Annotated in this window: 51 protein-coding genes, 3 tRNA genes and 1 pseudogene (1 of these 55 running past the window's edge); 25 read left to right on the forward strand and 30 right to left on the reverse strand. The window is 65.7% G+C overall.

What is annotated here, in order from left to right; translation table 11 throughout:
- Positions 1 to 362 precede the first annotated feature (362 nt).
- On the forward strand, positions 363 to 1985 hold the full coding sequence (locus A5733_RS26965) for a serine/threonine-protein kinase (RefSeq protein ID WP_076239759.1): 1623 nt from the start codon (positions 363 to 365) through the stop codon (positions 1983 to 1985).
- 168 nt (positions 1986 to 2153) lie between these two features.
- Here A5733_RS26965 and A5733_RS26970 read toward each other — a convergent pair whose 3' ends face one another.
- Entirely contained in the window at positions 2154 to 3323 is a 1170-nt protein-coding gene (locus tag A5733_RS26970; protein WP_142253860.1) for a DUF11 domain-containing protein, read from the reverse strand.
- Between the two features lie 235 nt (positions 3324 to 3558).
- Here A5733_RS26970 and A5733_RS08095 point away from each other — a divergent pair, with 235 nt between their 5' ends.
- Together A5733_RS08095 and A5733_RS27860 are read left to right on the forward strand one after the other, a co-directional pair.
- The gene (locus A5733_RS08095; RefSeq protein WP_083666046.1) at positions 3559 to 4479 is read left to right on the forward strand and encodes a serine protease; all 921 of its coding nucleotides are present in this window, start codon (positions 3559 to 3561) and stop codon (positions 4477 to 4479) included.
- Between the two features lie 135 nt (positions 4480 to 4614).
- Entirely contained in the window at positions 4615 to 4830 is a 216-nt protein-coding gene (locus A5733_RS27860; protein WP_233152650.1) for a hypothetical protein, read from the forward strand.
- Positions 4831 to 4865: 35 nt separating this feature from the next.
- On the opposite strand, the gene A5733_RS26980 is transcribed toward A5733_RS27860, so the two are convergent.
- Together A5733_RS26980 and A5733_RS08105 are read right to left on the reverse strand one after the other, a co-directional pair.
- Entirely contained in the window at positions 4866 to 5651 is a 786-nt protein-coding gene (locus tag A5733_RS26980; protein ID WP_142253861.1) for an HNH endonuclease, read from the reverse strand.
- Between the two features lie 52 nt (positions 5652 to 5703).
- Positions 5704 to 7206, reverse strand: a complete 1503-nt coding sequence (locus tag A5733_RS08105) for an AAA family ATPase (RefSeq protein WP_076239762.1) — start codon at positions 7204 to 7206, stop codon at positions 5704 to 5706.
- Positions 7207 to 7496: 290 nt separating this feature from the next.
- Between A5733_RS08105 and A5733_RS08110 the strand changes: the two genes are divergently transcribed.
- Positions 7497 to 7946, forward strand: coding sequence for a hypothetical protein (locus A5733_RS08110; protein ID WP_142253862.1), 450 nt, complete (start codon positions 7497 to 7499; stop codon positions 7944 to 7946).
- On the opposite strand, the gene A5733_RS08115 is transcribed toward A5733_RS08110, so the two are convergent.
- The 3 genes from A5733_RS08115 to A5733_RS08125 all read right to left on the reverse strand — a co-directional run bounded on the left by A5733_RS08115 (position 7931) and on the right by A5733_RS08125 (position 9658).
- Complete coding sequence (locus A5733_RS08115) at positions 7931 to 8218, reverse strand: hypothetical protein (RefSeq protein ID WP_076239764.1); 288 nt, start codon at positions 8216 to 8218, stop codon at positions 7931 to 7933. The two genes, A5733_RS08110 and A5733_RS08115, sit on opposite strands and share 16 nt — an antisense overlap.
- Entirely contained in the window at positions 8215 to 9081 is an 867-nt protein-coding gene (locus A5733_RS08120) for an ATP-binding protein (RefSeq protein WP_076239765.1), read from the reverse strand. The genes A5733_RS08115 and A5733_RS08120 overlap by 4 nt, the downstream gene beginning before the upstream one ends.
- Positions 9082 to 9575: 494 nt before the next feature.
- Positions 9576 to 9658 (reverse strand) — tRNA-Leu (locus A5733_RS08125).
- A 274-nt stretch (positions 9659 to 9932) separates the two neighbouring features.
- On the opposite strand from A5733_RS08125, the gene A5733_RS08130 reads away from it, so the two are divergent.
- The 7 genes from A5733_RS08130 to pknB all read left to right on the forward strand — a co-directional run bounded on the left by A5733_RS08130 (position 9933) and on the right by pknB (position 19648).
- On the forward strand, positions 9933 to 11393 hold the full coding sequence (locus A5733_RS08130; RefSeq protein ID WP_076239766.1) for a DUF3662 and FHA domain-containing protein: 1461 nt from the start codon (positions 9933 to 9935) through the stop codon (positions 11391 to 11393).
- Positions 11394 to 11525: 132 nt separating this feature from the next.
- Positions 11526 to 11993 (forward strand): FHA domain-containing protein, encoded by a 468-nt coding sequence (locus A5733_RS08135; protein ID WP_067769168.1) that lies wholly within the window; start codon positions 11526 to 11528, stop codon positions 11991 to 11993.
- A 28-nt stretch (positions 11994 to 12021) separates the two neighbouring features.
- Positions 12022 to 13545 carry a PP2C family serine/threonine-protein phosphatase gene (locus tag A5733_RS08140; protein ID WP_076239767.1) on the forward strand — a complete coding sequence of 508 codons (1524 nt, stop codon included), beginning with the start codon at positions 12022 to 12024 and terminating at the stop codon, positions 13543 to 13545.
- Complete coding sequence (locus tag A5733_RS08145) at positions 13542 to 14957, forward strand: FtsW/RodA/SpoVE family cell cycle protein (protein WP_076239768.1); 1416 nt, start codon at positions 13542 to 13544, stop codon at positions 14955 to 14957. The genes A5733_RS08140 and A5733_RS08145 overlap by 4 nt, the downstream gene beginning before the upstream one ends.
- Positions 14954 to 16429 (forward strand): D,D-transpeptidase PbpA, encoded by a 1476-nt coding sequence (gene pbpA, locus A5733_RS08150; RefSeq protein WP_076239769.1) that lies wholly within the window; start codon positions 14954 to 14956, stop codon positions 16427 to 16429. The genes A5733_RS08145 and pbpA overlap by 4 nt, the downstream gene beginning before the upstream one ends.
- Positions 16430 to 16502: 73 nt before the next feature.
- Positions 16503 to 17780, forward strand: coding sequence for a protein kinase (locus A5733_RS08155; protein ID WP_067769160.1), 1278 nt, complete (start codon positions 16503 to 16505; stop codon positions 17778 to 17780).
- Positions 17777 to 19648: a Stk1 family PASTA domain-containing Ser/Thr kinase gene (gene pknB, locus A5733_RS08160; protein WP_067769158.1), complete on the forward strand. Its 1872-nt coding sequence runs from the start codon at positions 17777 to 17779 to the stop codon at positions 19646 to 19648. The genes A5733_RS08155 and pknB overlap by 4 nt, the downstream gene beginning before the upstream one ends.
- Here the strand turns inward: pknB and A5733_RS08165 are convergent.
- Both A5733_RS08165 and A5733_RS08170 read right to left on the reverse strand, forming a co-directional pair.
- Positions 19626 to 20300, reverse strand: a complete 675-nt coding sequence (locus A5733_RS08165) for an aminodeoxychorismate/anthranilate synthase component II (protein WP_076239770.1) — start codon at positions 20298 to 20300, stop codon at positions 19626 to 19628. The two genes, pknB and A5733_RS08165, sit on opposite strands and share 23 nt — an antisense overlap.
- Positions 20301 to 20330: 30 nt before the next feature.
- A complete protein-coding gene (locus tag A5733_RS08170; protein WP_076239771.1) occupies positions 20331 to 21080 on the reverse strand; it encodes a DUF881 domain-containing protein in 750 nt (249 codons plus the stop codon).
- A 93-nt stretch (positions 21081 to 21173) separates the two neighbouring features.
- On the opposite strand from A5733_RS08170, the gene crgA reads away from it, so the two are divergent.
- Together crgA and A5733_RS08180 are read left to right on the forward strand one after the other, a co-directional pair.
- Positions 21174 to 21458 carry a cell division protein CrgA gene (gene crgA, locus A5733_RS08175; protein ID WP_067769152.1) on the forward strand — a complete coding sequence of 95 codons (285 nt, stop codon included), beginning with the start codon at positions 21174 to 21176 and terminating at the stop codon, positions 21456 to 21458.
- A 155-nt stretch (positions 21459 to 21613) separates the two neighbouring features.
- Positions 21614 to 22030: a PH domain-containing protein gene (locus tag A5733_RS08180; protein ID WP_076239772.1), complete on the forward strand. Its 417-nt coding sequence runs from the start codon at positions 21614 to 21616 to the stop codon at positions 22028 to 22030.
- Positions 22031 to 22117: 87 nt separating this feature from the next.
- Here the strand turns inward: A5733_RS08180 and A5733_RS08185 are convergent, their stop codons facing one another.
- Complete coding sequence (locus tag A5733_RS08185; RefSeq protein WP_067769148.1) at positions 22118 to 22645, reverse strand: peptidylprolyl isomerase; 528 nt, start codon at positions 22643 to 22645, stop codon at positions 22118 to 22120.
- 119 nt (positions 22646 to 22764) lie between these two features.
- Between A5733_RS08185 and cwsA the strand changes: the two genes are divergently transcribed.
- A complete protein-coding gene (gene cwsA / locus A5733_RS08190) occupies positions 22765 to 23157 on the forward strand; it encodes a cell wall synthesis protein CwsA (RefSeq protein WP_076239773.1) in 393 nt (130 codons plus the stop codon).
- 9 nt (positions 23158 to 23166) lie between these two features.
- Here cwsA and A5733_RS08195 read toward each other — a convergent pair whose 3' ends face one another.
- From A5733_RS08195 to dnaA, 11 genes and pseudogenes are all read right to left on the reverse strand, one after another.
- Entirely contained in the window at positions 23167 to 23676 is a 510-nt protein-coding gene (locus A5733_RS08195; protein ID WP_082957663.1) for a hypothetical protein, read from the reverse strand.
- 240 nt (positions 23677 to 23916) lie between these two features.
- Positions 23917 to 23989, reverse strand: a tRNA-Ala gene (locus A5733_RS08200).
- Positions 23990 to 24143: 154 nt separating this feature from the next.
- Positions 24144 to 24217: transfer RNA gene (locus A5733_RS08205), tRNA-Ile, on the reverse strand.
- 56 nt (positions 24218 to 24273) lie between these two features.
- The gene (locus A5733_RS08210; RefSeq protein WP_067769142.1) at positions 24274 to 25179 is read right to left on the reverse strand and encodes a DUF3566 domain-containing protein; all 906 of its coding nucleotides are present in this window, start codon (positions 25177 to 25179) and stop codon (positions 24274 to 24276) included.
- A gap of 52 nt (positions 25180 to 25231) precedes the next feature.
- Positions 25232 to 28309 carry an intein-containing DNA gyrase subunit A gene (gyrA, locus tag A5733_RS08215; RefSeq protein WP_067769140.1) on the reverse strand — a complete coding sequence of 1026 codons (3078 nt, stop codon included), beginning with the start codon at positions 28307 to 28309 and terminating at the stop codon, positions 25232 to 25234.
- A gap of 71 nt (positions 28310 to 28380) precedes the next feature.
- A complete protein-coding gene (gene gyrB / locus A5733_RS08220; protein WP_067769138.1) occupies positions 28381 to 30408 on the reverse strand; it encodes a DNA topoisomerase (ATP-hydrolyzing) subunit B in 2028 nt (675 codons plus the stop codon).
- A gap of 216 nt (positions 30409 to 30624) precedes the next feature.
- Positions 30625 to 31206: a DUF721 family protein gene (locus A5733_RS08225; RefSeq protein WP_076239774.1), complete on the reverse strand. Its 582-nt coding sequence runs from the start codon at positions 31204 to 31206 to the stop codon at positions 30625 to 30627.
- Entirely contained in the window at positions 31203 to 32357 is a 1155-nt protein-coding gene (gene recF, locus A5733_RS08230) for a DNA replication/repair protein RecF (protein ID WP_076239775.1), read from the reverse strand. Before recF ends, A5733_RS08225 begins: the two co-directional genes overlap by 4 nt.
- A gap of 8 nt (positions 32358 to 32365) precedes the next feature.
- A pseudogene (gene gnd / locus A5733_RS08235) lies at positions 32366 to 33274 on the reverse strand (phosphogluconate dehydrogenase (NAD(+)-dependent, decarboxylating)); the annotation flags it as partial.
- 10 nt (positions 33275 to 33284) lie between these two features.
- Positions 33285 to 34475, reverse strand: a complete 1191-nt coding sequence (gene dnaN / locus A5733_RS08240; protein ID WP_067769130.1) for a DNA polymerase III subunit beta — start codon at positions 34473 to 34475, stop codon at positions 33285 to 33287.
- Positions 34476 to 35034: 559 nt separating this feature from the next.
- On the reverse strand, positions 35035 to 36507 hold the full coding sequence (gene dnaA / locus A5733_RS08245) for a chromosomal replication initiator protein DnaA (RefSeq protein ID WP_067769128.1): 1473 nt from the start codon (positions 36505 to 36507) through the stop codon (positions 35035 to 35037).
- 511 nt (positions 36508 to 37018) lie between these two features.
- Between dnaA and rpmH the strand changes: the two genes are divergently transcribed.
- From rpmH to A5733_RS08290, 9 genes are all read left to right on the forward strand, one after another.
- Positions 37019 to 37162 (forward strand): 50S ribosomal protein L34, encoded by a 144-nt coding sequence (gene rpmH, locus A5733_RS08250; protein ID WP_003883350.1) that lies wholly within the window; start codon positions 37019 to 37021, stop codon positions 37160 to 37162.
- Positions 37163 to 37192: 30 nt separating this feature from the next.
- The gene (gene rnpA / locus A5733_RS08255; RefSeq protein ID WP_076239776.1) at positions 37193 to 37549 is read left to right on the forward strand and encodes a ribonuclease P protein component; all 357 of its coding nucleotides are present in this window, start codon (positions 37193 to 37195) and stop codon (positions 37547 to 37549) included.
- Positions 37546 to 37902, forward strand: a complete 357-nt coding sequence (gene yidD / locus A5733_RS08260) for a membrane protein insertion efficiency factor YidD (RefSeq protein ID WP_076239777.1) — start codon at positions 37546 to 37548, stop codon at positions 37900 to 37902. The genes rnpA and yidD overlap by 4 nt, the downstream gene beginning before the upstream one ends.
- A gap of 43 nt (positions 37903 to 37945) precedes the next feature.
- On the forward strand, positions 37946 to 38980 hold the full coding sequence (gene yidC / locus A5733_RS08265; protein WP_233152651.1) for a membrane protein insertase YidC: 1035 nt from the start codon (positions 37946 to 37948) through the stop codon (positions 38978 to 38980).
- A 38-nt stretch (positions 38981 to 39018) separates the two neighbouring features.
- Positions 39019 to 39561: a R3H domain-containing nucleic acid-binding protein gene (locus A5733_RS08270; protein ID WP_067769121.1), complete on the forward strand. Its 543-nt coding sequence runs from the start codon at positions 39019 to 39021 to the stop codon at positions 39559 to 39561.
- 57 nt (positions 39562 to 39618) lie between these two features.
- Positions 39619 to 40335 carry a 16S rRNA (guanine(527)-N(7))-methyltransferase RsmG gene (gene rsmG, locus A5733_RS08275; RefSeq protein ID WP_076239806.1) on the forward strand — a complete coding sequence of 239 codons (717 nt, stop codon included), beginning with the start codon at positions 39619 to 39621 and terminating at the stop codon, positions 40333 to 40335.
- On the forward strand, positions 40332 to 41318 hold the full coding sequence (locus tag A5733_RS08280; protein WP_067769117.1) for a ParA family protein: 987 nt from the start codon (positions 40332 to 40334) through the stop codon (positions 41316 to 41318). Before rsmG ends, A5733_RS08280 begins: the two co-directional genes overlap by 4 nt.
- A 50-nt stretch (positions 41319 to 41368) precedes the next feature.
- Positions 41369 to 42415: a ParB/RepB/Spo0J family partition protein gene (locus A5733_RS08285; RefSeq protein WP_067769115.1), complete on the forward strand. Its 1047-nt coding sequence runs from the start codon at positions 41369 to 41371 to the stop codon at positions 42413 to 42415.
- 222 nt (positions 42416 to 42637) lie between these two features.
- Positions 42638 to 43483, forward strand: coding sequence for an acetyltransferase (locus tag A5733_RS08290; RefSeq protein WP_076239779.1), 846 nt, complete (start codon positions 42638 to 42640; stop codon positions 43481 to 43483).
- A gap of 13 nt (positions 43484 to 43496) precedes the next feature.
- Here A5733_RS08290 and A5733_RS08295 read toward each other — a convergent pair whose 3' ends face one another.
- The 9 genes from A5733_RS08295 to A5733_RS08335 all read right to left on the reverse strand — a co-directional run bounded on the left by A5733_RS08295 (position 43497) and on the right by A5733_RS08335 (position 55128).
- A complete protein-coding gene (locus tag A5733_RS08295; protein ID WP_076239780.1) occupies positions 43497 to 43928 on the reverse strand; it encodes an SRPBCC family protein in 432 nt (143 codons plus the stop codon).
- 123 nt (positions 43929 to 44051) lie between these two features.
- The gene (locus A5733_RS08300; RefSeq protein ID WP_067769110.1) at positions 44052 to 45242 is read right to left on the reverse strand and encodes an N-acetylmuramoyl-L-alanine amidase; all 1191 of its coding nucleotides are present in this window, start codon (positions 45240 to 45242) and stop codon (positions 44052 to 44054) included.
- 126 nt (positions 45243 to 45368) lie between these two features.
- Positions 45369 to 45701 carry a thioredoxin gene (gene trxA / locus A5733_RS08305; RefSeq protein WP_076239781.1) on the reverse strand — a complete coding sequence of 111 codons (333 nt, stop codon included), beginning with the start codon at positions 45699 to 45701 and terminating at the stop codon, positions 45369 to 45371.
- Positions 45702 to 45733: 32 nt separating this feature from the next.
- Complete coding sequence (gene trxB, locus A5733_RS08310) at positions 45734 to 46669, reverse strand: thioredoxin-disulfide reductase (RefSeq protein ID WP_076239782.1); 936 nt, start codon at positions 46667 to 46669, stop codon at positions 45734 to 45736.
- Positions 46670 to 46750: 81 nt separating this feature from the next.
- On the reverse strand, positions 46751 to 47494 hold the full coding sequence (locus A5733_RS08315) for a hypothetical protein (RefSeq protein WP_076239783.1): 744 nt from the start codon (positions 47492 to 47494) through the stop codon (positions 46751 to 46753).
- On the reverse strand, positions 47445 to 48095 hold the full coding sequence (gene sigM / locus A5733_RS08320; protein ID WP_198938752.1) for an RNA polymerase sigma factor SigM: 651 nt from the start codon (positions 48093 to 48095) through the stop codon (positions 47445 to 47447). The genes A5733_RS08315 and sigM overlap by 50 nt, the downstream gene beginning before the upstream one ends.
- 99 nt (positions 48096 to 48194) lie before the next feature.
- Positions 48195 to 51899 (reverse strand): murein biosynthesis integral membrane protein MurJ, encoded by a 3705-nt coding sequence (gene murJ / locus A5733_RS08325; RefSeq protein ID WP_076239784.1) that lies wholly within the window; start codon positions 51897 to 51899, stop codon positions 48195 to 48197.
- A complete protein-coding gene (locus A5733_RS08330) occupies positions 51896 to 54346 on the reverse strand; it encodes a DUF6049 family protein (RefSeq protein ID WP_076239785.1) in 2451 nt (816 codons plus the stop codon). The genes murJ and A5733_RS08330 overlap by 4 nt, the downstream gene beginning before the upstream one ends.
- Positions 54328 to 55128 carry an NUDIX hydrolase gene (locus tag A5733_RS08335; RefSeq protein ID WP_076239786.1) on the reverse strand — a complete coding sequence of 267 codons (801 nt, stop codon included), beginning with the start codon at positions 55126 to 55128 and terminating at the stop codon, positions 54328 to 54330. The genes A5733_RS08330 and A5733_RS08335 overlap by 19 nt, the downstream gene beginning before the upstream one ends.
- Before the next feature lie 84 nt (positions 55129 to 55212).
- On the opposite strand from A5733_RS08335, the gene A5733_RS08340 reads away from it, so the two are divergent.
- Positions 55213 to 56670 (forward strand): CCA tRNA nucleotidyltransferase, encoded by a 1458-nt coding sequence (locus A5733_RS08340; RefSeq protein WP_076239787.1) that lies wholly within the window; start codon positions 55213 to 55215, stop codon positions 56668 to 56670.
- Between the two features lie 18 nt (positions 56671 to 56688).
- Positions 56689 to 57180 carry a pullulanase gene (locus tag A5733_RS27685; protein WP_076239788.1) on the forward strand — a complete coding sequence of 164 codons (492 nt, stop codon included), beginning with the start codon at positions 56689 to 56691 and terminating at the stop codon, positions 57178 to 57180.
- An 86-nt stretch (positions 57181 to 57266) separates the two neighbouring features.
- Here the strand turns inward: A5733_RS27685 and A5733_RS08350 are convergent, their stop codons facing one another.
- Positions 57267 to 57671 carry the 3' portion of a TIGR03084 family metal-binding protein gene (locus tag A5733_RS08350; protein ID WP_067774591.1) on the reverse strand. The gene runs 372 nt beyond the window's last position, so the window shows 405 of its 777 coding nt (coding positions 373-777); the start codon falls outside the window, past its right edge — the gene reads right to left on this strand; it ends in the stop codon at positions 57267 to 57269.

Consider the following 57671-nt stretch of genomic DNA (forward strand, 5'->3'; position numbering starts at 1 on the left):
TGATCACTCTCCAATCGAAGGGTGCTCACTTTTCAACCGGAACTACCTGCTCACTTTTCGACCGGAGCCGACACCGTTCCGAACGTCTCCTGTGCGTAGACATTGCTGGGCGCAGTCGAGCCTTCATGACACCCGCAGTTCTTGGACACAGTGATCAGAGCCAACGCCAGGTCGGCCCGGTTTCAAACAAACCCGTGCATCTTCGGCGGAATCCGACGATGAGAGCAACCGATGACCGTCTGGCTGCCGTTGCTGGTCGAATTGTCGTCAGCGTCGGATACTGTTTTCCGACTCACAGTGAACTTGCAGGAGGCAACGGTGTCTAACATAGCCGTGGTCGCCATGGATTCGGGCAGACCACCATGCTAAAACCGGGTGAGGTGTTCGCTGGGTATCGGATAGTTCGGGCGCTTGGCGCTGGCGGCATGGGCGAGGTGTACCTGGCAGATCACCCGCGGTTGTCACGCCAAGATGCGATCAAGGTGCTCTCATCGCAACTGTCGGAGGATTCCGAGTTCATCGAACGCTTTAGGCGTGAAGCCGACCTCTCGGCGTCCCTGTGGCATCCATACATTGTCGGTGTCCACGATCGTGGTGAGTGCGACAACCGACTCTGGTTGTCGATGGATTACGTCGAGGGCACCGACGCCGCACGCTTGCTCGCAGACTCTCCCGGCGGGTTACCGGTCAGCGAGGTCGCCGACATCGTCGATGCGATCGCCGTCGCCTTGGACTTCGCGCATGATCGCGGGTTGCTGCATCGCGACGTCAAACCGGCCAACATCCTGCTCACCACAGACGGGGATCGGCGGATCCTGCTCGCCGACTTCGGCATTGGACGTGAGATCGGCACCACGAATGGACTGACCGCGACCGGATTGACGATCGGTACGGTCAGTTATGCCGCCCCCGAACAGCTTATGGGTGACGATCTTGACGGTCGCGCCGATCAGTACGCGTTGGCCGCCACGGCCTATCACTTGTTGTCCGGACATCCGGTGTTCGAGCACTCCAATCCGACAATCGTGATCAGCAGGCATCTCAACGCCACACCGGGGCGCCTGGTTGACCAGCGGGCAGAGTTCGCATTCCTCGACCCGGTCCTGCAACAAGCTCTAGCAAAGGTCCCCGACGAACGGTACCCGAGTTGCACACTGTTCGCGCAAGCCCTGCGCGCTGCCGTGACCGCCATCGAGCAACCCTCCCCCACAACGCCGACCGAAGCGCCCTCGCCATCGGCTGTCACCCAGCACGCCTCCGTCGCGGGGGTACTCCGCGAGGCGGCCGCCCCCACTAGATCGGCAACCACGCCGGCGAAGACAACCGCGTCCGCCCCGACAGACACATCCGCTAAAGCCAACCCCACCTCAACGAATCCGACTGTGCCCGAAGGCCTTTCCAGGTCTCTCCTCCTTGCCGTAGTGGGCGCGGTGATCGTCGCAGTAGCCGCCGTGGCGGTAGCGGTGACAATCGGCATCATGGGATCACCAGCTGGCCCCAGGCAGGCCGCTGGATCGTCACCGACGAGCTCGCCCGATGCGACCCCGCGCCTGCCGCTTGCGCCTGCCGCGACTCCTCTGCCGTCAGTGCCCGCACCGCCACCGCACACGACGCCAACCGCACCGCCAGCACCGAAGATTGTCAGCGTTCCAACCAGCAACGGATCCGCCGGAGTCATCACCCGCTCAGGAAAGACAGCCTGCCAGATCATGACCGCATTCGTCGGATGCCAAGTGAACTGGGAAGTCGCCACCCCGCTGATGTACGGCTCCCCTGCCAACGGTGTCCGCATCCACGCGAACGGCCAATGGGAGTGGGCTAGCGGCGACATGGGCACCACAGCCTCCTTCACGACACTCGCCTACGGCACCACGTACACCACACTGGGATGGACGATCGAACCGTCTTCGACCGGCACACGATTCACCAACAACCTCACAGGTCACGGCATCGTGGTTAGCACTGACGGAATCAACCCGTTTTGAAACGTGTCATGGTAGCTGCGGGGACCCTTATCGTCGTATGACGATATTCGAGGTTGCTAGGACGCGTGTCCGACCTCGCAGCCAAGGGGACATAGGTCGCTGTTATCGGTACAAAATTCGAACCTACGTCGGCCCGGCCGAAACGGTTGTCGAAGGGACTAACGGCAGTCAGCTACACTTAGGTCCTTCGATGGTGATGGTTGATAGTCCTCTTCTGAAGCCATTGTTGGTCTCAGCTGCACCCAAAGTCTTCACCTTCTGGCAGGCAGTGCCATTTATTATTGCATCAAATCTCAAATACGCGGCTGCGCCCGGGTAATAATCTCCGATATTGTACCCACCTTGCGTAATATTATCCCCCAGTGGGCTTTCGACCTTCTCACCGGCACTAAGCGTCGTAGAACCCAGTACATAGGTCAGGTTCTCATTCCAGTCGAATTTGAAAACAACGTTTTTCTGGACAGTCGTCCCGGTATTCTTGTAGCTGAGGACAAACTGGACCCTGGATCCATTGGGGGCCGTTACTTTCCTCTTCCATTCCTCAGTACCGGCCAGACGCAGGCGGTTCTCGAACCAGAAATTCGGCTGGTCGGCCACCAGGCTCAATAGTATTTTGCCATCTGCCTTCGGCGGCAAATTTCCGTCAAGCGCATCCAGACCAAGCTTGACGCCATCCTCGCTCAATAGAGCCTCGATACTCAGTGCTGTGTTATTCACAGCACCCGTTGTCTCGATCCGGGCGGTTCCCGGCCTATAACGAAGTTCTACGTCTCCACCTGTCTTATTGACAAAATAGATTGCGTCTTTGAGTTCAGATGGTTGCACATTAGATGCACCCACGTACCCAAAAGCGGAGTTCTCGTCTCTCTGTCCATCTGAGTGTAGGACAGGGGGTATATCCATCCTCGCATACGCATACTTCAATGAGTTTGATGTCGAGTCATTGTGAAAATAGATCGCTACCTGGTATTCGTGCCCAGCCACAACGGTTACGTCGTCAGTCCAAGCGGTGCCAATCGTAACGTCACGTACGCGCGTGAAATTGCGTTCATCGCCGTAACTTGGGTTGTCAGACACCGAATTAAGCGCCGCTCCTTCTATCGCGACATTGTGTCGGTATGTTGGCCGCGCTGGATACCATCCGGTTGGGGAGGCAGCGTCAGACACCTGTGCTTGCCACGGCTCGGGCTCCGATTTCTCCTCGTCCCCAATCCATCTAACTGCGACGGTGATCCCCACGACGGCTGAGGTGATAAGCGAGATCAGGCCCACAATCAGCGCCACGATTTTGTGGGCGCGCGTCACGTGAATATCGATCCAGTCACCCCACCTGCCCATACGCGGGATCCTACGTTCTGGCACTTCTTCTGAGTTCGATACCGAACCATCAGCGTCGCAATTGCCGGCAGCAACGGAACACCGCCAGTGGGCAAGGCCGCAGGCTTAGTCGTAACGAGACCAATAGGCAGCTCTCCGACCTTATCCCCGAGCCGTGCGTGGACGTACTTGGGTCTCTCAAGTCGATAATTCGGATACGGTCTGGGTCCAACTGCGTTCAGAGGGAGGGCCCGCGATGGCGTTAGTACAGAACCTTGTGGATCGCCGCCACCTGTATTGCGCAGGTGCCATCACCGCCCACTTTTATAACCGCGCTAGCGGCCGTGACCTGCAGCCTCACCACGGCACCGCGTTCGTCCTCTGGGCGGATAAGACAGGCCGATATTTCGTCACCAATCGCCATATCCTTGACGAACAGCCTCCGGGCACATTGGACCGAGTCGAACTGTCCGGCCACCGCCAGCCAGACAACCAGAACAGCGAAACCGAGGCGTGGACGTACACGCATCGGAACCCCGAAGTGTTCTTCCATCCTGATCCCGACACCGACCTGGCACTCATACGGGTTCCTCTACCTTCGGAAACATCGGCAGACTCGAATTTCACTCAGCCCGAACGATGGTCGGCCCGGGGCGACTGGTATCCGTCATTCTTCGACATCAACTGGCTCGCCTCGGATGCCGAGCTGCGCAGGTTGCTTCCGGGTGATCAAGTATTCATCGCCGGCTACCCAGGCGTTATCGCCGCCGAAGGGGGCGGCCGGTCGGCAACCAAGGACGACCGGCCGATCATCGTCAACGGCATTGTGGCCAGCGACCCGCGCTATCCGGCCACATTCGGCGACGCCGTTCTCAACAACGCGGTCTTGTGCCATTCGTTCAGTTGGGGCGGCATGTCTGGTTCTCCAGTGTTCGCGTTCTCCCAAGGCATCGGAGTTGGCAAGATCGTCGGTATCAATGCCGGGCACATCCGAGGGCAAGGACCGGCTGGCGGCGTCATCTCACACTTCGTGCGATCAAGCGCTCTGATCGATCTGCTGGTGCAACTCGGGGAGCCCCGCCCACACCCAAATACCAGAATGGCCATGGAAGCCCGCGCACGTGCAAGGTCGGGTAAGCCCGGCTGGTATGCAGAACCACCTCCTTCGGGGAGCTGATGCCTGCTCGCCGTCTCGCCGTGGGGGAGTGCCCTGACCTACTCCACTAGTTCGAAGAAGCCACCGTTTCTGGCTGTCATGTTGGTCGCGGTCAGTGCCACGGCGCCGTTGACGTCGCGGGCGATCCCGAGATCAGTGAGCAGCACGTTGCTCACCGTCATCGTCGGTATGGGTGAGCATGACGGTGGCTGGCTTCACATCTCGGTGCAGCAGGCCTCGTTTGTCCGCGCGGCAAGTGCCCAGGCCATCGGTGGACTGACGTCGTACTCCCTTTCGGCCATCCGCGTTGTCCGAATGCTGAGCCAGACGGTGAAAGTTGTCTATGGCCTGGGTTACGCGATGCATCCGTAAGGTGTTCGTCCGCGAGGCAACACCTCATACGAGGTTCACCCATCGCCGAAGAGGGCACCCGAGCAGAACCAATCAGACGCTGCCAAACCTGCGTATAGTGCCGCTTCCCAAGCATTCGGCTCACCGAGCTGCCAGGAACGTGCCTCGCCCTCTAGATGAGATCGCACTCCGGTGGAGCCCTCGTTGTCGAATATCTCGCGCAATCTCGAATGGATTCCAGACATCAGACGGTTGGCTTGGAAGGTGTAAAGCTGGCTCAGGCCGAACTGATCGAAATGTGCAATTGCCCTTGCCGTCAGTTCGGGTGTCCAGGTGTCTTGGACGTGAAGTGAAAACTTAGGTATGCACGGAACGGTCGGGATGATCTCGACCTTCAACCACGGGCCAGGCCCCAGGTCGTCGAAGTATGCGTTGAGCGTCGGTGTCGTGCTCGCAAGTTTGATGCTGTTGCAATCTCTGCAGGCAGGCAGCAGATTGTCTGGAGTCACCGCGAAAATGGGGTGTTCGGCTTTGGGCAAATGATGATCGAGCGTCCATGCCTGTTTCACATTGCAGAGCACACAGCGGCCGTCCCTGTTGGCATCGCGCAGCAAGTCATAGTAGATACGCCCAGGTGCGCTACCGACCAGACGTTGCGTATAGAGCCATCCGAAGTCCTCACGGGTGGCAGGCGCCAGCGGTTCATAAGCTCGTGCCTCTAGGGTGTGAATTTGGCCCGCCACGCCGGCTTCCGCGTAATCGACCGCCGCCCCCTGGACCTTGTCTGCAAGAAGGACGAGCCGCTCTCGTCGGGCGTCTTCTCCGATTCCTTCACAGCACACGTTGAATACTTCGCGGGCTGAGACACCCGGTCGGACAGCGCTTAGCACTGCCCTAGCGCTCCGACTGTCGTGAGAAGTAGACCATCGACTGCAGAAGTGCCTTCGCCTCCGCTCCCAAGTTGCCGTTGAAGTCGCTCAGAATTTGGTTGAAATCCCCGCCACTGGCCACCGCTTCATCGAGTGTGCGATGGAATCCCGCAGCAGTGACCTCAAGGCCGAAGATTTCCTGAGTCAGTGTCCCGACATTTTCTCCGTAGGTTTCGCCGACAGGGCGCTGGCGACTGAGTACGCCGCCGGTACCCAACAGCTTCCACACACAGTGGCGCGGTACCTCTTGTATGACCACCGGCGAGTGTGTGGCGATGATGGCGACACCGTTACGGTCCTCCAGCAGCTCTGACAGAGCATTCATGAACGCAGACAGGAGTGGGGGATGCAAATGCGATTCCGGTTCATCGATGAGGACCAGTGATGCTTCCTCAACAGTCTCGACCAACCTCGTCAGGATCAATAGAACTATCTTGTGTCCAGAGCTGAGCTCGCGAAATATGGCTCCCGCTCTATCGCGGATATTGACCTCACCGATGCCTACCATCTGGTTCAGGATCTCTGCGAACAATGTGTCGCTGGCTAGAAATTCGAGATAGTGTCGCCAGCGTTCCAGGCGACCGATTTCAACCACACTGTTCAAGCTGTCGCCGAATTCGTCGGCGAGGGCATGGTGGTCTTTAATATAGGCTGAATCCGGTTGCTTGAGACCGATATATTGATAGCCCATAGCATCGTTGATATCCGACTGGTTTCGTGGTTCGAAGCTGTCGAACGCACTGTAAGTGACCGACACGACATTGGCGAACCGGTTGGTTAACAGCCTCTCCTGCTGCTGTTCGAAATCCACTCTCCCCGCTGCATACTCCGGGCGCGTAAGAGCCGTCGCGATATCATTGAGCATAAACGATTTGCCCACGCCATTTCTGCCTATCAGAACATGGATGTTCGTACGCGGCTTCGCATGAGGGGTCACATCAAACTCGAAAACGGCCGGCGGTGTCGGCCAACCGTCACGGTCGGTATCAGACGACACGTATGAGAAAGAATAGGGCGAGAGCTTCACCCCGCCCATCGCGATACGATGAAATTGCGTTTGCACTGCAATAGCTTTGACAGAGCGCAGGAGCGATTGCTGTGTGACGTCCAAATCCTGCACCCGACGGAAGAGATCTAAGTCGAGGGCGATGTCGCGCAGGCCTTGCAGCACCTCGATGCGTGTGTCGGGACCAAGCGCTTTGAGGCTCTCATAGTAATCCTCGTCTTGGCCGAGGGAAAAGAACTGGTCCGGCAGATCATCGAATTGCTTCGGTACCGGCGGCCGTGCGTTGTCGTCGAAGTCGGCGATCTTTACCGTACCGATCTGGATTGTCTCGCCATTACGCACGAAATACAATGTCCAAAGTGTGTAATAGCCGTAATCGTTCCAGCCGTTGGCCTCCAAGTATGCGCCGTCGCGGGCACCCCAGGGCGGACGTGTCCGCGCTCGCATCGTCTGAAACTTCATGCCCTGCCCTGACCACACCGTTCGGATACCAAATCGATGCCGACCACTCTGCCATGGGCCATGAGAAATCCCGCGGTCGCCGCGGTTTCAACGGTACGGATGGCGTCGACAGGCCCGGTGGTTGCGCGGCGATGCTGGCACAACGCAGTCACGCGAGGCGACGCCAAGCTCATTGAATCGTCCGCCCGATGCTGTTCTGGAACACGCAGCGCGCGTTGATTTGTCGACATCGATCGTCTCCGATGCGCGGGGAATCCGAGGAGTGCTCGTCAGCCCGCTACGATGCCGAGATGGCCGACATTGCAACGGCGCTCGTTTCCGGGGGAGTCGGTCTCGTCGGCGCACTGATCGGTGCATTCAGCGCCCAGCTAGCGGCACGCAAAACCAGAGAGTCGGACCGCCGAAAACGTTGCGTGGACCGAGTTCTCGCCGCAATCACTCTGTTAGACAAGGCCTACGCCGAGTACGTGACCACTTCAGCATCGGCCCCAGATGACCCCAAGACCCTGCTGCCCCTCCAAGGGTCGTTGCGGGCATACAACCAAGCGGTAGAAATGCTGCACATTCCCTCGCTGCGTGCCGCCGCAACCAGATACCGGGACCGACTGACCGAGTTCTACCTCATGTACGGGCAACCTCGTGATCCGCTAGACGCCGACCGGAAGGTGCCGACACTCCACGAACTCAATGACGAGCATGTCGCCCTCTCAGAGAAGCTGCGTGGCTACGAAAGGACCTGAAGCCTATCCGCGACACCGTGCACGCTGGCTCGCTCACGCAGATACTCGATGAATTCCTGATCCGACGCCCCGGTGATCACCAATAGCTTTGCATCACGAAGAACCAGAAGCTCGCGCACGATTTCGTCGGCGAACGAGGCTGCGGCGGCAATCAACAGCTCGCAATGCAACTGCACCACACTGCCCGACAAATTGGGGGGCAGGTTTGCCAAGAGCTGCTGAGCGCGCGGACGTGACCCGGCGAGCGCCGGCGCTTCGAGTGAAACCGTCACGTCGACACCTCCCTCGGCTCGGGCCTAAGCCCAGCGTAGATCACAGTTCCCGGGAAAGCAGCATCTGCTCCATTACACGTAAGCGCGCCGCCTGCACTACGGCCCGTCGCAGCGCCGCTCCAGGCACGTAGATGGCCCCGGTGCCGCTTCACGCGCTGGAGCAGGTCGTCCAACCCAGCTCCACGACCGTGGACACCCGTCCCAGAAATGGTGCGTTTGAACGCCTTCTTCATCGCGTCGACCGGGCCATCTACCTGGTTATGCCTACTTAATGTCCTTTCCAGTCCGTAACCGGCATCGGCGATCGCGAAGGTGATCAGCCCCTGGTTGTTCGGCATCACCTGCATTGCCGCCCATCCGCCATCCACGCCGCTGTGTTCGATCACGTTACTGACAACCTCGGACACGCCCCTGAAAAAGGAAGCCGCGTCATGCTGACTTCTGCCCGCCGCCTGAAGAGCACGAAACACACTTTCGGCGAGGTCGTCGCCGCTGTCCACATCGAACCGCTGCAATTCCGACAAACGACTGCTCGCATCCCATTCATTCACGCGAGGAAGCTCAACTCGACCGCAGAACTGCGCAAGACACTCTCCGAGGTGCATCCGCGCGACGTAGCGCCGAACGCTTTGATCCTGCGGCGCCACGAATTCGACCCTCAGACCCCTAGACGCAGCGTCCTCGGCAACAGCCGCGATAGCCGCAAGGCCCATCGGGTCGATGAATCGAGCATGCGTCAAGTCGATCAGAATCGCGTCAGCGTCCTCAGGTGTACCCGAACTCCAGTTGCTCAGCGTCGCCGCCGTCAGCGACCGCAGATGGTTACCGCCAGCTGGCGCACTGAGATTCACGCGGTCGATCATGACACCATGGCCCGACCAGCTACGCACATGCCGACCGTCAAGCGTCCGAGCAGCCTCGGGGAACAGGCGTCCCCACCTAATATCTCTGTACTACCTCTGGATATCTCTCTACTACCTCTGGCAGAGGTTCGTTAGGTACCGCGGTGTCTGAGCGAACTCGCCGCCGCGGTGCCGAACATGGATCTCCAGCGCGCACGTGCCCCTGCTCAGCGCCGAATCTTCTTTAGTGACGGGTTGGAGACCACGTCGACATCCTTTGCGTTCGCACACCGCAACTTCCGTATGCCACTGACGACCGACGGAAAGCGCCTCACGGTTAGCACCACAATCGCTCACGCCCTGGTGCCACCGAGCAAGGCCATCTCCGGGGGCAACGAACCTCCGGAACCGTGATGTCGATCCACGACACCACCGCAAAGTGAACAAAAACAAAGGTCACGAACCCAAATGAGTTCGTGACCTTTGTGCCTGCAGTCCATCTGAACCGCTCTCTGTGGGCGAAGGGGGACTTGAACCCCCACGTCCCGAAGGACACTGGCACCTGAAGCCAGCGCGTCTGCCATTCCGCCACTCGCCCGAATGACCGAGGCAGCGTAACACTGCGGGCGCGTGGTTCCCAAACCGTGCGATCAGAGCCCCGATCGGAGGTCCGTGGAATCCCCAGAAAATCCTTAACCTCATCTAGATCAGGTCACTGACCAGCGTCGATCTGATTCTCAGAGTTCTGTTGGTCCCGCATTTGGGTACCTGGCCGATACCATGCTTGTGAGCAGTGTGGCCAGAGCGACACGCGGGAGCACGGGCGACCGTGCCGAGACGACGAACGACAACGAGTAAAGGCGGGCGGTGACATGGGTCTTGTCGACCGCATCGAACGCAAACTCGAGTCGACTGTCGGTGATGCGTTCGCCCGGGTCTTCGGCGGCTCGATCGTGCCCCAGGAAGTAGAGACGGCGTTGTGCCGGGAAGCCGAGTCCCGAGCCCGTACGGTGGCCGGTGGACAAGTTTTGGCCCCGAACGACTACGTAATTACGCTCAGTGGCACTGACTATCAAAAGGTGAGCGCCGATACTGACCTGACCGCGACCACGTTCGCCAAACATCTGGGGGGATTCATCCGTGACCAGGGATGGCAAACGTATGGTGATGTGGTCGTCAGATTCGAACAATCACCGAATTTGCACACCGGACAGTTCCGCGCCCGTGGCGCGGTCAACCCCGATTCGACCGCTGGCGAATCCGCGCGAGCCCACGGCGACCATGCGTTCACCGCAGAATCAGGAGAACCACCTATGACCGATAACCCGAATTACCGCGGCGGCCAGGGACAGGGGCGCCCCGGCGACGACTACTACGACGACCGGTACGGGCACCCCCAGGACGATCCGCGCGGCGGCGGCCAGTACCCACCCGATCAGGGCGGCGGCTACCCCCCGCAGGACCAGGGCGGCTACCCGCCGCAGCGTGGCGGTTACCCCGAGCGCGGCGGCTATCCCGACCAGGGTGGTTACCCGGACCAGGGCGGCTACCCCGATCAAGGTGGTTACCCGGACCAGGGCGGCTACGGCGCGCCTCCGCAGTCCTACGAGCAGCAGCGTCCGCCGGCCGGTTACGGCGGCCAGCAGGGCGGCTATGACCGTGGCTACGGCGGACAGCCCGGCGGCGGCTACGGCCAGCCGGGGCCGGGCGGTCAACCCGGCTACGGCGCCGGCGCCCCGGATTACGACTACGGACGCCAGGATCCCCGCCAGGGCGGTGGCTACCCCGAGCAGGGCGGCTACCCGGAGCAGGGCGGCGGCTACGGCGGCGGCCAGGGCTACGGACGTCAGGAGTACGGCCAGCCGCAGCAGGACTACGGGCGCGGCTACGCCGAACCGCAGCAGGGCGGTTACCCCGACCAGGGTTACGGCGCCGAGCCGGGATACGGCGAGCCGGCCGGATACGGCGGCGGCGGTGACTACGGCGCACCGGCCGGGCAGGGCGGTTACGGCGGCGGGTACGGCGGTGGCGACTATGCCGCCGGCGGCGCCACCGTCACCCTTCAGCTCGACGACGGCAGTGGCCGCACCTACCAGCTGCGCGAAGGCGCCAACGTGATCGGCCGCGGTCAGGACGCCCAGTTCCGGCTGCCCGACACCGGGGTGTCGCGCCGCCACTTGGAGATTCGGTGGGACGGGCAGGTCGCGTTGCTGTCCGACCTCAACTCCACCAACGGCACCACGGTGAACAACGCACCTGTGCAGGAGTGGCAGCTGGCCGACGGCGACGTGATCCGGCTGGGCCATTCCGAGATCATCGTGCGCGTGCACTGAGCGTCTGAGAACCGGACACACCGGAGTGGCAAGCACCCCGCTTCGCCCTCACGGCTATCGCCGTCCAAGTATCGTGACGTTGCCGACGGTAGCTGAGCAGTACCAGTGGGGCGGATACGGAGAGGACGTCAGATGCAGGGGTTAGTGCTGCAACTGACGCGTGTCGGTTTCCTCCTGCTGCTGTGGCTGTTCATCTGGTCGGTGCTGCGTATCCTGCGAACCGATATCTACGCGCCGACCGGTGCGGTGATGGTGCGCCGGGGTCTGGCCCTTCGCGGTTCCTTGCTGCCGAATCGGGACCGACGCCATATCGCGCGGCAATTGGTGGTCACCGAAGGCGCACTGGCCGGCACCCGCATCACCCTGGGCACACAGCCGGTGCTGATCGGCCGTGCCGACGACTCCACTTTGGTGCTCACCGATGATTACGCGTCGACGCGCCACGCCCGGCTCTCGCCACGAGGATCGGAGTGGTACGTCGAGGACCTAGGATCGACCAACGGCACATACCTTGACAGGGCGAAGGTGACAACAGCGGTAAGGGTTTCCATCGGAACGCCGGTTCGAATCGGCAAGACGGTAATCGAGTTGCGCCCGTGACGCGCACGCGAGGAGCGCGAGGAGCACTATGACCCTCGTACTCCGATATGCCGCGCGCAGTGATCGCGGGCTGGTTCGCGCCAACAACGAGGACTCGGTGTACGCCGGGGCTCGACTCCTGGCCTTGGCCGACGGCATGGGTGGCCATGCCGCAGGCGAGGTGGCCTCACAGTTGGTCATCGCAGCGCTCGCGCATCTCGACGACGACGAACCCGGTGGGGACCTGCTCAGCAAGCTCGATGCCGCCGTCGGTCAGGGCAACTCCGCCATCGCGGCGCATGTAGAAGCCGATCCGGAACTCGACGGGATGGGCACGACGCTCACCGCGATCCTGTTCGCCGGCAACCGGCTGGGCCTGGTCCACATCGGTGATTCCCGGGGCTACCTGCTCCGCGACGGTGAACTGACCCAGATCACGAAGGACGACACGTTCGTCCAGACGTTGGTCGACGAAGGCCGGATCACCGCCGAGGAGGCCCACAGCCATCCGCAGCGCTCACTGATCATGCGGGCGCTGACCGGCCATGAGGTCGAGCCGACCCTGATCATGCGCGAGGCCAAGGCCGGCGACCGTTACCTGCTGTGTTCGGACGGTCTGTCCGATCCGGTCAGCCAGGAGACCATCCACGAGGCCCTGCAGATCGAGGACGTCGCCGAGAGCGCCGACCGGCTGATCGAGTTGGCACTGCGCGGCGGGGGCCCGGACAACGTCACGGTGGTGGTCGCCGACGTCGTCGACTACGACTACGGGCAGACCCAACCGATCCTGGCCGGCGCGGTGTCGGGGAATGACGATCAGAGCGCTCCGCCGGACACGGCCGCCGGACGGGCCTCGGCCTTCAATCCCCGGCGCAACGAACCAAAGCGTGTGGTTCCGCAACCGGCCGAGCCCGACCGCAGGCCACGCTCGCGGCGCCGGATCCTCATCGCCGTCGTGCTCCTCGTGCTGGTGATCCTGGCCGGGTTGGCGATCGGCCGGGAGATCATCCGCAACAACTATTACGTCGCCGCACATGACGGCACGGTGTCGATCATGCGCGGTGTGCAGGGCTCGTTTCTGGGGGTCTCGCTCCAGGAGCCCTACCGCCTGGGTTGCCTCAACGACCGCAACGAACTGTCGTTGATCGGCGCCGACGAAGACCAGAACCGCCGTGACTGCCGGTTGATGGCGGTGGATGACATGCGTCCCTCCGAACGCGCTCAGGTCGTGGCCGGCCTGCCCGGCGGTTCCCTGGACGACGCGTTCGAACAGATCAGCTCACTGGCCCGCAGTTCCGTGCTGCCCGTCTGCGCCCCACGTACCGCCACCACGACGTCCAAACCGTCACCGACGCCGTCGCCGAGCCCGAGTCCGACCACCACGGCCGCGCCGGGGTCGGCCCCCGGCGCCGAGTCACCGGCCCCCGAAACGTCCGCGCCGCCGTCGCCCACGCCCGGCGCCCCGGCTCCGACGTCGGGCGCTCCGCTGCCGTCGCCCTCGCCGCCGCCCACAGTCACCGCACTGCCTCCCCCACCACCAGAACCGGGGACGAACTGCCGAGCGGTGTCATGACAACTCAACCCCAGTCGCCGGTTACCGTCATGCCGCCGCTACCCAATCGGCGCAACGCGGAACTGCTGCTTCTGGGGTTCGCGACCCTGATCACCACCGTCGCGCTACTGATCGTCGAGGCCAACCAGGAACAGGGCCTGAGCTGGGATCTGGCTCGCTACGTCGTCGTTTTCGCGGCCCTGATGGGCGCGGCGCATCTGGCGATCCGACGCTTCGCACCGTACGCCGACCCGCTGCTGCTGCCCGTGGTGGCCGTGCTCAACGGACTCGGGTTGGTGATGATCCACCGACTGGACCTGGCCAAGGGCCAGCTGACCTCAGATGAGTTGGGCGGCACGGCCAACCAGCAGATGATGTGGACCCTGGTCGGCGTCATCGGGTTCTCGATCGTGGTGGCGGTGCTGGCCGACCATCGCATGCTGGCCCGCTATGGATACATCTGCGCGCTGGCCGGCCTTGTGCTGCTTGTCATTCCGGCCCTGCTGCCGGCGAGGTACTCCGAACAGTACGGCGCCAAGATCTGGATCCAGTTCCCCGGCTTCTCGATTCAGCCCGCCGAATTCTCCAAGATCCTGCTGCTCATCTTCTTCGCCGCGGTGTTGGTGGCCAAGCGGGATCTGTTCACCAGCGCCGGAAAGCACTTCCTCGGCCTGGATCTGCCTCGGCCCCGGGACCTGGCTCCGCTGCTGCTGGCGTGGGCGGCCTCGGTGGGCGTGATGGTGTTCGAAAAGGATTTGGGCACCTCACTTCTGCTGTACGCGTCGTTTCTGGTTCTGGTCTACGTGGCAACCGAGCGGCTCAGCTGGGTGGTCATCGGGCTGGCCCTGTTTGCGGCCGGAAGCGTTGTGGCATACCAGGTTTTCGGTCATGTCCGGGTGCGGGTGGAAACGTGGCTCGATCCGTTCGCCGACCCTGAGGGCGCCGGCTACCAGATGGTGCAGTCGCTGTTCAGTTTCGCCACCGGCGGCATCTTCGGCACCGGCCTCGGCAACGGCCAGCCCGGGACGGTGCCCGCTGCAGCCACCGACTTCATCATCGCCGCGATCGGCGAGGAACTCGGATTGGTCGGGCTCGCAGGCGTTCTCATGCTCTACACGATCTTCATCATCCGCGGCATGCGCACCGCGATCGCCGTTCGCGACAGCTTCGGCAAGCTGCTGGCCGCCGGGCTGGCGGCCACCCTGGCCATCCAGCTGTTCATCGTCGTCGGCGGTGTCACCAAGCTGATCCCGCTGACCGGGTTGACGACACCGTGGATGTCCTACGGCGGATCCTCACTGCTGGCCAACTACATCCTGCTGGCCATCCTGGTACGCATCTCCCATGCGGCCCGTCGGCCGATCACCACCACCCCGGCACCTAACCCCACCCCGATCGCCGCGGCCAGCACCGAGGTGATCGAGAAGGTATGAACACCTCGCTGCGCAGGGTGGCAGTCACGATCATGGTGCTGATCGTGCTGCTGCTGGCCAATGCCACGATCACCCAGGTGTTCACCGCCGACGGGTTGCGGGCCGACCCACGCAACCAGCGGGTGCTGCTCGACGAGTACTCGCGTCAACGTGGCCAGATCACCGCGGGCGGCCAGTTGCTGGCCTACTCGGTGGCCACCGACGGCCGATTCCGCTTCCTGCGCGTCTATCCCAATCCCGAGGTGTACGCCCCGGTGACCGGGTTCTACTCGCTCGGTTACTCCAGCACGGGACTGGAGCGGGCCGAGGACTCCATTCTCAACGGCTCCGACGAGCGGCTGTTCGGCCGGCGCCTGGCCGATTTCTTCACCGGCCGCGACCCTCGCGGCGGCAATGTCGACACCACGATCAAGCCGCAGGTGCAGCAGGCCGCGTGGGATGCGCTGCAGAAAGGCTGTGACGGCCCCTGCAAGGGCTCGGTGGTGGCGCTTGAGCCCTCGACCGGCAAGATCCTGGCCATGGCGTCGGCTCCGTCATATGACCCCAACCTGCTGGCCACCCACGACCTGGCCGCCCAAAGTCAGGCCTGGCAGCAGTTGCGCGACGACGACCAGTCGCCCCTGCTGAACCGGGCGATCTCGGAGACCTACCCACCGGGCTCGACGTTCAAGGTGATCACCACCGCGGCGGCGCTGCAGTCCGGGGCCACCCCCGACACGCAGCTCACCGCGGCGCCGCGGATTCCGCTGCCGGACAGCACCGCGACGCTGGAGAACTTCGGTGGCTCATCCTGCGGCGGCGGGCCCACCGCCACGTTGCGTGAGGCGTTCGCCAGATCGTGCAACACCGCGTTCGTCGAGCTGGGATTGAACACCGGTGCCGACAAGCTCAAGGCCACCGCTCAGGCGTTCGGTCTGGACGAACCGCCGGCACCGATTCCGTTGCAGGTGGCCGAGTCCACGACGGGTCCCATCGCCGACGGCGCCGCACTCGGCATGTCCAGCATCGGGCAGCGCGACGTGGCCCTGACTCCGTTGCAGAACGCGCAGGTCGCCGCGACCATCGCCAATGACGGCATCGCGATGCGCCCGTATCTTGTGGATAGCCTCAAAGGGCCCGACCTGACCACAATCGCCACCACTGCGCCCGCCCAAGCGCGCCGGGCGGTGTCACCCCAGGTCGCGGCTACACTTACGGACTTGATGGTCGCCGCCGAGCAGGTGACTCAGCAGAAGGGAGCCATCGCCGGCGTGCAGATCGCTTCGAAGACCGGTACGGCAGAGCACGGGACGGACCCCCGTAACACTCCGCCGCATGCCTGGTACATCGCATTCGCACCGGCCTCCGACCCCAAGGTCGCGGTCTCGGTGTTGATCGAGGACGGTGGGGACCGGTTGTCGGCCACCGGCGGCGCACTCGCCGCCCCGATCGGACGCGCCACGATTGCGGCGGCGCTGCGGGAGGGTTCATGAGTCCGCGAAGGCGACCCGGAGTGAGGATCGCAGCGAGGGACGAGCGAGGACCGGAGCGACTGGGAGTCGAGCCATGAGCCCCCGCGTTGGAGTCACGCTGTCCGGGCGGTACCGGCTGCAGCGGCTGATCGCCACCGGCGGTATGGGTCAGGTGTGGGAGGCCGTCGACTCACGGCTGGGCCGCCGCGTCGCGGTCAAGGTGCTCAAGGCCGAGTTCTCCACCGACGCCGAGTTCGTCGAGCGGTTCCGCGCCGAGGCCCGCACGGTGGCCATGCTCAACCACCCCGGCATCGCCAGCGTGTACGACTACGGCGAGACCGAGCTGGACGGCGAGGGCCGCACCGCCTACCTGGTCATGGAGCTGATCAACGGCGAGCCGCTGAACTCCGTGCTCAAACGCACCGGCCGGCTGTCGTTGCGTCATGCCCTGGACATGCTCGAGCAGACCGGCCGCGCCCTGCAGGTGGCCCACACCGCGGGCCTGGTGCACCGCGACGTCAAGCCCGGCAACATCCTGATCACCCCGACCGGTCAGGTGAAGCTCACCGACTTCGGTATCGCCAAGGCCGTCGACGCCGCGCCGGTCACCCAGACCGGCATGGTGATGGGCACGGCGCAGTACATCGCCCCCGAACAGGCCCTGGGCCATGACGCCACCGCGGCCAGCGATGTGTACTCGCTGGGAGTCGTTGGCTACGAATCGGTTTCGGGCAAGCGGCCGTTCACCGGTGACGGTGCGCTGACCGTGGCGATGAAGCACATCAAGGAGACCCCGCCGCCGCTGCCGGCCGATCTGCCGCCCAATGTGCGTGAGCTGATCGAGATCACCCTGGTGAAGAACCCCGGGATGCGGTACAAGTCCGGTGGTCCGTTCGCCGACGCGGTCGCCGCGGTGCGCTCGGGCCGTCGACCGCCCCGACCCAACCAGGCCCCGACGCTGGGACGGGCGGCTCCGGCCGCCGTGCCCTCGGCCGCCCAGGCCCGCGCCGCGGCCGATCTGACCGGCCGGACACCGATGACGGCCACCCGGGCCCGGCCGACCACCGCCGCCCACCGCCCGGCGCCACCGCCGCGGCGCACGTTCTCGTCGGGGCAGCGGGCCCTGCTGTGGGCCGCCGGCGTGCTCGGCGCGCTGGCGATCGTCATTGCCATCCTGATCGTGCTCAACGCGCAGGACCGCAAGGATCAACAACAGTCGCCGCCGCCCACGGTCACCGACACCGTGACCGAGACGACGCCCTACCAGACCCCGGCAGCGCTGCCGGATCTGGCCTTTCACGTGATCATGCCCAGCGACGCCGGGGCGCTCGCCCAGGGTGTCCCCAAGGCACCAGAACAGATACTGCGATGACGACGCCTCAGCACCTCTCCGACCGATATGAACTCGGTGAAATCCTCGGCTTCGGCGGCATGTCCGAAGTCCATATCGCGCGCGATACGCGATTGCACCGCGATGTCGCCGTCAAGGTGCTGCGCGCCGATCTGGCCCGCGACCCCAGCTTTTACCTGAGGTTCCGCCGGGAGGCGCAGAACGCCGCGGCGCTCAACCATCCCGCGATCGTGGCGGTGTACGACACCGGTGAGGCCGAGACGCCGAACGGGCCGCTGCCCTACATCGTCATGGAGTACGTCGACGGTGTGACGCTGCGCGACATCGTGCACAGCGAGGGCCCGATCCCGCCCAAGCGCGCCATCGAGATCATCGCCGACGCCTGCCAGGCCCTGAACTTCAGCCACCAGCACGGCATCGTGCACCGTGACGTCAAGCCGGCCAACATCATGATCAGCAAGAACAACGCTGTGAAGGTGATGGACTTCGGTATCGCCCGCGCCCTGGCCGACACCGGCAACAGCGTCACGCAGACCGCCGCGGTGATCGGCACCGCCCAGTACCTCTCACCCGAGCAGGCCCGCGGCGAGACCGTCGACGCGCGTTCCGACGTCTACTCGCTGGGCTGCGTTCTCTACGAAATCCTCACCGGTGAACCACCTTTCATCGGTGATTCGCCGGTTGCGGTGGCCTACCAACATGTCCGTGAGGATCCGATCCCGCCGTCGCATCGGCATACCGGCATCTCACCCGAACTCGACGCCGTGGTGCTCAAGGCCCTGGCCAAGAACCCGGACAACCGCTACCAGACCGCGGCCGAGATGCGCACCGACCTGATCCGCGTGCACAGCGGTGAGGCCCCCGAGGCGCCCAAGGTGCTCACCGAGTCCGAGCGGACCTCGATGCTGAACTCGGGGCCGATGCTGGCCCACCCCGGTGGCGCCCCCACCCAGAACCTCGTGGTGCCGCGTCCGGCGGACCGCAATGCCTCGGTGGCCCGCTGGCTCATCGCGGTGGCGGTGCTGGCGGTGCTGACCGTGGTGGTGACCGTCGCGATCAACATGTTCGACGGCGCGCCGCGCGACGTGCAGGTGCCCGATGTCAGCGGTCAGCGTTCGGCGGATGCCATCGCCGCGCTGCAGAACCGTGGCTTCAAAACGCGCACCGAGCCGAAGACGGACAACAAGGTGCCGCCGGAGTACGTGATCGGCACCGAGCCGTCGGCCAACAGCATGGCGGCGGCCGGTGACGAGATCACCGTCAATGTCTCCGCGGGGCCCGAGCAGCGGGTGATCCCGGATGTCGCCGGCCTGACCCCGTCACAGGCCCGGCAGAAGCTCAAGGACGCCGGCTTCGAGAAGGTCAAGGAGTCGGCGAGCCCCTCGACACCGGAGCAGAAGGGCCGCGTGCTGGCCACCAACCCGCCGGCCAACCAGACCGCCGGTGTCATCTACGAGGTGACGCTCGTGGTGGGTTCGGGTCCGGAAGACACCGCGGTGCCCGACTGCAAGGGCCAGAGCGTCGACGTGTGCAAGCAGATCCTGACCGCGTCGGGCTTCACCAACACCGTCGTCATCGATATCGACCACACCGCACCCGCCGGACAGGTCGTCGACACCGAGCCGACCGCCGGGACGTCGGTGCCCAAGGACACCCCGATCCAGATCCATGTCTCCAAGGGCAACCAGTTCGTGATGCCCAACCTGGTGGGCCAGTTCTGGGACGACGTCTACCCGCGCCTGACCGCGCTGGGTTGGACCGGGGTGCTGGACAAGGGCCCGGACGTGCGCGACAGCGGTCAGCGCACGAACGCCGTGGTCACCCAGAGCCCGGCACCGGGCACCGGGGTGAACCGCGACGCACGGATCACGCTGAGCTTCGCGTCGTAGCCGCCGCTACGGCGCGAGCCACCTCGGCCTCCAGGGATGCCACCAGCTGTTCAGCCGGGGCGGCACCGCAGACGCCCAGCCAGTTGGCCAGCATCCGGTGACCGCCCTCGGTGAGGATCGACTCCGGGTGGAACTGCACCCCGTGGATCGGCAGCTGGGTGTGGCGCACCGCCATGATCACACCGCTGTCGGTCTGCCCGATGACCTCGAGCTCGGCCGGCACCGTGTCGGGCAGGATCGTCAGCGAGTGGTAGCGGGTCGCGGTGAACGGATCCGGCAGTCCCTTGAGCACACCGACGTCGTCGTGGTGTACGACGCTGGTCTTGCCGTGCAACAACTCTGGGGCTCGGTCGACGGTGGCGCCGAACGCGACGCCGATGGCCTGGTGACCGAGGCAGACCCCGAGTAGGGGAGTGGCGGCCGCGGCGCAGGCTCGAACCAGGGGAATCGTGGCGCCGGCGCGTTCGGGGGTGCCCGGTCCGGGGCTCAGCAGCACGCCGTCGAATTCGGCGGCCACCGTGGCCAGGTCGGCTTCGGTGGCCAACCGTGGGTCGTCGTTACGCCAGACGTGTACGTCCACCCCGAGCTGGCCCAGGTACTGGACCAGGTTGAACACGAAGCTGTCATAGTTGTCGACGACCAGAACCTGCATCGGCCCAGGTTACCGGCTCAAACAAGCGGCTTAATACCCGACAGGTCCCGCGGGTTTCGCATACCGCATCCGCAGCGGCTCGGTATGCCCGGCGAGCTCGACCTCGGCCCGGGGTTCTTCCAGATATCCGAGCCCGAACCGCATCACGTACTGCTTGTAGAGATTCACCAGCGGCGCACCGGCCAGCGCGGCCTGCATGGCCGGGACGTCCCCGATCGCGGTGATGACGTACGGCGGGCTGTACGTGCGGCCGTTGAGCAGCAGGGTGTTGCCCACGCAGCGTGGGGCCGAGGTGGCGATGATGCGCTGATCCTGCATTTGAATGCCCTCGGCGCCGGCACTCCACAGCGCGTTGAGGACCGCCTGGATGTCCTGCTGGTGCACCACCAGATCGTCGGGGGCGGCGTCGCGGGGGAAGCGCCCCTCGGCGTCGCGTTGGGCATCGTTGAGGGTGACCACCAGACCTGGCCCGCGCATCGGCACCACCCCGGCGTCGACGGCCAACTCCGCAGACCGTTTGGTGATCGCTGTGAGTGCCGCGTGCGAGCTGGGGGATCCGCCGTGATGGCTCTCGATCTCGGTAGACAGCGCATCGCGCTGGGCGGTCAACCGGTCGACCGACTGTTGGGCCTCACGGACCAGGTCGACGAGCCGGGGAGAATCGCTGCGCCGGATCTCATCGCCACCGGAGACGCCGTGCGTGGCCGCCAGCAGCAGGCCGGCGAACAGGCAGACCACCGGCACGCCGTAGCGCCACCGGGACCGATCAGGTTGGTCCATCGCTGTCTCTCCTCGACGTGCAGCTACGTTAGGCTCGTGAGGCATCCTGCCTCATCGTCGCACCGTGTGACGCCGACAGTCGCGAAGGTACCCATGCCCAAGTCCAAAGTCCGCAAAAAGAACGATTTCACCATCAAGCCGGTGAGCCGGACCCCGGTCAAGGTGAAAGCCGGACCGTCGAGTGTGTGGTTTGTCGCGCTGTTCATCGGCCTCATGCTGTTCGGCCTGCTGTGGCTGCTGGTGTTCCAGCTGGCCGCTACCAACCCGGTCGATACGCCTTCGCTTCTGCAATGGATGGCTGACTTGGGTCCGTGGAACTACGCGATTGCGTTTGCCTTCATGATCAGCGGGTTGTTGCTCACCATGCGCTGGCGCTGATCCGAAACGGCACCCTAATGAATTCATCTTACGTTTTCAGCGTTACCGAGCCAGCAACGTCGACGATGCTCAATCACATCGTTGTGATTCATCCCCATTGGGGATAGCACCTGTGGATAACTCCATTAGGCGCGGTAAGAGGGTGTGAACAACCGGTGCAGCAAACTCATTGGAGCCCACCGGCCGCTGGAGTCGCAGGTTGCGGCATAGCCGGGTTGGCGATGGCTATCGCAGCTGTGACCGTGATCACAGATCCGCCCGGACGTGTTCTTGCCGGCATAGCTGGGGTGGGATTGCTCACCTTCGCAACCATGTCGTGGCGGGCACGACCGAAACTGGCAATCAATCAAGACAGTCTCAGCGTCGGCGGTTGGTGGCGCGACCGGAACTATCACCGCGATGACATCCGGAAGATCCGCATCACCGAGTTCCGCCGCATCGGCCGCAAGGTCCGACTGTTGGAGATCGACACGGTCGACGACCGGCTCGTGGTCCTGACTCGATGGGATCTCGGGACCGATCCCATTCACGTGCTCGACGCGCTCACCGAGGCCGGTTTCGCGTCCCCGTAGAGGTGTCGTAAAAAGCTCCACACAACACGCGACGCCCCCGGCTGACCCGGGGGCGTCGCGCGTTTGTACGTGCGGGAGGCGGCCGCGTTATGCCACGGTCACCGATTCGATGACCACCGGCTCGGTCGGCCGGTCGGACCGGTCGGTGGCGGTGGACGCGATCGCGTCGACCACTTTCTGCGACTCCGGGTCCACGACCTCGCCGAAGATCGTGTGGCGCCGGTTCAGGTGCGGGGTCTGGCCGACGGTGATGAAGAACTGCGAACCGTTGGTGCCCGGTCCGGCGTTGGCCATGGCCAGCAGGTAGGGCTTGTCGAACACCAGCTCGGGATGGAACTCGTCCTCGAACTTGTAGCCGGGCCCGCCGCGGCCGGTGCCGGTCGGGTCGCCACCCTGAATCATGAAGCCGTCGATCACCCGGTGGAAGACCGCGCCGTCGTAGAACGGACCTGACGTGCCACCCGAGGCGTTCTCGGTGCTGTAGTCCTTGGTGCCCTGTGCCAAACCGACGAAGTTGGCCACGGTCTTGGGAGCGTGGTTTCCGAACAGTGCGATCTTGATGTCGCCGCGGTTGGTGTGCAGTGTCGCCGTCGCGGTCTGAATGGGGCTCGTCACAAGAGGTCAGTCTGCCATCCCGATCCGCGCGACCGTCAGATACCCCGCCAACGCCCACCACACCCGCCGGAGATGGCAGTCTGGAACCCAGCCCCGACATGAGCCCAGAAAGGTGCCCGATGAGCGCGAACGTGGATATCCGGTTGGCCCCCCATCAGCGGCTGGCCCGCGGCTTGAAATACAGCACGCTCGGGCCGGTCGATGTCACCCGCGGTGTGGCGGGCATCAGCGCCAACACCGTGTCCGCCGCTGCGGCCGGGCTACGTAAGCGCTATGAATCCGGCAAGCTGCGTCGTCAACTCGCCGCCGCGGCGGAGGCCGTGGCCGCGCTGCCGGAGGTGATCCAGGAAGCCGCCGCGCCACCCAAGCGTCGTCGCCGTCCCCTGGTGATCGCCGGCGTCGCCGCCGCAGTGCTGGCCGGTGGAGCAGTGGCCTTCTCGCTCGTGCGGCGCTCCAAGCGGCCCGAGCCCTCATCGTTGCCGCCCAGCGTCGAGGTCACCCCCAAGCCCTGACCGGGCGGGTCACTGCGGGGTCGGTGGCTGGCAATCCAGCCAGCGACCGTTTTCCTTGACGAATGCGTTGGGCTGCGTGGCGGTCGCCGGTGGGTTCTCGCCGAACACCCATGTCGTGGTGAGGTCGGCGGTCGCCTTGTCGCCGGTGACCTTGATGTTCTCCACCTTGTCGATCGACGCCTTCGACGTCTGCCGAAGAATCTCCAGGTTGGCCGCCTTGTACGCCGGCTCGTCGTATCGGATCAACGCGTCGACCAGTTGATTGATGGTGGCGTCCGATGCCGTGGGGTGCTGCCGTTTGAACCCACTCGTCAGCAGGTCGACGGGTGCGCCGGCCAATTCCCCGGGCGCGCCGGCCGCGCTGATCGGCGGAAACAGCGTGTCCACTTGATTGCGTACCGCCTCGCGGTATTGCACACAGGTCAGCTCGGCCAACCGGTTGAAATCGAACCCGGACAGCGCCTTTCCTTCCTGGGCCACCAAGTCGCGGATCTGTTGTTCGGCACTGACCGGCGCCACTGACGCAACTGCCGAACTCGACGTCGCCTCCGGAGCGCTTTCGCTTTCCGATCCGCAACCGGCAACTGCCAGAACAGCAATGCCCACGACACATGCACGTATCACCAAAGTTCTCACTTCCCCCCGCTGGCTGACAGCGGAAGCTTACCGGTCAGGCAGGCTCTCGGGGCCGTTGCGCACTACGTGCCGCAGACGAAAAAGCGGCCCCGGCGGGAAAACCGGAACCGCTGAGAAACTTTGTGGAGCCTAGGAGATTCGAACTCCTGACATCTGCCTTGCAAAGGCAGCGCTCTACCAACTGAGCTAAGGCCCCGTATTCGGCAGGGGCGGTTTGGGATCCGCCTCGTGCCAAACCTCTTCACCGTGTCGTGATCGCCAGACGATCACCGCGACGGCTGCGACGCCGGCCAGAAGAAGAAACCGCATGGGCGCAACCTCTCGGTGATCACCGGTTACACCGGGTGTCGTGGGCCTAGGAGGACTCGAACCTCCGACCTCTTCGTTATCAGCGAAGCGCTCTAACCGCCTGAGCTATAGGCCCGAAAATTGGGATCGACCGAGCGCAGAGATTACCGCACCGGGGCACAGACTCCCAAATCAATCCCTGTCGGCCAGCGTGACCTCGACCCCGCCCACCAGATCGGTGGTCAGGTTGTAGATGAACGCACCGATGGTGGCCATCGCGCACAACACGACGATGTTCACCAGGCCGACCAGCGCCGCACCGCCGAAGATCGTTCCGCTGGATACCAATTCGCCACCGGAGGCACCGCTGGCGCTGGTCAACAGGTCACCCACGTTGCTGTTGAGCTTGCTCCACACGCCCATCGCGCCGAGCACCAGGTACAGGAACGCGACCGCGATCATCCACACGAAGAACAGCACCACCGACAACACCAGTGAGACCTTCAGCACAGTCCACGGGTCGACCCGGCGGATCTGCATGCTGGCCCGGACCGGCCCCTGATGCTGGGTCCGGCTGGCCACCTGAATCCGAGTGGTCGCGGCATTCGAGGAGCGGGGGGCCGCGGCGTCGGCAGACGCCTTCCGTTGCGACGGACGCGGCGAGGGTCCCGACAGATCCGGCAGTTCGCTGGCGTACGCCTCGGTCCGCACCTGCTCATTGCGGGGCTCGTTCCGCGGCGCGGACGATGCCGGGGCCGGGCGGGGCGCCCGGGCCTGCTGCTCGGTCTCCTGTGACTCACTGCCGGCGACGAAGCGCTGCAACCTGGCTTCCACCCCGGGGGAGTGAGCCCCCGCGGAGCGGGCATTCTCGTCGCGGGTCTCCCGCTGCTCAGAGGACGGTTGCGACGCGGTCCGGGCGGTTCCGCGCTGCCATGGCGGCGCCTCACCGGTCTCGGTGATCTGACCACCGCCGGCCCGGGCCGGCGCACCAGCCGTCTTCTTCCCGCTGGGACCGCCCTCGGACCCGGCACCAGAGCCGTTGGAGCTGCCCGGCCGGTCGCCCGCTCGTGGGTAACCCGGCTCGCTCGGTGAAGTCACCTACCAGCTCCTTAGCTCGGGCCGAGGTCCGGGTCGGGCCTCAGCAGCAGCGTCACTCGTCGTCGGACTCGGCACCGGACTCGACAACATCCGGATCGGACTCCTCCTCGGCGTTGCGCGCTATCGCAATCAGTGTGTCGCCCTCACCCAGGTTCATCAAGCGGACGCCCTTGGTCTGGCGACCGGCTTTACGAACCTGACGTGCGGCAGTGCGGATCACGCCGCCACCGGAAGTGATGGCGTACAGCTCCGTCTCGTCGTCGACGATCAGTGCTCCGACCAGATTGCCACGCTTACGGTCGTACTGGATCGTCAGGATGCCCTTGCCGCCGCGACCCTGCGGTGAATACTCGTCGATCGCGGTGCGCTTGGCATAGCCGCCGGACGTCGCGACCAGCAGATATGTGTCCGGCTGGACCACGTTGAGCGACAGCAGCTTGTCCTCTTCGTTGAACCGCATGCCCTGCACACCGGAGGTGGCACGACCCATCGGCCGCAGCGCCTCGTCGGTTGCCGAGAACCGGATGGACTGGCCTTTGGCACTGACCAGCAGCAGGTCGTCCTCGGCAGAACACAGCACCGCACCCACCAGTTCGTCGCCGTCACGCAGGTTGACCGCCACGATGCCGCCGGACCGGTTCGAATCGAAGTCGACCAGCTTGGACTTCTTCACCAGACCGTTGCGGGTCGCCAGCACCAGGTACGGCGCATCCTCGTAGGTCTTCAGTTGGATGACTTGGGCGATGCGCTCCTCGGGCTGGAAGGCCAGCAGGTTCGCCACATGCTGACCGCGGGCGGTGCGCGACGCCTCCGGCAACTCGTAGGCCTTCGCCCGGTACACCCGGCCCTGCGTGGTGAAGAACAGGATCCAGTCGTGGGTCGAGCAGACGAAGAAGTGGTTGACGATGTCGTCCTGCTTGAGCCCGGCGCCCTGCACACCCTTACCGCCGCGCTTCTGACTGCGGTACAGATCGGTCTTGGTGCGCTTGGCGTACCCGGTCTCGGTGATCGTGACGACCACTTCCTCACGGGCGATCAGGTCTTCATCGCTGACCTCACCGTCGGCCGGCACGATCCGGGTCCGGCGGTCGTCGCCGTACTTGTCGACGATCTCGCGCAGCTCGTCCCGCACGATGGCACGCTGCCGCTCGGGCTTGGCAAGGATGTCCTCCAGATCGGCGATCTCGGCCTCGATCTTGGCCAGATCGTCGATGATCTTCTGCCGTTCCAGGGCAGCCAACCGGCGCAGCTGCATGTCCAGGATGGCCTGGGCCTGGATCTCGTCGATGTCGAGCAACTCGATCAGGCCGGCGCGGGCGATGTCGACCGTCTGCGACGCCCGGATCAACGCGATCACCTCGTCGAGCGCATCGAGCGCCTTGACCAGACCACGCAGGATGTGCGCCCGCTCATTGGCCTTGCGCAGCCGGTACCGGGTGCGCCGCACGATGACGTCGAGCTGGTGGTCCACGTACAACCGGATCAGCTGGTCCAGCCGCAGGGTGCGCGGCACGCCGTCGACGATCGAGAGCATGTTGGCACCGAAGCTGGTCTGCAGCTGGGTGTGCTTGTAGAGGTTGTTCAGCACCACCTTCGCGACGGCATCGCGCTTGAGCTCCACCACAATTCGCAAGCCCACGCGATCGCTGGACTGGTCTTCGATGTTGGAGATGCCGGCCAGTTTGCCGTCGCGCACCTGCTCGGCGATCGAGGTGATGAAGTTGTCGTGGTTGACCTGGTACGGCAGCTCGGTGATGACGATGCCGGTGCGGCCCCGGCTGTCTTCCTCGATCTCGACGACGCCGCGCATCTTGACCGAACCGCGACCGGTCTTGTAGGTGTCCTCGATGCCCTGGCTGCCGACGATCAGGCCGTGGGTGGGGAAGTCGGGTCCCTTGACCCGCTCCATCACCGCGGCCAACGTGGCTTCCTCGTCGGCCTCGTAGTTCTCCAGGCACCAGTAGACAGCGTCGGCCAGCTCCCGCAGGTTGTGCGGCGGGATGTTGGTGGCCATGCCGACGGCGATACCGCCCGAACCGTTGGCCAGCAGGTTGGGGAACCGGCTCGGAAGAACCGTCGGCTCCTGCACCCGGCCGTCGTAGTTCGGACTGAAATCGACTGTCTCCTCGTCGATTTCACGCAGCATTTCCATCGCCAGGGGAGTCAGCCGCGCCTCGGTGTTGTGGCTGACGAACCCATTGGTGATGAATGCGTGGTCATCTGTATCGACCCGCAGGCTGTACACCGGCTGTACACCGGCGTCGGTCACGGATTCGACCTCGGCGTAGTAGAACCGGCCGTCGGTGAGGTCCGTGGCGATACGTTCGGCGTCTGGGTCATCTCCGAACGCAGCCAAGAATTCGTCAACACGACGGTTGATGATCGAATTTCCAAAATTCTTGTCAGGAACCGTAGCCTCGGCAAGCATCACCGCGACATCCCCGGGACGGATCTCTTCGATGAGCTTCCACAGGAGTGTCGGCACACCGGCGACGTCCACCAGGCACAACAACGGGTGGTTCTCGGTGCCGGTGACCTCGTAACCTTCGGCCGTGCGCACCCGATATGTCTGATGCTCACCCGAATGAAACAGCCGGTCCGCCACCACGGGATCGCCGTGGCGACCGACTACCTTCAGGTCGATCACATTGTCAGAGTTGGGGCGCGCCCCCGGCACAACGTCGGCGATTCGGACCGAATGTCCGAACGGCAGGCGCACCAAAGCGTCGCCGGTCACGCAGTACCGCATGGCCGCTGGCGGATCGTTACCCGGCGAGCCGAAGTTGCCCTGCCCGTCCACCAATGGGTAGCGCAGTGACCACGGCTGGGCCATGCGGACCAGCGTGTCGTAGATCGACGCGTCACCGTGCGGGTGGTAATTACCCATCGTCTCGGCGACCGAACGCGCCGACTTGGCGTGGCTGCGATCGGGGCGGAAGCCGGAGTCGTACATCGCGTAGAGCACGCGCCGGTGCACAGGCTTGAGGCCGTCACGAACCTCGGGCAACGCACGCCCGACGATCACGCTCATCGCGTAATCGATGTAGCTGCGCTGCATCTCCTGCTGAATGTCGACCGGTTCGATCCGGTCGCCCGCTTCACCTCCCGGGGGGAGGGTGGTGTCAGTCATCTAGTCCTCGTTCGTCAGCCGCGGCCACAGTCTAGTAGCTCGCATGGTCATCGGTTCGTCACGTGACAATCTCAAACATCCAGGAAGCGCACGTCTTTCGCGTTGCGCGTGATGAAACTGCGCCGCGCTTCGACGTCCTCACCCATCAGGATGGAGAACAACTCGTCGGCGGCGGCTGCGTCGTCAAGCGTCACTTGACGCAACACGCGCACAGTGGGATCCATCGTGGTTTCCCACAATTCCTTGGCATCCATCTCGCCGAGACCCTTGTAGCGCTGGATGCCGTCGTCGACGTTGATGCGCTTGCCCGCGGCCTTGCCGGCCTCGAGCAGCCCGTCGCGCTCGCGGTCGGAGTAGGCGAATTCCGGTTCCTGGCGCTGCCATTTCAGCTTGTACAGCGGCGGTTGGGCCAGGAACACGTGGCCGTGCTCGATCAGCGGTTTCATGAAGCGGAACAACAGGGTCAGCAGCAGCGTCGAGATGTGCTGGCCGTCCACGTCGGCGTCGGCCATCAGCACGATCTTGTGATACCGCAGCTTGGTGATGTCGAACTCGTCGTGGATACCGGTACCCAGGGCGGTGATGATGGCCTGGACTTCGGTGTTCTTCAAAACCCGGTCGATGCGGGCCTTTTCGACGTTGATGATCTTGCCGCGCAACGGCAGGATCGCCTGGAACATCGAGTCCCGACCGCTCTTTGCCGAACCACCGGCCGAATCACCCTCCACCACATACAGTTCGGACTTGCTCGGATCGGTGGAGCGGCAGTCGGCCAACTTGCCCGGCAGTCCGCCGATCTCGGTGGCACTCTTGCGACGCACCAGCGCGCGCGCCTTGCGGGCCGCTTCACGGGCCTGCGCCGAGGAAACCGCCTTGTTCACAACGGTTTTCGCCTCAGCCGGGTTGGCCTCGAACCAGTGGCTGATCTGCTCGTTGCAGATCTTCTGGACAAAGGACTTCACCTCGGTGTTGCCGAGCTTGGTCTTCGTCTGGCCTTCGAACTGCGGCTGGGACACCTTGACCGAGATCACCGCGGCCAATCCTTCGCGGATGTCCTCACCGGTGAGGTTCGGGTCCTTGTCCTTGAGGAGCTTCTTCTCCTTGGCGTACTTGTTCACCACGCTCGTCAACGCCGCGCGGAACCCCTCTTCGTGGGTGCCGCCCTCATGGGTGTTGATCGTGTTGGCGAAGGTGTGTACCGACTCCGAGTAGCCGCCGTTCCACTGCATGGCGATCTCGACCTCATGGCCCTCGCCCTTGCCGTCGAAGTCGATGACGCTGGGCTGGATCGGCGACTTCGTCCGGTTGATGTGCTTGACGAAATCCACCAGACCGCCGGGGTAGTGGAACACCCGGTGCTTGACCTTCTGCGGTGCGGCCACCTCGGCCGCCTTCTCCTCGGCCGTCTTCGGCGCCTCGGCGTGGTCACTGACCACGTCGTCCACCACTTCCTCGGCGGTGACGCGCTCGTCGGTGAGTTCGATGGTCAGTCCCTTGTTGAGGAACGCCATCTCCTGCAGGCGACGGGCGATGGTCTCGAAGTCGTAGACGGTGGTCTCGAAGATGTCCGGATCCGCCCAGAACCGGATCGTGGTGCCGGTCTTGTTCGTCTTCTCACCCTGCTTGAGGGTGCCGGGCACGGACTTGTCGTAGACCTGGAACCACTCGTACCCGTCTTTACGGATATCGGCCTCGAGCCGGGTGGACAACGCGTTGACCACGGACACACCCACACCGTGCAGACCGCCGGACACCTGGTAGGCGCCTTCTTCGAACTTGCCGCCGGCGTGCAGGACCGTCATCACGACGTCCACCGTGGGGATGCCGGTGGCGTGCATCGCGACGGGGATACCGCGACCGTCGTCGGTGACCTCGACGCCACCGTCGGCCAGGATCCGGACATCCACCCGGCTGGCGAACCCGGCCATGGCCTCGTCGACCGCGTTGTCCACGACCTCCCAGATCAGGTGGTGCAGACCCCGCTCGCCGGTGGAACCGATATACATGCCCGGACGTTTACGTACCGCCTCCAGGCCCTCGAGCACCTTGATCGAATCGGCGCCGTACTCACTGGGAGCGTTCTTCTTCTGGGCAGCCACGTCGGACGCGTCTCCTTGGGGTTCATGGGAGGCAGTGCAGACACCGCCTGAGATCCTCAGACAGTCTACCGCCAGATCCGGACAGGACCGACGCTGTAGGTGCGTTTCTAACGGTCTGATTGCGCCGTGCGCGGAATTTTTCGCATGTCGGTGCGTCGGGAGCCCGAAATGAGGGCTCTTGCGCGTATCGAAGCTCTCAGCCCAATGTCAGTCTGACTACCCGTACGTGTCCCGGGGTCCGCGCCCCGGCACGTGGTACCGACCTTTACGCCAGGACGGCCCGACGGGACCCACGATCTTGAGCGAGGTCACCACACCGTCACCGACGGCGGCGGCAATCTTGGCCAGCAGTTGTGCCTGCACCATCCGAAGCTGGGTGGCCCAGGCCGTCGACTCGGCCGAGACGGTCAGCACCCCCTCGTTCAGCGCGGTCGGATTGGCGTGATCGGCGATCTGATCCCCGACCACCGCGCGCCACCGGCCGAAGACCGACCCCTCTGCGACCCTCGAGGACCAGCCCCGCACCTTGGCCAGATCCCGCGTTGCCGCACCGAGCGGCTGTGGGTCGCGCACGTCCGGACCCGGACCCGACCAGGTGCGACGCCGGCCGGCGTTGCCCGCCACCCGCCGCACCGGTGCCCGGCGACCCCGGCCGACGTCCTTACCCTGGCTGCGTGCCGCGCCCCGCGCCTCCTCGAGGGTCCGCCGGACCAGATCCATGCCCCGCATCCGGGTGAGGTCGTCCGGCGAGACCGCGGGGGGCGTCGGTTCGGCAGGTTCGTTCGGTTCGTTCGTCATGACTGCACCACCGAGGTCCGCCCGTGGTCGTCCTCGGTCATCCGGATCTCGACGCGGTTGCTCGCCCAGTCCTCGGGAATGTCCTCCCCGACAGCGGCAGTGACCAGAACCTGCTCGGCCTCGCCGGCCACCGCGGCCAAGGCCTGCCGGCGCGACGTGTCCAGCTCGGCGAACACGTCGTCGAGCAACAGCACCGGGTCCACACCGTCCGAACGCAACAACTCGTAGGCGCCCAACCTCAGTGCCAACGCCATCGACCACGATTCCCCATGGCTGGCAAAGCCTTTCGCGGGCTGGTCACCCAACCACAGCTCGAGGTCGTCGCGATGCGGGCCGACCAAACAGACGCCGCGATCCAACTCGGCGTCGCGCCGGCGGGCCAGCGCATCGAGCAGCGCGGCCTCGTAGAACTCGACGCTCTCGGGTCCCGGCGTGTTCTCGATCGCCTCCACGCTGCTGCGGTACCGGATGGTCGCCGGCCGCGATGCCGGGGCCAACAATTGATACGCCTTCTGCACTTCAGGGTGGAGTTGTTCGACGAGTGCCACCCGGGCGGCGATCAGCGCCGCCCCATGGGCGGCCAGGTGTCCGTCCCACACATCGAGGGTGTCCAACACGCTGCGGTCACCGCGATAACGCGCTCCCGCAGCGGTTTTCAGCAATGCGGTGCGCTGACGCACCACCTTGTCGTAATCGGCCCGGATCCCGGCGACGGCCGGGCGACGCGTGGTCGCCAACTCGTCGAGATAACGACGTCGCTCACCTGGATCGCCGCGCACCAGCGCCAGGTCCTCGGGGCTGAACAGCACTGCCCGCAACACGCCGAGGACTTCCCTGGGCGAGCGCACCGGCGAGCGGTTCAACCGGGCCTTGTTGGCGCGACCGCTGGTGATCTCGAGATCGACCGCCAGCTCGCGACCCTCGTTGACGACGATGCTCGAGACGATCGCGCGCTGCGCGCCGGCCCGGATCAGCGGGGCGTCGGAGGCCACTCGGTGCGAACCGAGAGTACAGCAATACCACAGTGCCTCAACAAGATTCGTCTTGCCGTAACCGTTCGATCCGACGAATACGGTGCGGCCGGGCTCCAGCTCGAGCTCGACATGGGCCCACGACCGGTAATCGGTCAGTCCCAGGTGCCGGACATACACGACAGGGCCTATCCGGACTCGCTGATCCGGTGCACGGCGTGGCCACCGAACTGGTTACGCAGCGCCGACACCGCTTTCATCGTGGGGGAGTCGTCCTGCCTCGAGGCAAACCGGGCGAACAACGATGCCGCGATCACCGGCATCGGAACCCGGTGGCTGATCGCCTCTTCCACGGTCCAGCGGCCTTCCCCGGAATCCTCGGTGTAGCCGCTGATCTCGGCGAAACCGGGGTCTTCCTTCAAGGCCTTGGCCAACAGTTGCTGCAACCAGGAACGCACCACCGTGCCGTTGGTCCAGGCCTGGATGACCGCCTGGGGATCATCGATCAGATCCTCGGCCGCCAGCAGCTCGTATCCCTCGGCGTAGGCGTGCATGAGGCCGTACTCGATACCGTTGTGCACCATCTTGGCGTAGTGGCCGGCCCCGACCGGACCGGCGTGGACGAATCCGTCGGCCACATCACCCTCCGGGCGCAACGTGTCGAAGATCGGCATGGCTCGAGCCACATCGGCATCGCTGCCGCCGACCATCAGTCCGTATCCCTCGTGCAGGCCCCACACGCCGCCGGAAACTCCGGCGTCGATGAAATTGATTCCCTTGTCGCCCAACAGCTTTGCGTGCGGACCATCTTCGGTGTAACGCGAATTGCCGCCGTCGATGACCAGATCGCCCGCGGCGAGCACGTCGGCCAACTCGACGATCGTCTGGTGGGTCACCGTCCCCGACGGCACCATCACCCACACCACTCGCGGCGCCTCGAGCGCCCCGGCCAGCTCGGCGAGCCCGGCCACGTCACTGACTTCAGGACGAGGGTCGTAGCCGACGACGTCGTGGCCGCCGGCGCGCAGGCGCTCGCGCATGTTGAAGCCCATCTTGCCCAGGCCGACCAACCCCAGTTGCATGTGCGCCCTTCCTCGCCCCGGCCGGTCAGCCGGGAAGCCGTACCGGCATCAACAGGTAGACATAATCGGTTTTGGCGGCCGGGAACGGACCTGAACCGCCGGTGGCCGCATCGTCGTTCGTGGGACGTAGCACCGCCGGGCGGCTCGGGGTGGTGAACCCGAACGTCACCCGCTCGGAATGCAGCGAGCTCAACCCGTCGGTCAGGTAGGTGGGGTTGAACGCGATGGTCAGCGGGTCTCCGGCGAACTCCACCGGCAGGTCTTCCTCGGCGCGGCCGACGTCATCGGCCCCGGCCGAAAGGTGCAGCACGTCGTCGCCGAACTCCATGCGGATCTGGGCCCCGCGGTCGGCCACCAACGCCACACGCTTGATCGCCTCGGTCAGCTCGGCCACACCGATGGTCGCCACCGCGGTGTGCTCGGTCGGCAGCAGCTGACGGAACTTGGGGAACTCGGCATCGAGCAGGCGGGTGGTGCTGCGCTTGCCGTTACTGCGGATACCGAGCAGGCCGTCCTTGCCGACCGACGCGCCGGCACCGAGCGACAGGTGCACCTGGTTGCCGTCGGTACCGGCCTTGGCGGCCTCGGCCAGAGTCTTCGCCGGGACCAAGACCGCCGCCTCGACGTCGGTGGCGCTGGTCTCCCAGGTCAACTCACGCACCGCCAACCGGAATCGATCGGTGGCGGCCAAAACCACTGACTCACCGGAGATCTCGACGCGGATGCCCGTCAGCATCGGCAGGGTGTCATCGCGGCCGGCGGCAACGGCGACCTGGCCGATCGCCTCGGCGAACAGATCCGAGGACACCACGCCGGTCTCCTCGGGCAGCGACGGCAGCGCGGGATAGTCCTCGACCGCCAGGGTGGGCAGGGAGAACCGGGCACTCCCGCACGTCAACGCCACCCGGGTGCCGTCCACGCTGAGCTCGACCGGCTTGGCCGGCAGCGCCTTGGTGATGTCGGAGAGCAACCGCCCGGACACCAAAACGCTTCCCGGAGAAGCGATTTCAGCGCTCACCCGGACCTCGGCGGAGACCTCGTAGTCGAAGCCGGAAATCGTCAGCCCCTCGTCGGTGCCGGTCAGCAGAACGCCGGCCAGCACCGGGATGGTGGGCCGGGTCGGCAGATTGCGGGCCACCCAGGCCACCGCGTCCGCGAAGTCCTCACGCACTACGCGGAACTTCAGGTCCGTCAGCCCAGCCGTCGTCGTCGCCACGTGCTATGCGCCCCTTCGATGATCCCCATAACGAGCTCTACCAGCGTGTTCCCAAAACCGCACCACGCAGCACGACGCTGAATGACAAAGCTGGTAATCGCTGTCGATGAACCACCGTAGAGCTTTCCTCACCAACTTGAAAGCTAATCGATCGGGGTGACATCCAGGCACCTCGAGCCCCGACGGGTTGTCGGTCCGCTCGATGTCCCCAAGGCCCTTCTTCTAGAAGGAATTCTCAGAAGATATTTGAGTAACAGTATTAGGTGCTGTGAAAACTGGGGATGAACGGGTGTTTGCCCAGCACCACCGGTGTGTCGCAATGTGAGTGCGCTGTGGAGACCGGTGGATGGACCGGCGCTCGAGTGTGGACAGAGCCGGCGGTGTGGATGATTTTGTCATTCATCCAGTGGTTTGCCCGCAGGTTGTACACAGGCGTATCCACAGCGCTGGGCTGTGACCTGTGACGCATCGTGGGGCGAAAGTTGTTACAAGATTCTTCGCCGACAGCCCCTCGAGCGCCCACGATGTGGGACTCGGACGGGGGATCGGAACGCCGGATTCAGCGCTTGGCGCGCTGACGGATCCGCGTGGTGAGTTCCTTGACGTGGTCGAAGACCTCACGTCGCTCGGCCATTTCGCCGCGGATCTTCTTCTCGGCATACATCACGGTGGTGTGATCACGCCCGAAGGCCTGGCCGATCTTGGGCAGGGACAGGTCGGTGAGCTCCCGGCATAGATACATGGCGATCTGGCGGGATTGCGCCAGTGCCCGGGTCTTGCCGGGGCCCCGGAGCTCTTCGACGGTGGTCTCGAAGTACTCGGCCGTCGCCGCCATGATCGCGGCGGTACTGATCTGCATCGTCGTGGCGTCGGCGATCAGATCGCGCAGCACGACCTCGGCCAGGGCCTTGTCGATCCGGGTCTTGTTGAGCGAGGCGAACGCGGTGACGCGGATCAGCGCACCCTCGAGTTCACGAATGTTGCGCTCGATGCTGCTGGCGATGAGCTCGAGCACGTCGTCGGGCACGTCGAGGCGATCCATCTGCGCCTTCTTGCGCAGGATCGCGATCCGGGTCTCCAACTCCGGCGGCTGCACATCGGTGATCAGCCCCCACTCGAAGCGGGTGCGCAGCCGGTCCTCGAGGGTGGCCAACTGTTTGGGCGGCCGGTCCGAGGAGATGACGATCTGCTTGTTGGCGTTGTGCAGCGTGTTGAAGGTGTGGAAGAACTCTTCCTGGATACCTTCCTTGCCCTCGATGAACTGGATGTCGTCGACGAGCAGGATGTCGATGTCGCGGTAACTGCGCTTGAACGACGCCTTGCGGTCGTCGCGCAGCGAGTTGATGAAGTCGTTGGTGAATTCCTCGGTGGAGACGTACTTCACCCGCATGCCCGGGAAGAGACGTTGCGCATAATTTCCGGCCGCATGCAGCAGATGCGTCTTACCGAGGCCGGATTCACCCCAGATGAACAGCGGGTTGTAGGCCCGGGCCGGTGCCTCGGCGATGGCCAGGGTGGCGGCGTGGGCGAACCGGTTGGACGCGCCGATGACGAAGGTGTCGAACGTGTAGCGCCGGTTGAGGTTGACCGCGTTGTCGTCGCCGATCGTCGAATCGCGCTGCGGGCTGCTGAAGTAGCCCGGCCAATTCTCCTCGGCGCTGACCTTGGCCGCCCGGTCGTCGTCGATCTCGTCGGCTTCGGCCGCGAGGTCCGGGGTGTCGTCGGCGGCAGCGGCCGGCTCCGGGATCTCGGAGTGGTCGTCGTCGGCGGACGGGGTGGCGATCCGCACACCCAACTCGATGCGTTGACCCAGCTTGCGGCTGAGCGTGTTGATGATCGGCTCGCGCAGGTGGCGTTCGATCTCGTTCTGCACGAACGGCGTGGGCACCGACAGCAGAGCAAATCCCTCGGCGATGACGAGCGGCTGCACCAGCTTCAGCCAGGCCCTTTGCTGGGGAGTGAGGTCACCGTTGAGTTCGGCGACGACGCTGCTCCAGACGGCGACGAAAGGTGGGTCGGGGTCAGCTGTCAACGACGGTCTCCCCCTTTGAGGTGCTACTAGGTCGACCCGGGGACGACCAAAAAGAACGATGACGAACTGTCCACATATTTATCCACAGCTTGTGGAGAAAGGACAGTCGTCGTCGCTCTGTTGTCTGTTTGGAGGCCGTCAGAGCCGGGTATGTCACTGTTCGGAATGGTGACGCGGGACCGACGTCCTCGTTTCATTGTCCGGGCCGGTCCGTGCGCGGAACGGCATTGCCAGAAGCTAACAGTTTTCTCTCGATGTGCCAACAGTTCTGCAACATCGGATGCAGTCCAACTATGCGGGTCGGCGCAGGTTTGACCGAGGGAAATCTCATCAGTACCCTCGAGCAGTCGCCCGCACGTGGCGATACGGCTGCGCCCGGGAGCTTGACGGAGAACGCGCCGGTTAGTAAAGCACGACGGACGAGCTTAAACCGAGCTTGCACGGTAACCGTTTTCGACGACATTTCGGTGTCGACGAGCGCGGGTGCCAAATGGAACAAGGAGAGATTGCCGTGGCCAAGGGCAAGCGGACCTACCAGCCCAACAACCGCCGCCGTGCGCGCGTGCATGGGTTCCGGCTGCGCATGCGCACCCGCGCCGGCCGCGCCATCGTCGCCAACCGTCGTAGCAAGGGCCGTCGCGCACTCACTGCGTGATTTTGCGGTTCTCAGGCGGGATCTAGCGCGGTGCTTCCGGCTCGATACCGGATGAGGCGGTCCGCGGAGTTCAGTGCCACCGTCAGTCGTGGCGCGCGTGCAGTCCAACCCGATGTGGTGGTGCATGCGTTGCACGACGGGACGGACGCTACCGGCCCGCGGGTCGGTTTGATCGTGTCCAAAGCTGTCGGGAACGCGGTGGAACGCCATCGCGTGTCCCGGCGGCTTCGTCACGTCGCCCGCACCGTCATCCCGCGACTGGAAGCAACCGATCTCGTGGTGATCCGAGCCCGCGCGGGCAGTAGCGAGGCGCCCTCGCGTCGGTTGGAGCAACAACTGCAGCGCGCTCTCGAGCGCCTGGACGCACGGCGCGGGACGTCACCATGATTCGCCGGGCGGGTGCTGTGATGGCCCGCGGTGCGATCTCCGTCATCCAGCTCTACCGCCACGCCATCTCTCCGTACCGGCCACCGTCATGCCGGTTCATGCCGACCTGCAGTCAGTACGCGGTCGACGCCTTCACCGAGTACGGCTTGTTCCGCGGTGCGTGGCTGTCCTTGATCCGGCTGCTGAAGTGCGGCCCGTGGCACCCCGGCGGATGGGATCCCATTCCGGATCGGTGCCCCCACGACCACGAGTCCGTCAGTTCTGACGGGACCGTCCCTGGCGAGATAGCCGCCGCCGAAAACCTTGTCTGGGAGACCCCAGCGAAGCGAGGGGAGAGCAAGTCGCGTGTTTAACTGGTTCAGCCTGGACATCATCTATTACCCGGTGTCGGCGATCATGTGGGTTTGGTACAAGGCGTTCGCCTTCCTGCTGGGCCCCGAGAACTTCTTCGCCTGGGCGCTGTCGGTGATGTTCCTGGTGTTCACTCTCCGCGCGATCCTCTACAAGCCCTTCGTCAAGCAGATCCGCACCACGCGGCAGATGCAGGAACTGCAGCCGCAGATCAAGGCCCTGCAGAAGAAGTACGGCAAGGACCGGCAGCGCATGGCGCTGGAGATGCAGAAGCTGCAGCGCGAGCACGGGTTCAACCCGATCCTGGGCTGCCTGCCGATGCTGGCGCAGGTGCCGGTGTTTCTCGGCCTGTACCACGTGCTGATGTCCTTCAACCGGACCCAGACCGGCATCGGCCGGTTGGGTCTGTCGGTGGAGGAGAACCGCAGCCTGCCCAACTATGTGTTCAGCGCGACCGACGTCGGGCACTTCCTCGACGCGAACCTCTTCGGGGCACCGCTAGGCGCAACGATGATCCAGCAGCACGGCCTCGAGGCGTTCACCGAATTCAACCGGCTGTCCGTCGTTCTGGTCGGTGTGCCGATCATGATCCTGGCCGGCATCGCCACCCACTTCAACAGCCGGGCCTCGGTGGCGCGCCAGAGCGTGGAAGCCGCCGCCAACCCGCAGACCGCGATGATGAACAAGCTCGCGCTCTACGTCTTCCCACTCGGTGTGGTGGTCGGTGGTCCGTTCCTGCCGCTGGCGGTGATCATCTACTGGCTGTCCAACAACATCTGGACCTACGGTCAGCAGCACTACGTGTTCGGGATGATCGAGAAGGAAGAGGAAGCCAAGAAGGCCGAGGCGCTCGAGCGCCGCTCGGCGAATGCGCCGGCACCCGGAGCCAAGCCCAACCGTGCGCGTAAGGCCGAAGCAGCGACCGCGCCGGCGGCCACGGAGGACGCCGAGGACGCCGAGGCTGATGCCGATGCGACCCCGTCTGGAGACGAGAAGAACCCGGCAGCGCAAGAGGGAGGGCAGAGCGTGAACCTCAACAAGCCCAAGCCCGGCGCGCGCCCCAAGAAGCGGAAACGGTGACCAGTTCTCACACTGGCTACAAGTAGGGAGAGACGGATATGACTGACGCACAGACGACCGAGCCCGACGCGGAGGTGGACGAGGCCACCCCGCCCGCGCCGAAGAGCGAGGACGATCTGGAGGAGCGGCTGGTTGCCGAAGGCGAGATCGCCGGCGACTACCTGGAGGAGCTTCTCGACCTGTTGGACTTCGACGGCGATATCGACCTCGACGTCGAAGGGGACCGCGCGGTGGTGAGCATCGACGGCGGCGGAGACCTGAGCAAGTTGGTGGGCCGCAAGGGTGAGGTGCTCGACGCACTCCAGGAACTGACCCGATTGGCCGTGCACCAGAAGACCGGCGAGCGCAGCCGGCTGATGCTGGACATCGCGCGGTGGCGTCGCCGTCGGCGCGACGAGCTCGCTGCTCTGGGCGACAAGGTGGCCCGTCGCGTGCTCGAGTCCGGCGAACGTGAAGAGTTGGCTCCGATGACGCCGTTCGAGCGCAAGATCGTTCATGACGCGGTGGCCGCGGTCGACGGGGTCCGCAGCGAGAGCGAGGGCGTGGAGCCGTCGCGACGCGTCGTCGTTCTGCTTGGCTGAGTTCTAGTTACAAAGGTGTAGTTCAATGCGGCGACGGTGCCGTGGGGAGTGCGGAGGATGTTTCACGTGAAACATGGACCGGTTCCCGCGGCACCGGAAGCCGCGGCGGAGGTCTTCGGGGATCGCCTCGAGACCGCCGAACGGTATGCGGCGATCCTGGCCGGTGCCGGTGTCGAGTGGGGATTGATCGGTCCGCGGGAAGTGGACCGGCTCTGGGACCGACACATTCTCAACAGCTCCGCGCTCGGAGAGCTCCTGGCGCCCGGTGAGCACATCGCAGATATAGGTAGTGGCGCCGGCCTCCCGGGGATCCCGTTGGCCTTGGCCCGTCCCGACGTACACGTGACGTTGATCGAGCCGCTTCTGCGCCGGAGCGATTTCTTGCGCGAGACGATTGCGGAACTGGGCATCGGCGTGGCCGTGGTTCGCGGTCGCGCTGAGGACGCCGTGGTCCGTGAGACGGTCGGCGAGCTGGACGCGGTGACTTCGCGAGCGGTCGCGTCGTTGGACAAGTTGACGCGCTGGAGCATGCCACTGCTCCGCGTGGAGGGCAGGATGCTGGCCCTGAAAGGTGAGCGCGCCGAGGCAGAGATCGACGAGCACCGGCGTGTGATGGCTTCCCTGGGTGCAGTCGATGCCAGGGTGGTGAAATGTGGCGTGAACTATTTGAACCCGCCCGCAACCGTCGTCGCCGCACGGCGCGCGGCGGTGAGACCGGGCAGCCGGTCGACGGGCAGAGCCTCCGGGTCGCGGGGGAGATCGGGCAGGAGATGAGGATGGGTTCTGATCGGCAGCGCGCTGCCGCAGCGGATGCAACGCCCGCCGTTTCACGTGAAACGGTTTCACGTGAAACGTGGAACGACGGTGCAGCGTGGTCGACGGACGCGAGTATGGACACGCCCATCGCGGCAGAGGCCGAGCAGGCGACCCGCGTGCTCCATACGAAGCACGGTCAGCTTCCACGGCCCTCGCGCCAGCGGGTGTTCACGATCGCCAATCAGAAGGGCGGCGTCGGTAAGACGACGACCGCTGTGAATGTGGCGGCGGCACTCGCGCTACAGGGGCTGCGCACCCTGGTGATCGATCTCGATCCGCAGGGCAATGCCAGCACGGCGCTCGGTATCGAACATCGCCCGGGCACCCCGTCGTCCTACGAGGTACTCATCGGCGATATCCCGGTAGAGGAAGCGCTGCAGCGAAGCCCGCACAGCGATCGTCTGTTCTGCATCCCCGCCACGATCGACTTGGCCGGCGCGGAGATCGAACTGGTCTCCATGGTGGCCCGCGAAGGGCGCTTGCGCTCCGCGCTCGCGGCGCTGGCCAACCATAATTTCGACTATGTGTTCATCGACTGCCCACCGTCACTCGGGCTGTTGACGATCAACGCTCTCGTCGCGGCGCCCGAGGTGCTCATCCCGATCCAGTGCGAGTACTACGCACTGGAGGGCGTCGGGCAGCTGCTGCGCAACATCGAGATGGTCAAGGCGCATCTGAACCCAGAGCTGTCGGTGTCGACCGTGATACTGACGATGTACGACGGGCGTACCAAGTTGGCGGACCAGGTGGCTGAAGACGTCCGGGAGCACTTCGGCGACAAGGTGTTGCGCACGGTGATCCCGCGCAGTGTGAAGGTGTCGGAAGCTCCGGGATACGGGATGACGATCCTTGATTACGACCCGGGATCCCGCGGAGCGTTGAGCTATCTTGACGCCAGCCGAGAGATCGCGGAGCGCGGGGCACCGCCCCGGGCGCAGTAGGCAGTACCAGTGGGCAGACAGCGGACCGTAGGGATGAGCAGGAGACGACCATGAATCAGCCGGCACGGAAGCGGAGTGGCCTCGGCAGGGGACTGGCGGCGCTCATCCCGACCGGTCCCGCGGAGGACGGCAACGATGCGCTGAGCCCGCGGATGGGCGCCAGCGCCGCCGATGTGCTTCTCGGGCCGCCGGCTGAGTCGGGCGCTCCGGGCACTCCAGGTGTCCCGCCCACCGCGGCACCGGCGGTGGCACGTGAAACCGACTCGGTTGTCACCGGTGATGTCGGGGCCACCTACCGCGAGATCGACCCGAGCCTGATCCAGCCGAACCCACGTCAGCCCCGGCAGGTATTCGACGAAGAGGCGCTGAGCGAGTTGGTGCACTCGATCCGTGAGTTCGGATTGATGCAGCCAATCGTCGTCCGCGAGGTCACGGAGAACGGCGATACCCACTATCAGCTGGTGATGGGGGAGCGGCGCTGGCGTGCCGCCCAGCAGGCCGGCCTGGAGGCCATCCCGGCGATCGTTCGTGAGACCGGCGATGACAGCATGCTGCGCGACGCGCTGCTGGAAAACATCCACCGGGTCCAACTCAACCCGCTCGAAGAGGCGGCCGCATACCAGCAGCTGCTCGACGAGTTCGAGGTCACCCACGATGAACTGGCCGCACGTATCGGGCGGTCCCGGCCGTTGATCTCGAACATGATCCGACTGCTGCGTCTTCCGATCGCGGTGCAGCGTCGAGTGGCTGCCGGGGTGCTGTCCGCGGGCCACGCGCGGGCCCTGCTGGCGTTGGAAGGCGGTCCGGAGAAGCAAGAGGAGCTGGCGGCACGGATCGTCGCTGAAGGAATGTCGGTGCGCGCCACAGAGGAGGCCGTGACACTGGCCAACCGCGACGGCAACACCGCGCCGCCGGCGCCGCGGCGGAAGCCCATCCAGATGCCGGGCCTCCAGGATGTTGCTGAACGGCTCTCGTCGGCCTTCGATACTCGGGTCACCGTGAGTCTGGGCAAACGGAAGGGCAAGATCGTGGTCGAGTTCGGGTCGGTTGACGATTTGCAGCGCATTGTCGACATCATGAGCGCCGAACAGTCCTGAAAGTCCACGACCGAGGACACCAGGTTGTTCCGTCACTGTGACACATCAGTGATCAGCGCATGCAGCCGCGAACGCGTCAGAAAGCAAAGCGGCTGTGCGGCATAGGATTTCACCTCGGAGGCGGAGCGCGATGAGATTTACGGGGCACAGTGTGTCCGTTCGGACCGACTCTCCTATCCTTGAGGGGCAGCCACGCACTCAGTGTGAAAGCCAGGGACCTCAGTGACAACACGAATCACGCCGCTTCGGCTCGAAGGTTTCGAGCAGCTGCCCAAGCATGCGCGGCGGTGTGTGTTCTGGGAAGTCGATCCGACCACAATCGACGACGACCGTCTGGGCGACCCCGAGTTCGAGAAAGAAGCGTGGCTGTCCATGGTCATGCTGGAGTGGGGATCGTGCGGTCAACTGGCCGTCATGGCCCGTCCCGACGACGCACCGGATGCTACGTCCGAGGTGGACGCCGCAGATCAGGATGTTCGGCTCGACGTCGTCGCCGCGGCCTCGGAGTTCGGCTTGGCGCCGCCGGCCGGCGTGGACGAACCGTGTCTGGGTTTCGCGTTCTATGCACCCCCGGGTGCCGTGCCACGGGCGCGGCTGTTTCCCACCGCCCCGGTGAGTGCCGACGCGATTCTGTTGACCGCTGTTGGCGTGGATTCCACCGAGGACAGCGAGCGGCTGTCTCAGAACCTGCTTGCCGCGGTCGTCACCGATCTGGTCCGACGCGGTGTCCGTGCGTTGGAAGCGTTCGGCTACACCGCGGGACTGACCGAACTTTCCGACAGCGGGAAGCTGCCTGCCGAGTTGTCCGCGGTGACACGGGTTCTGGGGGACTGCGCGGTGGACCGGTGCATGCTCGAATCTGATTTTCTCGAAGATGTCGGCTTCACGGTCGTCGCACCACATCCGTATTTCCCCAGACTGCGGTTGGAACTCGACAAGGGACTCGGCTGGAAGGCTGAAGTGGAAGCCGCACTCGAGCGACTACTGGAGAATGCGCGCATCGAGCTACCGGTCGGTGCGGGGATGTCCGGCACCGGTTTCAGTGCGAAAAGTACTGCGCCCCAGTAAAAGCTACGTCGACTCAGCCGGCACGGCGGCGTGCTGCGCGTACAGCGCCCGCGCTGGCCACACGTAGGGCGACGGCGACGATGAACTGTGAGCCGGGAATGACCGTGCGGAAGCTGATCTCGGTTGTCATTCGAGTGCCGCCGGCAACCGGTGCGACCGTGATCTGACCGACGTAGTCACGAAACGGTAGCCCGGACACCAACTCGTACCGAAGTTTCGTCGGCGCCTCGAATGCCGTGATTCGTTCGCGGATGGGAGATCCGAACAGATGGATGGCGCGCACAGCACCCACCCCGTTGCGATTTGGGGTGCCATCCTGTTCCAGGATGACCTTGCGTGCGGGCATCCACTCGGCCATCTGTTCGTGGTTGGAGACGACGTCCCACGCCACCAGTGGGTCGACCGCGATGTCGCGACTGTCGGTGTAGCGATACGTCCGCGCCATATCGATCAGCTAAGCACGGACCGGGGCGCGTTCAAGCTTGTCTGGCGCTCACGCGCTCAGGTCCAATTGGCGCTCACGCGCTCAAGCTCAATTGGCGCTCACGCGCTCAAGCTCAATTGGCGCTCACGCGCCGCGGCCGGCCTGTTCCACCGACAACTCATGCGCCAACAACTCGGCAAAGGTGAAAGTGCCTGTGGGGCGGTCGTTTTTACCCAGCAGGTACAGACGTTTGACGGCGGCCAGGATGCCCTCGGCGATGGCGTCGCGGGTATGGGTGGACAGCAGTAGGCCACGGTCGTGTGGATTGGTGATGTAGCCGATGTCGACCTGAACGGTGGGCATGCGGGTCAGGCGTAGCAGATCCCAGGTCCGGCCGTGGGAGCGGCAGTCACGTAAACCGGTGCGCGCCACAACTTCTCGTTGAATGAAGTCGGCCAGATTGCGGCCGATGGTCGACACCGAACCGTGGGAGTTGCCGAAGTGGAACGAGGCCACGCCGTTCGCGGCGGGGGAGGCCTGTGTTTCACAGCGCAGGCTGATCATCAGGTCGGCGCCCACGGTGTTGGCGGTGTTGGCGCGATCGACGTCGAGCGGGCTGCGGTTGGCCGGCCGGGAGATGAAGGTCTCCATGCCGATCGCCGTCATCCGGCCTTCGAGCCGACTGGCCAAGTCCCACAAGATGTCTGCCTCGCTGATCGGGCCATCGGGCCCGTGCATGATCATCCCGTGGTCCGCACCGCCGCGGCCCGGATCGATGATGACGTGCTTACCGGACAGGCGGGGCCCCGAACGGCGGACCAGTTCTTCTTCGCGGATGGCGTGCGGTGAGCCGCCGGTGACGCGTGGGCCGAGAAAGTACAGGGAGCGCAACGTCTCCGGGCCGCAGATACCGTCTGGGTAGAGCCCGTACTCACGCTGATACGACGACAGCGCGTTGTGCGTCTGCAGGCCGAAATGTCCGTCGACCATGCCGGTGTAGAAGCCGAGATCCTGCAGCCGTGCCTGCAGCGTGGCGACGTCGTCGCCGTACATGGGCGCCCCGAACTGGTGGGTCAGGGTGCGGGCGCCAAGCCGGTAGGAGGCCTCACGCAGCGCGCGGTAGGTGGCCTCTCCGACGATGCCGTCCACCAGCAGACCACGATGCTGTTGAAAAGCCCGAACGGCACGGTCGAGCTCGTCGTCAAAGGCGTCGAGCGCAACATGTCTACCGGTGCTCAGGTCAGCGTCCGGGCTGTCCATCAGACCTAATGCGGCCAACGCTGCCCGGATCTCGGTGACTGCTCCGCCACGATCACCGCGACGCAGACTCGACATTCGGCCCCTCCATGCTGGTCTCCGGCCGTCTGCCGGACTAGCTAGCCAGCATTGTCTCAGACTTCGGCCACATACCGGAAAACGCCAGGCGTATCCGCGGTGGGCGTGGTGGCAGTTTTTTGGGCGTCAGAGCGCGTCGGAAAGCTCGCGTAGCAGTGCCGCCTTGCCCTTGGCGCCGACGATGCGCTTCACCGGCTGACCGTCCTTGAACAGGATCATGGTCGGGATCGACACCACCTGGAAATCACGTGCGGTGACCGGGTTGGCATCCACGTCGAGCTTGGCCACGCGCAGCTCACCGGCCTTCTCGCCGGCGATCTCCTCCAGGACGGGGGCAACCATCTTGCAGGGCCCGCACCAGGTGGCCCAGAAGTCCACCAGCACCGGGGTGCTGCTGCTCAGAACGTCGTTGGAGAACGAATCGTCGGTGACCGTAACTGTTGCGTTGTCCGCACTCATGGAGCTCTCCTGTCGTCGAAAACTGTTGGGGGTCAGCTGTTGTCAGCGAGCCAACGCTCGGTGTCGATGGCCGCTGAACAACCGCTGCCCGCGGCGGTGATGGCCTGGCGGTAGGTGTGGTCGACAAGGTCGCCGGCGGCGAAGACACCGTCGAGCGTGGTGGCCGTGGTACGGCCGTTCACCTTCACGTAGCCCTCGTCGTCGAGTTCTATCTGGCCTCGGACGAGCCCCGATCGCGGATCGTGACCGATCGCCACGAACACGCCGGTGACGTCGAGCTTGGATTCCTCACCGGTGACGGTGTTGCGCAGCCGCACCCCGGTCACCTTCGGATCGCCCTCGATCTGGGTGATCTCGGTGTTGGTCAGGAAGGTGATCTTCTCGTTGGCGCGGGCGCGTTCCAGCATGATCTTGGAGGCACGGAACTCGTCGCGGCGGTGCACCAGCGTGACCGAGCTGGCGAAGCGGGTGAGGAAGGTGGCCTCCTCCATCGCCGAGTCACCGCCGCCGACCACGATGATGTCCTGGTCACGGAAGAAGAAGCCGTCACAGGTGGCGCAAGTGCTCACGCCCATGCCGGTCAACGCTTCCTCGCCGGGCACACCGAGGTGCCGCGCCGCGGCGCCCATCGCCAGGATCACCGAGCGGGCCTGGTGGGTCTCGTCGCCGACGGTGACCGTCTTGACGGGGCCGGTGAGGTCGACGGCGTCGACATCCTCCATGCGCAGGTCGGCGCCGAAGCGCAGGGCCTGCTCCCGCATCTCGTCCATGAGCTCGGGGCCGGTGATGCCCTCACGGAAGCCGGGGTAGTTCTCCACCTCGGTGGTGGTCATCAGCGCGCCGCCGAACTGCGTGCCCTCGAACACCAGCGGCTTGAGCTGGGCGCGGGCGGCGTAGATGGCCGCGGTGTAACCGGCCGGGCCGGAACCGATGATGATGACGTCGTGAACCGTCGCTGAGGTGGACATGTAGGCCTTTCTGCCGTTCTCGGCACGGGTTGCAACGTCAGCCTAGGCCGGATCTGTTCCCAGGCGAGCGCGTAGGTCACACTACGGACTTCTCACCGGGCGGTTGAGCACGGTCCGGGCCAGCAACCCGGCACGACCACCGTCGCAGTCGGCGGCCACGACGAGCGCGACAGCGGCAGACGGCGCCCCGTCCGCGGCCGGCAACAGCATCAGCACCCCGCGCCGGCCGGCGACGTCGTGTGGCCGGGCGCCCAGAATCTGCACCCCGGGCGGGTAACCGAGCGCTTGCAGGCACGCCGCGCGGTGCTGCGGGTCGCCCAGTGGGCCCAGGTCCGCCGGCGCCGACAGCAGTCCGAGGATCTGGGACTCGGGCAGGCCGATGTCGGTGCGCGGCGGTGACACGCTGATCCGGCCCACGCTGGTCAACGTCGACGTCGTCGTCGCCGGTGGCCGCAGCAACATCAGGCTGCCGATCACGATCGCCACCACGGCCGCAACCGCCCCGGTGGCCGCAGCCACCAACTTCCAGCGCCGGGTGCCCGCAGTCCCCGGCGCGGCCCGCAGTGCCTCGGACAGGCGGGCGCTGACCTCCTCGGGAACCTCCGGAGCTGACGCCGAATCGGTGCCGAGCGCACGCACCTCCCGGCGCACCCGGTCGAGGGCGGACAAGATCTCCCTGGCTTCGGGGCCGGCCTGCGGATCGGTGCGCACCCGCCGGCGCACCTGCGCGGCGGTGGCGTCGTCGAGCAGCCCGGCCTGCAGGTCCGCGAGCAGCTCAGCAGGAATCGGACCGTCCGACGGCACTCGGGGCGTGCTGCCGTTCATCGGCTTCAAAATACTGGAGCAGCCGGGCCAGCTTGGTCCTGGCGCGGGCACACCGGCTCTTCACGGTGCCCTCGGCCACCCCGAGCAGCCGCGCGGTCTCGGCCACCGAGTAACCCTGCATGTCGACGGCCACCACGGCGGCGCGCTGCTCGACCGGCAGCTGCATGAGTGCCCGTTCGATCATGATGGCGGTGTCCACGCGCGGGGCCGGGTCGCCGGCGGGGTCACGCACGTGACACAGGTGGCCGAGTTCGTAGAGAGCCGCGGCGGGCTGGGTGCGTGACCGGCGCACCCGGTCCAGGCAGGCGTTGACGACGATGCGGTAGAGCCAGCTGCTGACGGCCGAGTCATAGCGGAACGACGCGGCCGTGCGATGCGCCGACAACAACGCATCCTGTACCGCGTCGTCGGCATCCTCATGGTGCCGGCTGGTCAGAAACGCCAAGCGGCGCAGCTGACGATGGTGCCGGTGGACGAGTTCCTCGAAGGCATACCGGTCTCCGGCGACGTGGGCGGCGAGCAGTTCGGCGTCAGAGCGATCGGTCGCGTCGTGCTCCCGTATCTGCTCCACCGGCTTGCCGGTCCCCCCGAACCTTCCCACACGCTGAACTTAAACGCTGTCCGGTACCCACCTGGACACTTGTTTGCCCGCAGCGGCATAACCCCAGCTCACAGCGCTATGAGGGCTGTGGATGGGTTGTCAGGAGGCCGCTTTGATGGTGATCTCGGAGATATCCGTGCGGCTCTTGCCGTCCACGGTGCCCAGCGTCGAGATCCACACCAACACGTAGGACGTCGACGAGGCCTTGTCCACCGAGATGGTGTTTGAGCCGGGCTTCAGCGGGGTCGCCGGGGTCAGCTCGGTGGTGTCGGACAGCGACGACGGGGAGGCCGACTTCGCCGAGCGGATCTGCACCGACGTGCCGGTGCTGGTGACGTTGAGGGTGACCGAACCGATCACCGTCGGCTCGGGCAACTGCAGCATGAGCCCGACACCGTTCTTGAAGCCCGGGAACGGGGCCGGATCGGAGTACGTGTCGGTGGACCACGCGGTGCTGGAGTTCCCGTCGATGGCCTGCCCGGCGGTGGCCGGTGAATCGGCCTCGCCCTCGGGTGAAAAGACCGTCGCCCGAACGGGTTTCACGGTGCTTCCGGCAGCGGCCGAGGAACTGTCCGGGCTTTCCTCACTGCTCGCCGAGGGGGCATTCAGGCCGAGTTCGTCGCGGTTGAGGCCGCCGCCCACATCACCGAAGATGCGGTTGAGGATCGAGGCCAGCACCAGCAGCGCCACCAGGATGACGGCCGCGGCCACGCTGACCCCGATGATCAGGCCCTTGCGCCGCCGGGCCTCGGCGGCCTCGTGCTCCTCCGGGGTCTCGTGCGCGCGGACCGGGGCGGCCGGGGCCGGAGCCTCCTCGAACGAACCCATCAACTCGGTCCGGTCGGCGATCGCGGTGGCCTGCTGCAGCAGGTTCAAAAGCGTTGGGGCGCTGCGAATTCCACCACCGGGCTGGACAGCACGAGCGGCGGCAGCCGAGATCTGGAACGGGATGTCGCGATCCACCGCGCGCGGTTCGACCGGCTGCCCGGCCTGATCCAGGGCCGCCGGTTCCAGGCCACTGCGCGACCCCGATTCCTTCAGCGGCCAGCGGTTGACCAGCAGTGCGTACAGTGCGGCACCGATGCCGCGGATGTCGTCGTCGGGCGTGGCGTCCGGCATGGTGGCCGGGAAGGCAAGCGCCACATCGCCTTCGATGCTGACTCGAACCCGGCTCGGATGATCGATGGACAGGGCCACGCCGGCTCGGTGGGCCGCCTCGGCAGCCGCGGCCAGCGACTGGATGGCCCGGGCCCCACCGACGGGGGAGGGCGACGTGTCGGCCACCTCGGCCAGTGAACCGCCGCGGATCCACTCCGAGACGATCAGCCCACCCGAGCCACTGTGCGCCACATCCAGCACCCGGGCGATGCCGGGGACGTCGATGCGGCTGAGTTTGAGGGTGCGCGAAAGGATTTCCTGCACTTGCGCGTCGGACATGGTGGCGTCCGGGTCGACGAAGGTCAACGCCACCTGGCGATCCAGTGCGGTGTCGAGGGCCTGCCAGAACTGCAGGTGCGGTGGGCCGCCGTGGAATACCAGCAACCGGTAGCGCCCGTCGGCGATCGTCGCCCCGGGGATCAGGTGCACATCGTCGTCTTCCGGCTCCAACGCGGCCTCGCGCGGCGCGGCGAACGAGATGGGTTCGCGGGTCGGGTCACCACCGAAGTCGGTGACCGGGCGAGCTGTTCCGTTCGACCGGCCGCCGGGCTCGGAAGAGATCACCGACGTGGCGCCCTCCTCGGACGACGTGGTCGACGGTTCCTCCGGCGCGACGTCCGGCTCGAACTCGTCGGGCTGGAAATCGTCGGCACTCGGCCGCGGCAGCTTCGTCGTCTCGCTCGTCATCTCGGAGGTGGAGGTGGCGTTCCGTGCCGAGCCGTCCGCAGATTCGTCGGTCACCGGTGATCCTTTCCGCATCCCCACCCCGGCAACACCCGCCGGGGTCCCGCCTCCGGCGGCTGCCGGGCTTGACGGCCACCGATCAGGAGAAGAATTCCTCTGATCAGGGTACGTGACGGGCGCCGCAGGGTGCGGCGCGACGGGCGGCGTAATTGTTTGCACGGCTACCGTTCCGGTCGCCGAGGGGGTGGCTTGCCCCCGTCCCAGTCGACGGCGCACGAGCGCCAGCACCGACTGGGCTTCGGGAACACGGGCCGCGAGCATGACACCGGCGATGATCGGCAGCATGATCAGCCCCAGCACGAGCAGGCGCAGGATCGAGCCCCCGGCGCCGCCATGCGTGGTCAGTGACTCCAGGCCCAGCAGCTGGTCGGCCGTGTGCGCCACCAGACTGGCGAGCAGCGAGCCCGCCAGTGTCACCAGGATCGTGCGGATCACGGTGTCACGCAGCATCCGCCCACCGCGGGGACGCAGGTTGGACTTCAACAGCAGATGCCCCACCACCGCGCCGGCGAGGAATCCCAGGCCGTTGGCCAGGCCGAGGTATCCGGCCACCATGTTGGCGTTGTCGGTCAGATGTGGCACCGCGACGGAGGCGACGATCTTGACGGTGGTGATCACCACGATGATGAAGATCGGGGTCCACGGCTTTTCGCGCGCGTAGAACACCCGCAGCTGCAGCAGCACGAGCGCATAGGGAATGAGCGTGAACGACGAGAGGGTGATCGCCATCCCCAGGTAACCCGCGTCCGAGGCGCTGAAGTTTCCGTAGGCGAACAGCGCGCTGCCGATCGCCGGGCCGCCGACGGTCATCATCGCCACGACCGGGATGAGCGTCACCATGGTCAGCCGGGTGGCCAGGGAGAAATCGTCGAGCACGGCGGGCACGTTGTCGGCCGCGGCGTTGCGGCTCAACCGCGGCATCACCACGGTGAGCACCGTGACGCCGATCATCCCGAACGGCAGCATCAACACCAGCCAGGTGTAGTTGTAGATGGCCGGCCCGGTGTCGGCCGCGCCGCTGGCGATCTGGTTGCCGACGATCAGGCCGACCTGGCTGATCAGCACGTAGAGCACCATCGCCGCGGCCATGGCGCCGAACTTCTTGAGCCGGGCGTCGATGCCCCACAGCGGGCGCAAGCTGACCCGTTCGGCCCGGATCGCCACGAACAGCACCGCGGCCTGGGCGACCACGCCCAGCGTGGTGCCGATGCCCAGGACCAACAGCTTGGCCGTGCCCATGTGCGGCGGATCGATCGAGAACTCTCCGGGCACCAGGACGAAAACTCCCAGCGTCACGATCGCCACCACGTTGTTGACCACCGGAGCCCACGCCGGCGGCCCGAACACGTTGCGGGTGTTGAGGATCGCCATGAAGACCGACGACAACCCGTAGAACAGCACCTGCGGCAACAGCAGGTAGGCGAACGCGGTGGTCAGCGGGTTGTTGACCTTCGGGTCACTGCCGAGCATGAGCCGCACCAACAGCGGCGCACACAGCACCGACAGCACGGTGGTGACCAGCAGCAGCGTGGTGGCCAGCGTCACCAGCCGACGGATGAAGGCGGTGCCACCGTCGGCGTCGTCACGTTCGGCGCGGGCCAGCACCGGAACGAAGATCGCGGTGAAGGTGGCTTCCAGAACCAACGCGGCCACCATGTTGGGCAGCTGGTTGGCCACCGAGAACGAACTGGTCAGCGCCCCGCCGAGCAGGGCCATCAGCAGCACGAACCGGAAGAAGCCGGTGATGCGTGAGATCAGGGTGGCAAAGGCCATGCCCCACGACCGGGACACCACCGCGGCGTCGGACAGTTCGGCGCGCCCGGCCGGTCGGGCCGGGCCGGTGGCGTGCGGAATCCGCGGCGGGCCCGGCCGGCGGGCCGGGTGCTGGTCGGGCGAGGTCATCGAGACCGGTCCGAACTGCTCGGGTGCGGTGCGTCGGCGTCGGCGTCGTTGTTGAACGCCATGGCGACGTCGAGCGGGTCGGGATGCTCGCCCGGCGGGATGAGGTCGGCCCGGTCGGGCTGGCCGCGGAAGCGGTGCCACAGCCGGCGGCCGGCCAGCGCCACCAGCACGGCGGCGGCCGAGAGCGTGATGAAGAACAGCACCTTGCCGTAGGCATTGGAGTGCACCGACAACCGCACCGGCTCGCCCAGGGTCAGGCCATCGGGGGTCTGCAGGTTGACGTCCACGGCCACACGTTGGGTGAAGTGCACCTCGATCGGCACCCGCAGCGGCAGGTAGCCGGGCGGCAGCACGATCTCACCCATGTCGGTGACGGTCATGCCGGGCGGCGCGTCGACGTGCAGCCGTACCCGCACCGGCACCGGCAGGTCGTTGCGCAGCGCCAGTGGCAACGGACTGCGCTCGGTGGCCAGGGTGTAGGCGCCGCCCGGGTTGACGATCGTCACCGCGCCGAACATGTCGTTCACACTGCGGTTGACGGCGCCCAGCCGCTGTTCGGCCAACCCGTTCCGGGCTTCGGGGGGCACGGACTGACTCAGGGCGCGCAGCGTGTCCTCCCGCAGCGGAGCGGTGTACTGCATGCCGGTCAGCCCGGTGCGCTCGTCGGTGGCCAGCGCGGCGGTCAACCCCCACAGCCGGCCGACAACCGCGGCGATGCCGGTGTCGATGTTCTCGTCGATGCGGCCGCGCGGGTTGCCGAGGGTTTCCGGCGGCGGGGGCTGCAGCGGTTGCGGGGGCACCGCGTTGCTCTCGGCGATCAGCATCGGCAGCGGGCGTGGCACGGCCAGGCCGGCGTGGATCGTGGTGGCCACCGTGGTCAGGATGGCCTGCGCGTCGTCGGCGTCCAGCGACCACACCAGCGGCGGCATCAGGATCTGGGTCCGGGGCTGCTCGCTCGGGGTGAGACCGCGCCACAGCAGCGCGCCGAGAGCGTCTTGGCGCCGGGCGGTCTGCGAGTCATGGTGTACCGGGATGTCGAGCGACGGATCCAGGTACGACGGCGCCACCGGGTCGGTGCCGGCACCGGCGAGCGCGGCGCCGACGGCGGGGTCGAAGCCGACCGCGACCACGTCCGGCCGGTACCGCACGGGCGTGACATCGGCGGTTTCGGGGGCGCCGGTCTCCGAGTCCTGTGCCGTGATGTGCGCGGCGGCGATGGGCACGGTCTGGCCTTGGGCGGCCAGCAGGTCCAGTGCCGGGCGGGTGAGCGGACCGTCGCCCAGGATGCTGGCGCCGCGGATCGAGGTGGTCCCCAGGATCTGGTCGACGATGTCGCCGGCGCCGTTGGTGGCGATGGCGCTCAAGCCCGGATCGCCCACCCGCTGCAGCGCGCTCAGATCGGCTTGGGCGTAGTTGGTCGGCGCCACGCACAGCCGCCCGGCCAGGGCCCGCAGCCGGTTGAGCCAGTTGATCGCCGCGTCCTGGCCCGCGCCGGGTCGCGTCGGTGTGCTGGGTCCGGTGTCTGGACCGTCGTTGACGACGTAGCCGCCGGTCATCGCGTTGACGGTGACCAGCAGGTCCGGGTCGACCGCCAGGCACAGGGTGGCCCGCATCTGCCCGCCGGAGTCCACGGTCGGACCGGTGGCGAAGTCGGCGGCCGAGAGCAGGGTGTCGAGCCGGCCGCCGGGGGCCAGCGAGGCCGCCAGGGTGTCGTCGACCAACCGCACCGGCGTGGTGCCGCCCGGGGCACCCGGGGCCAGCCGCGGCCGGTCGGCCAGCGGCCACAGCAAGGTCGTCCGCACGGGCTGGGAGGTGTCGGGCGGGACCACCGAATTGAGCGTGTCCGCCGCCGACAGCGACTCGCCGTCGGAGCGCTCCGCGCCATCCGGTGGGACGCCGAGGACCGGCAACAGGAAGCGTGCGTCGTCGAGCCGGGCCGGTGCACCGTAATCCGGGGTGCCGTTGACGTTGATCAGCACCGGATAGACACCGGGTTCTCCGATGCGCAGCGAGGGGCGGTCGCCGGCCCGTAAGGGATAGGACAGCGTGAAGCCGACGGATTCACCGCGCTGCATCTCCGGTGCCACCGTGATGAAGTCGGCCACCGGCTCGAACTGGTCGAGGTCTCCGGTGAGGTCGGTGCGCAGCTGGCTCGACGAGGTCACCGCGCTGGCGTGCTCCATCCGGATCACCACGTCGCGCACCGGGCGGTCACCGACGTTGAGCACGGCTCCGCTGACCGTCAGCACCGCGTCGCTGGTGGTGGTGACGACCTCGGGGGTGACCTTGTCGATGCGGATCTTCAGGAACGGCAGCGGGCTGGGTTCGCTCGCACCCGCCCGGGGCGCCAGGGTGGGCAGCGCCATCACCGACCACGTCGAGAACAGCATCACCACCGCTGCGAGCACCACTGTGCGCGCCAGGGCGGTCACGGTCCCTGTCCGCATCCGTTCGTGCGCCGGCGGGGCTGGGGTTGCGCAGATTCGTCGCGGCGGTGATTGCGGGTGTGCGAATGCGTCTGGGGCCGCCGCCGAGGTGCGCTGCGGGGCAGCGGCGGCAACGCGGCCGGCCCGTCGGTGTGCAGTTTGTCGATCAGTTCCCCGGCCACTTCCGCCAGCTTGCGTTCGTCGGCATAGGCCAGTCGGGACGACAGTTCGCGCAGCGGCACCCAGGCGACCTCGGTCACCTCGACATCGTCGTCGGACAGTTCGCCGCCCTGAAAGCGCATGAGGTAGTGGTGCACGGTCTTGTGTACTCGTCGGCCCTCGGTGACGAACCAGTAGTCGATGCTGCCCAGCGCGGCCAACACGTCACCGCGGATGCCGGTCTCTTCGGCGACTTCGCGGATCGCGGTCTGCTCGGCCGTCTCGCCGAGCTCGATGTGGCCCTTGGGCAGTGACCACAGCATTCGCCCGCGCCGGTCGACCCGGCCGATCAAGGCCGCCACCTGGGTGTCCTTGGGACCGTCGATGCCGTCGATGACGAGGCCGCCGGCGGAGGTCTCGTGGACGGTGCGGAGCCGTTCCTGGGGACGACGCGGCCGCTTGTGCTGTTTGGATTGGTCACGTGGCGTCGGTGCGGGTGCCGCCGCGGCGATGGGCGCTTGGCCGGGCCGATCAGTGTCCGTGCCGTGATCGTCGGCCGGGGGACCCGCCGCCCTCTGTGCACGGCGACGGCCACGACGCCGACTGCGGCGCCGTCTTGGTTTGGCCTGTTCGCCGTCCGACACCCAAGCGATAGTAGCTGCCACGGGGTTGGCCTCCCGCCGCACTCGCCGGTTGTGACCAGACCGGGAGCATTAGGCTCATCGAACGTGTCCGACGCTGCTGTTACTGATGCCGAATTGCTGGCCGGCGCACTCGTCGCGCTGAACCGCCGCGCCGAGGTCCTGCGCGAGCTCGGCGCGGTGTTCGCCGGCGCGGGCCACGAGCTGTACCTGGTCGGCGGCAGCGTGCGCGATGCCCTGCTGGGCCGGTTGACCGAAGACAGCGATCTGGACTTCACCACCGACGCCCGCCCCGAGCAGATGCTGAAGTTCCTGCGACCCTGGGCCGACGCGATCTGGGACACCGGCATCGAGTTCGGCACCATCGGCGTGGGCAAAGGCGGGCACCGGCTCGAGATCACCACGTTCCGCGCCGACAGCTACGACCAGGTGTCGCGCAATCCGACGGTCGAGTTCGGCGACAACCTCGATGACGATCTGGTGCGCCGCGACTTCACCGTCAACGCCATGGCGGTGCGGATCGGCGCCGACGGACCGGCCGAATTCCATGACCCGCTGGGCGGTTTGGCGGCCATCCAGGCCAAGGTCCTCGATACGCCGTCGGCGCCGGAGGTGTCGTTCGGAGACGATCCGCTGCGCATGCTGCGGGCGGCCCGCTTCGTCTCCCAGCTGGGGTTCGGGGTGGCGCCGCGCGTGCTCGAGGCGTTGCTGGAGATGGCCCCGCAGCTGTCCCGGATCACCGTCGAGCGCGTCGCCGCCGAGCTGGACAAGCTGCTGCTCGGCCAGGATCCCGTGGCCGGTGTCGATCTGATGGTGCAGACCGGGCTCGGTGAGGTGGTGCTGCCCGAGGTCGGCGAGATGCGGATGGCCATCGACGAACATCACCAGCACAAGGACGTGTACTGGCATTCGTTGACGGTGCTGCGGCAGGCCGTCGATCTCGAAGACGACGGTCCGGATCTGGTGTTGCGCTGGGCCGCACTGCTGCACGACATCGGCAAGCCCGCGACCCGCAAGCACGAATCCGACGGCGGGGTGAGCTTCCACCACCACGAGGTGGTCGGCGCCAAGATGGCCCGCAAGCGGATGCGCGCGCTCAAGTATTCCAAGCAGATGATCGACGACGTCTCGCAGCTGGTCTATCTGCACCTGCGGTTCCACGGCTACGCCGACGACAAGGGTGCCGGCAAGTGGACGGATTCGGCGGTGCGCCGGTATGTCACCGACGCCGGTCCGCTGCTTTCCCGGCTGCACAAACTCGTTCGCGCCGATTGCACCACCCGCAACAAGCGCCGCGCGGCACGGCTGCAGGCCAACTACGACGATCTGGAGAACCGGATCGCCGAACTGGCGGCCAAGGAGGATCTGCAGCGGGTCCGGCCCGACCTCGACGGCAACGAGATCATGGAGATCCTCGGCATCCCGGCCGGCCCGCAGGTGGGCGAGGCCTGGAAGCACCTCAAGGAGCTGCGCCTCGAGCACGGGCCGCTGTCCCGCGAGCAGGCCGTCGACGAATTGCTGAAATGGTGGAACGCCAGGGGCTGATCGTGCGTCTGATCAGTCATGGACTACTGCCTGGGTGAGCCCGACGGAACGGCGACCATCTTCAGCGGGACACCCGATGTAGATGTCGACGGCAACGGCAGCCTCGACGGCATCGGGCTCGATGTCGACGGGGACGGCCGGATCGACGACGTGATGGCCGATCTCGACGGCGACGGTATCGCCGAGCGCGCGGTGCTCGACGTCGATGACGACGATCACGCCGAAAGTTATTTCTCCGACGACGGTTCGGGCACCTGGGCGCTGCGGGTGGACCGCACCGGACAGGTGCGCTGGTTCGGCCTCGACGGGGTCGAGCACACGGGCGGTCCGCTGGTCGATTTCAATGCCGACGGCACCGCCGATGACCGGTTGCTGGACGTCGACGGGGACGGCCTGGCGGATCGGGTGATCGGTCCGGGCCTGGCGTACGTCGACACCGACGGTGACGGGCGCTGGGACCTGAAGCTGGCCGACACCGATGGCGACGGCCGCGCCGACGCGGTGTCTTAGCCTCGCCCCGCGAGCGCGCGTGTCTGTACGCCGACACGCCGTATATCGTGTGCAGTTGCGGTCGCTCGCGGCTGACGAGTGAGCGCTCAGCCCCGGCCGGCTCCCGGTGGCCCGGCGAAGGCCTGCGCGATCGTCAACCACTTGACGGCGTCGTCACCTTCGGCTCGCACGTCCAGATCCGCGGGAGCCCGGCGCTGGGTCACCAGCATGCAGAAGTCTTCGGCCGCACCCGTCACCCGCTGCGCGGCGTCGGCCGGCCCCCACTCCCACAGCGAGCCGTCCGGCGCGCTCAGCTCGACTCGGAACGGCTCGGCCGGCGGCGTCAACCCATGCACCGTGAACGCGAAATCCCTTGTGCGCACGCCGATATGGGCAATTGAACGCAGCCGTGCGGTGGCCGGTCGACGTACTCCGAGGGCGTCGGCCACGTCGAGTCCGTGCGCCCAGGTCTCCATCATGCGGGCCGTCGCCATCGACGTCGCGCTCATCGG

It is taken from the genome of Mycobacterium sp. NS-7484, from assembly GCF_001953975.1.
GTDB lineage: Bacteria > Actinomycetota > Actinomycetes > Mycobacteriales > Mycobacteriaceae > Mycobacterium.

Excerpts from the sequence above, each read along its gene's own strand:
- A5733_RS08120 (WP_076239765.1), bottom strand. The coding sequence starts at position 9,081 with ATGATCGACCGCGTGAATCTCAGTGCGCCAGCTGGCGGTAACCATCTG.
- A5733_RS08285 (WP_067769115.1), top strand. The coding sequence starts at position 41,369 with ATGAATCAGCCGGCACGGAAGCGGAGTGGCCTCGGCAGGGGACTGGCG.
- A5733_RS08225 (WP_076239774.1), bottom strand. The coding sequence starts at position 31,206 with ATGACGAACGAACCGAACGAACCTGCCGAACCGACGCCCCCCGCGGTC.
- A5733_RS08135 (WP_067769168.1), top strand. The coding sequence starts at position 11,526 with ATGCAGGGGTTAGTGCTGCAACTGACGCGTGTCGGTTTCCTCCTGCTG.
- A5733_RS26970 (WP_142253860.1), bottom strand. The coding sequence starts at position 3,323 with ATGGGCAGGTGGGGTGACTGGATCGATATTCACGTGACGCGCGCCCAC.
- gyrA (WP_067769140.1), bottom strand. The coding sequence starts at position 28,309 with ATGACTGACACCACCCTCCCCCCGGGAGGTGAAGCGGGCGACCGGATC.
- pbpA (WP_076239769.1), top strand. The coding sequence starts at position 14,954 with ATGAACACCTCGCTGCGCAGGGTGGCAGTCACGATCATGGTGCTGATC.
- A5733_RS27685 (WP_076239788.1), top strand. The coding sequence starts at position 56,689 with ATGGACTACTGCCTGGGTGAGCCCGACGGAACGGCGACCATCTTCAGC.
- yidC (WP_233152651.1), top strand. The coding sequence starts at position 37,946 with ATGTGGGTTTGGTACAAGGCGTTCGCCTTCCTGCTGGGCCCCGAGAAC.
- A5733_RS08095 (WP_083666046.1), top strand. The coding sequence starts at position 3,559 with ATGGCGTTAGTACAGAACCTTGTGGATCGCCGCCACCTGTATTGCGCA.
- A5733_RS08110 (WP_142253862.1), top strand. The coding sequence starts at position 7,497 with ATGGCCGACATTGCAACGGCGCTCGTTTCCGGGGGAGTCGGTCTCGTC.
- A5733_RS08130 (WP_076239766.1), top strand. The coding sequence starts at position 9,933 with ATGGGTCTTGTCGACCGCATCGAACGCAAACTCGAGTCGACTGTCGGT.
- trxB (WP_076239782.1), bottom strand. The coding sequence starts at position 46,669 with ATGTCCACCTCAGCGACGGTTCACGACGTCATCATCATCGGTTCCGGC.
- crgA (WP_067769152.1), top strand. The coding sequence starts at position 21,174 with ATGCCCAAGTCCAAAGTCCGCAAAAAGAACGATTTCACCATCAAGCCG.
- A5733_RS08330 (WP_076239785.1), bottom strand. The coding sequence starts at position 54,346 with ATGCGGACAGGGACCGTGACCGCCCTGGCGCGCACAGTGGTGCTCGCA.
- A5733_RS08300 (WP_067769110.1), bottom strand. The coding sequence starts at position 45,242 with ATGTCGAGTCTGCGTCGCGGTGATCGTGGCGGAGCAGTCACCGAGATC.
- A5733_RS08315 (WP_076239783.1), bottom strand. The coding sequence starts at position 47,494 with ATGAACGGCAGCACGCCCCGAGTGCCGTCGGACGGTCCGATTCCTGCT.
- rsmG (WP_076239806.1), top strand. The coding sequence starts at position 39,619 with ATGTTTCACGTGAAACATGGACCGGTTCCCGCGGCACCGGAAGCCGCG.
- pknB (WP_067769158.1), top strand. The coding sequence starts at position 17,777 with ATGACGACGCCTCAGCACCTCTCCGACCGATATGAACTCGGTGAAATC.
- A5733_RS08145 (WP_076239768.1), top strand. The coding sequence starts at position 13,542 with ATGACAACTCAACCCCAGTCGCCGGTTACCGTCATGCCGCCGCTACCC.
- yidD (WP_076239777.1), top strand. The coding sequence starts at position 37,546 with ATGATTCGCCGGGCGGGTGCTGTGATGGCCCGCGGTGCGATCTCCGTC.
- trxA (WP_076239781.1), bottom strand. The coding sequence starts at position 45,701 with ATGAGTGCGGACAACGCAACAGTTACGGTCACCGACGATTCGTTCTCC.
- A5733_RS08280 (WP_067769117.1), top strand. The coding sequence starts at position 40,332 with ATGAGGATGGGTTCTGATCGGCAGCGCGCTGCCGCAGCGGATGCAACG.
- A5733_RS08270 (WP_067769121.1), top strand. The coding sequence starts at position 39,019 with ATGACTGACGCACAGACGACCGAGCCCGACGCGGAGGTGGACGAGGCC.
- murJ (WP_076239784.1), bottom strand. The coding sequence starts at position 51,899 with ATGACCTCGCCCGACCAGCACCCGGCCCGCCGGCCGGGCCCGCCGCGG.
- A5733_RS08140 (WP_076239767.1), top strand. The coding sequence starts at position 12,022 with ATGACCCTCGTACTCCGATATGCCGCGCGCAGTGATCGCGGGCTGGTT.
- cwsA (WP_076239773.1), top strand. The coding sequence starts at position 22,765 with ATGAGCGCGAACGTGGATATCCGGTTGGCCCCCCATCAGCGGCTGGCC.
- A5733_RS26965 (WP_076239759.1), top strand. The coding sequence starts at position 363 with ATGCTAAAACCGGGTGAGGTGTTCGCTGGGTATCGGATAGTTCGGGCG.
- A5733_RS08295 (WP_076239780.1), bottom strand. The coding sequence starts at position 43,928 with ATGGCGCGGACGTATCGCTACACCGACAGTCGCGACATCGCGGTCGAC.
- A5733_RS08155 (WP_067769160.1), top strand. The coding sequence starts at position 16,503 with ATGAGCCCCCGCGTTGGAGTCACGCTGTCCGGGCGGTACCGGCTGCAG.
- A5733_RS08170 (WP_076239771.1), bottom strand. The coding sequence starts at position 21,080 with ATGGACCAACCTGATCGGTCCCGGTGGCGCTACGGCGTGCCGGTGGTC.
- A5733_RS08105 (WP_076239762.1), bottom strand. The coding sequence starts at position 7,206 with ATGAAGTTTCAGACGATGCGAGCGCGGACACGTCCGCCCTGGGGTGCC.
- A5733_RS08165 (WP_076239770.1), bottom strand. The coding sequence starts at position 20,300 with ATGCAGGTTCTGGTCGTCGACAACTATGACAGCTTCGTGTTCAACCTG.